A 57375-nucleotide genomic window follows, 5' to 3' on the forward strand; every position below is an offset into this window, starting at 1 on the left:
GAACAGCGGGTTCCTCAGATCCGCCGCGTATCTGCCCAGGGCCCGGGTGACCTCCTGGATGGGCGCGTCCGCGTGGGCCAGGCCACGGACCACGTCCTCGGCGACATCGTCGATCACCTCGCACGCCGGGCGTTCGGGGGCGGCCTCCAGCCTGACCGGGACGGTGTTGACGAACATGCCCACCGACTCCTCGAAGCCCTCCGGCCGGGTGTCCACGGCGGTGCCCAGCACCAGGCCCGGATCGGGGCTGTGCCGCCGCAGCAGCTCCCCGAAGAGCCCCAGCAGCGTCACGAACGGGGTGTGCCCCTGCTGCCGGCTGATCTCGCGCAGCCGGGTGGCCGTCGCCACGTCGAACGTACGGCGGAGCTGTGCGCCGCGCTCACCGCGGGCCGGGCCACGGGAGAGTCCCGGCAGCCGCAGTTCGGTGGTGGCGCCGTCCAGGGCTGCCGCCCAGTGCTCGACGCTCCGGCGCCGCTCCTCGGCGGGCCGCCGGCATGCGGGCAGCTCCAGGAACTCCTCGTACGGCCGGGTCGGCGGCAGCTCCGGAGGTTTGCCCGACAGATTCGCCGCGTAACAGGAGAACAGGTCGCGCAGCGCGACCGCGAAGGACCGCCCGTCGTGGATCAGGTGGTGCTCGGTGTGCAGAAGGCGGTGGTGCTCGGGGCCGAGGGTCACCAGGGTCCAGCGGATCAGCGGCGCTTCGTCGAGACGGAAGGGCGTGGTGGCGTGCCGGCGCAGCACCTCGTCGTAGCGTTCGCCGCCGACCGGTTCACCGGTGAGGTCGACGGTCGCGTACCGGGGCTCGCAGGACGGGAGGACCCGCTGCGTGGCGGGCGTGTGGTCGCCCGGCTCCAGTGCCAGCCGCAGACCGCTGTGGCGGGCGAGCAGTTGGGCCAGTGCGCGGCGCAGCGCGGCGGTATCGAGCCGGCCGCGCAGGTCGATGACGGCGGTGAAGTGGTAGGCGTGCCCGTCGGGGAACGCCTGCTCGTGGAACCAGACGATTTCCTGGGACGGGGAGAGCGGCAGCGGCACGGGACGGACTCCTTGGGTACGGCGGGGACTGCGGCGCGGTGACCGTGGCGCGGTGACCGTGCCGGGGGACTGAGGAGGACGACCGCGGTGGGGACCGTGGAGGAGGGACGTAGTGAAGAGGGGCTGTGGCGGTGTGGGGGTATGGGGCAGGGGGTCGTGGCGGGGAGCGGGCGGGACTCACCAGGTGACCGGAACGGCCTCCGGGGTACGCAGGATCAGGCCGTCGCGCCAGGACAGCCGTTCCGCGGGGACGGCCAGGCGCAGGCCGGACAGACGGGGGAGCAGCGCGGCCAGCGCGCAGTGGATCTGCAGACGGGCCAGTGCCGCGCCGGGGCAGTAGTGCTCGCCGTGCCCGAACGCCAGATGCTCGGCGTCCCGGCGCGTGACCTCCAGCCGGCCGGGCCGGGGGAAGGCGGCGGGGTCGTGGTCGGCGGCGTGCAGGGCCACCACCACCAGCTCGCCGGCGGCGACCGTGACACCGCCGATCCGTACGCGCTCGGTGGCGATCCGGGCGACACCCCGGTTCTCGATCAGCACGTACCGCAGGAGTTCCTCCACCGCCGCGGGCAGCAGCCGCGCGGGGTCCTGGGCCGTACGGCGGGCCTGCTCCGGGTGGCGCAGCAGGGCGACGGCGGCCAGCGCGAGAAAACTGATGAGGGTCTTGTACCCGACCACCAGCAACCCGGCCGCCACGTCCAGGAGTTCGTCCTCGGAGAAGGACCCGCGCTGTTCGTGGGCGGCGACCAGAGTGGTGAGCAGGCCGTCGCCGGGGTGGCGCCGCTCCCGGGCCACCGCCTGGGCCAGGTACCCGCGCAGACCCGCCCAACTTGCCGCGATCTCCCGCGGATCACGGCTGTTCATGCTGAACGCCACGTCGGACCAGTACGTCAGGTGCTCTTCGTCCGCGTACGGGGGCAGCCCGTTGCGGCCCGTCTCCAGACCCAGCACCCGGCACATCACCGCCAGCGGAAGCGGCGCCGCGTAATCGGCCACCAGGTTCCCCGGTGCGCCCCGCCGTATCATGGCCTCCAGCAGTCCTTCCGCCAGGCTTTCGAGCCACGGGCGGTGCACGGCGATCCGGCGCGGGCGCAGGTGCTGCAGCACCGCCTTGGCCTCGCCGGTCCGGCGCAGCAGCTCCATGCCGTTGAAGGCGTCGGGGGGCACGCTCGGGATCTGCTGGCGCGGCCCGCCGGGGGATGCGATCGCGCTCCGGCTGAAGCGGGCGTCCCCGAGCACGGCGCGGCATTCCTCGTAGCCGGTGACGAGCCAGGCGGGATCTCCTGTGGGCGTGGTGATCCGGGCGATGGGCCGCTCACGCAGCAGACGCTTGTACTCGGGCTCCAGTTCGAGCCCGCCTGAGGTGAAGGGATAGCCGATGACAGTCTCGGTACTGATGGCGTGCTCCGTATCGGGTTCGTGGGACGTACGTACGGAAGGCGCGTCGAAGCGGGACCGGCACAGGGAGCGCGCGTCCTACAAGGCTCCCGTTCACCGCGGGATGGCTGGGGTGATGCGTGTCTTCGCGAGCCGCAAAGCGGACACTGCCCGTCGGAAGGGTCGAAAAACCCGCCTCATTCCAAACCACCCGCCGGAATGAAAGGGAGGCTCACACGCTCCCCGCCCACGCCCCCAAGCCCCCAGCGCACGCCCCGCCTGAGGTCCCCGGGACACGCAGCGGCCCGCCGGATCACCGATCCGGCGGGCCGCCCGCCACCATGGGGTCAGGAACCGGTCAGCCGCACCTGCCGGCCGGCCGGGTGCGCGTCACGAGATTGCTGATGCCGGTGGTCGCGTCGAGCCACACCACCTGGCTCCCGGGCGCCGCGGCGGGGGAGAGCTGTTCGCCGCGGTTGCACGAGACCCGGCCCTTGCGTACGCCCTCACCCTGGGGCGCGCCGTCGGCCGCGAACTGCCAGAGCTTGGCCAGCGATTCGTTGTTCAGTCCGGGGCCGGGACCGGGACCGGGGACGCGGGCGCCGACGGTCACCGCGGTCTGGGAGGCCGTCAGGTCGGAGATGTTCAGCGCGTCCGGTCCGCTCTCCGGGCTGAGGTCCACCGCGTCGGAGCCGTCGAGCCCGGCGCGGCGCAGGGCGGTTCTCCCGTCGCCCGGTACCGCGTCCAGCAGCCAGAAGACGTGCTTGCCGGTGACGGCCGTCGGGCCCAGGCCCGTCTCCGCGGTGGCCTTCTGGACCACCCGGTCCTCGCCGGTGGCGACATCACGGAGCCGTGTGCTGTACGCGTACGTGGTGCCGCGCACCCGTCGCGTCTCCTGGTAGGCGATGCGACCCTGGTGCACCGACGGGAAGTACGTCCGCCAGTACCTGCCCCCGCCGATGCTCTGCGTGCGGGACGGGTCGCTGATCCGCAGATAGGTCACATAGCGGATGCCGCCGCGCGGCCTGGACTCGAACGTCACGATGTCACCGTCGACCGCCACCGAGGAACCGGCGCTCCGTCCGGACCACAGCTTCTTGACGGGACCGCCCGCCAGCGGCCTGGCCAGGATCTCCACGCGGCCGGGCCCGTACGCCTGCCACACCACGTACCTGCCGTCGGTGGCCGGATTGACGTGGAAGCGGCCGTCGTTGGGGCTCATCAGCTTGAGCTGTCCCTTGCCGTCGTTGCGCCCGGCCCACACGGAGTACGGCTCGGAGCCGTCCTCGTTGGACTTGGCGGCCACCCACCAGGCGCCGCCCGCGCCCAGGCGCGAATCGGCGGTGTTGACCCGGGCGAGCAGCACGTCGGAGTCCACGCCCAGGGCCAGTTCCCAGCCGGGCACGATGCCGTGGGCGTTGAAGGCCCGCTCCAGGGCCCTGAGGTCGTCCGGGCCGGCCGCGAGGGCTTTCGCGGCGGCGAGCACCGCGTTGCGGGCCTCGGTGAAGCCGTCGAGCGGGGTGAGGTACTCGCTGAGCGCCTTGTAGACGATCCTGTCGGTGAGCGTCGCGCCGAGGTCCTCGCGAGCGTCCCACAGCGCACCGCTGAAGATGGTGGAGTTCAGGTGCACGCCGCCGTTGTCGGTGCCGAAGCCCACACCGAGGAAGTGCTTGGCCGTGTTCCGCCCGTCGTTGAGGTCGCGGATGGCGCACTGGCGCGGCCCCTTGGTCCGGCAGAGCCTCTCGCCCAGCAGCCCCGAGTCCGGGTCCTCCACCGGGATGCCGTACACGTCCGACTCGACGGCGTTGCCGAAGTAGTCGGCGATCGCCTCGTCCAGGGCGCCGGACTGGCCCGCGTAGACCAGGCCCGCGGTGTGCTCGACGACGCCGTGCGTCATCTCGTGGCCGACGACGTCCAGGCCCGCGGCCAGCGGCCGGTACTCGGCGTCACCGTTGCCGTACACCATCTTCTGGCCGTCCCAGAAGGCGTTGACGAAGGGCAGCCCGAAGTCGCTGACACCCACCAGGGAGTGGATGGCCATGCCGTGGCCGTCCAGGCTGTCCCGGCCGTGCTTGCTCTTGTAGTAGTCGTAGACCTTTCCGGCGGCCCAGTGCGCGTCCACCGCCCCCGACTCGGTCGCATCGGTGCCGAAGGCCGGCGTGGGCGAGCTGAACTCCAGGAGGTCGGCGGGCCATTTGCCCAGCACGTCATCGACCCACTTGCCACGCGCGTCCCAGGTGTCCAGCACGTTGCCGCTGCTGTTCTGCATCCGGGAGTGATCGCGCATGACGTAGGCGTTGCGGCCCTCGTCGCGGGCTACCTGCAACTCGACGCTTCTCCCGTCGAGCTTCACCCCCGACCCCGGCACCCCGGGACCGGGCTGCGCGGCGCCTGGCTGCCGGTGCGTCACGCTCTCCTCGCCGGCCGTACCGGCCCTGGCGCTCGCCGGGATCCCGCCCGGTGTGCCGAACGTCTTGATACCGCTGTACTGGAGGACCGGATACCCTGCCCGCGCGTCGAGGTACACCTCGCGCAGCACCGGCTCGCCGCTCGCCGGATCCATGCCCCGTACGGTGACGTGCCGGGTGAGCACCCCCGCCCCGAGCGGCAGGACGACCAGCCCGTGCGAGGCGCCCGTCAGCGACGGCTCGCCTTCCTCGCCGGTACCGCCGTCCTTGCCCTTCCCACGCCCGGAGAACGCCTTCTTCTCCAGTTCCGCACGGACGGCGTCGACTGCCCGCTCGACGGCCACCGCTTCTGCGACCTCGGGCGTCGTGCCCGTCCGCAGCCCGGTGAAGTACTTGCCCGAGGTGCCCGTGACGACCCGGTCGCCGTCCTTCCGCTCCATCTGTACGACGTACTGGCCGCCCAGGACCGGCACGCCCCGGTACTTCTGCTGAAGCCGTACGGTCTCCCGGCCGCCGGCCGCCGTCGTGGTCCGCACCGGCGTCAGATCACGGCCCGGCGCAGGGATGTGGTACCGGTCCTGCCGGCCCGCCAGGTACGCGCGGGCCGCGCCCGCCGCGTTCCCCGCGTGTGGAGCCTGCTCCCGGATGCCCTCCACCAGCGCGGGCGTCGCCGTCTTCTGCCCCGGGATCACCTGCCCCGGACTCGGTGGCGCGGCCCCGTCCGCGGCCACCGCCGCACCGGCCGGGACCGCCGAAACGAGAAGTGCGGCGACGCCGATCAGCGCCGCCGCACCGGATATCCTCCTCCTCGGTGCTCTGGTCCTTGGTGCTCTGGATGCCCCCGCTCTCATCGAGCGCGCTCTGCTATGACGCACGTCTCGCTCTCCCCCTTCACGCCGTACCGGCGGCGGTCACCGCCGGGAGGCAGACCATGGAAGCGATGATGCGCCGCCGTATCAACGGGGCGGAGGTTCCCACGGGTGACTTCCGGCCTCGAAGTGATCCCTTTGCCGCCTCCCGCGGGCCCAGGGCCGGTCAGTCGGTCAGCCGGTCACCGAAGGGCCGAAGTCCGCGGGACCGGGTGACGGGCTGTCCGTGGGCGGGGCGTCGCAGGCCGCCGGGGTGAAGCCGGCATCGGTCAGTACGGCGGCGGCCACGCCCCGGCCGACCTGGGCGAGACCGATCAGCAGGTCGTCGCAGTCGATGAGCTGTGCGTCCGCGCGCTGTGCGTCCGCGCGCTGTGCGTCCGCGCGCTCCGACCGCGTCTCGGCCAAGGCCATCGCCTTGCGCGAGTAGGGGGTCCAGGCGATCCGCTCGGCCGCCTGGGAGGCGCCCGTGTTCAGCCGGTCGCCCACCGCCCGGTGGACCACCTCCGGTGAGATGCCGGCGGCCCGCAGGAGCCGGGTGGCGCTGTTGTCCTGTGCGGTGATCCCCCACAACAGGTGCTCGGTACCGATGTAGTTGTTGTGGTGCCGTACCGCAGCATGTTTCACGTGAATCATCGCCCGGCGCAGGTCCTCGGTCATCGTCCGGGGGCCGTAGCGCTTGTGCGGGGCGTGGAAGCGCTGCTGGACCGCCTGCCGGGACACCCCCAGTGCGGTTCCGATGTCCGTCCAGGAGCAGCCGTGCATCCGGCAGTGCTCGACATAGTCCTCGACCAAGTCGTCCGCCAGACTCTGGAGTTGGCCGGCCACCCGCGCGGCGTCCGTCAGCAGGGCGAGCCAGTCGGGCTGTTCCCCTCCGCCGGAGCGGTGCGCGGTGGCGCATCGCCGGTCGACTTCCGCGATGAGGTCGTCCAGGTCCGGGAGAGCCATAAGGCAAGTACGCCTTGACGCTTCCGCACTGTCAAGGGATGCCGCCGCGCGCGGGGTTCGGCGCGGTGCGCGAGGTGCGGTGCGACGGCCGGGGCGGCTTCGTGGTGCGGGGCGGCGCCCCAGGCGGGGGCTGAGCGCCCGCGTGTCACCGTAGCGTCGGCCGACCCGTGAGCCGGCCCCGGCCCTGCCGGGAAGGTCCGGCGGGGCCGAGGCCGGCGGGATCAGGCGTGTCGTCGGGCCCACCAGGGGGAGACGAGGGCGATGAGGACGGCTGCGATGCCGATCTGGAAGATGTGGCGGATCCAGTCGATACCGCCGGTGTCGCGCACGCCGAAGGCGGTGGCGAGTGCGTTGCCGGCGACGGCGCCGACCATACCCAGCAGGACGGTCAGCCACAGGGGGATGGGCTGACGTCCGGGGATGACGAGTTTGGCCAGCAGGCCGATGACGAGCCCCGCGATGATGGCCCACAAGAACGACACGTCGACTCCTTCCGTTCATGTTTCCCCTTCGGTATCACTGCGCGTGCCCGCCGGAGCCCGGCGTAAGCATCGTCCGGCACAGAGATCTTCGCGCTGGTCGATCCCGGTCGTCGCCGGTCATCAGCGGTCCACGGGCCGATTCCTCCGCCCGCCCGTCCGCACGTTTCTCCCGCCCCTCCTGTGCCCGTCCGTCCACCCGCCCGTCGACCGCCCGCGTATCGGCCGTCGGAGTGAAGTAGCGGCATGGTGCGAGTCACCGGCGTGTCGTGTGGGAGATATCCGTGCCGGGGGTGCCGAAGCGGCGCCTTCTTCGTCCGCTCGGCCCAGCGCGACGGTGTGCGGTGGGCGTGAAAGGAGCACGTAATGAGGTTCATACGGGCCACGTCGGCAGCCGTCCTCGTGGCGGCCGTCTCGGCGATGCCACTGATACCGGCGGCGCCGTCCGTGGCAGCGTCGGCCGGCGACCAGGACGCCACCTTCGTCAAGGCCGTGCACCAGGGCAATCTCGCCGAGATCGCCGCCGGGCAGGACGCGCGGCACAACGCCACGACCTCGTGCGTGAAGACGGTCGGCAAGGCCCTCGTACGCGACCACGGCAAGCTGGACGCGGACCTCAAGGCGTTGGCGCACAAGCTGGGCATCGCGCTGCCCGCCTCTCCGACCGAGGAACAGAAACAGGAACTGGCCGCGGCGCAGAGCAAGGCCAACACCTCCGCGTACGACGCGGCATGGCTCAAGACCCAGGACGCGGCGCACACCAAGACCCTGGCCCTGATCGACGACGAGCTGAAGGCCGGGAAGAACACGGAGGTCCAGGCAGCCGCCCGTGCGGCCCGGCCGGTGGTCTCGGCGCACCTGGACATGGTCCGCGGGGGCACCTGTCATGCGGCCAAGGACGCGGGCACGATCAAGGCCGGCGGCGGGGGGCAGTCCGCCGCGGCGCCGGTCGCCGCGCCGGTCGCCGGTGCGGTCGCCCTGGGCGGTGGCGGACTCCTCGTCGGCTTCGGGTCCGCGTGGCTGATCCGCGGCCGACGGGGTGGCGTACCGGGCCGTTGAGCCGAAGCCGGCCACCCGGCCGCGCCGTCGCCGCCGCCGTATGCGCTCTGGGCGCGGCGACGACGGCCGCCGGATGGGCGATGTTCGTCCTCCCGCGCCCTTCGGAGGACGCGGGTTTCGCCCCGTACCTCTCACGGGACGCGGGCTCCGTGCCCCCGGCGGCGGCGCCCGTCCCGGCACCGTCCGACGGTCCGGGCCCGGCCGTGCCGGAGGAGATACACGGACCGTACGGTTTCCGGGCCCGGCTGGTTCCGGTCGCCGCGGCGGCCGACGGTGTGCTGAACCTGCCTGCGGACGCCCGCGACGGCGCCTGGTGGGCGCTGGGCGCGCCGGCCGGCGCCGCCCGGGGCACCGTCCTGATCGCCGGTCACCTCGACACGCCCCGTACCGGCCCCACGGCGTTCGCCGCCCTGCACACCTTCGGCATGGGCACCCCGGTCGAGGTGACCGGAGCCAACGGCCGCACCTACCGCTATGTGATCACCGCCCGCCGCACCTACGCGCGGCAGGCTCTGCCACGTGACCTGTTCACCCGTGGCGGCTCCCCCAGACTCGCGCTGGTGACCTGCGCCGGCGCCTACAAGGGGGCGGCGCGCGGATACGACCACAACCTCGTGCTGTACGCCACCCGTGCCCCCACCACCGCCCCGCGCCCGCAGGAGAGCCCCGCGGCATGAACACACGGCAGTCCTGCGGACCGGACAACGGCACCACCACCCGCCGGTGTCCGGCCACCCGGGCGAAGCCTCGTCGCCGTCGGCGGGCGCCGGGGCGGGGCGCTGCCTCCTCGGGCACCGGTGATCCCGTGAGCAGGAGCGGGAGCTACTTTTTGCGCAGATCGGCCGCGACCGTATGGGCCCAGGCCCGGATCTGATCGAAGTCGCGCCAGTCGTGCGCCATACCCCGTTTGGCCATCGAACGGGCGAGACGGCCCTTGGGGTGCGGGTCGAGCCGGCCGCCGAAGGTGGTGTGGCCGCGCGCGGCGACGCGGGACATGGCACGCCGCACCGCCCGCGTGGGCGGGATCTCGCGCTCGGCGGCGGTGGCGTCCAGGGGGCCGCTGCTGAAGAACCACACCGGACGGTCGCGGAGCTGGGGTCCCAGCCTGCGGACGAGGCGGCGGGCGTCGCGCTGCCAGCGGCCGGCGTACAGACCGCCGCCCAGGACGACCGCGTCGTACGCCGACAGGTCCCCGACCTCCCCGGCCGGGCGGGCCTCGGCGGTCAGGCCCTCCTCTCTCAGCGTCGCAGCGATCTCCACGGCGATGCCCGCGGTTCCCTGGTTCGTCGAGCCGTAGGCGACGAGCACGTGCTGATCGGTCATGGTGGTGCGCCTCCGTTCATGCCGTGCGTGGGGTCAGATCTTGCGGAGCCATTCCTCGGCGATGCCGTGCAGGGCCTGCTCGGTGGGGCGCAGGTGGGAGTCGTCCTCCTGGTAGCCGAGCCGGTCGATGACGCTCACGACGCCGTCGACGCGCCCGGCCAGCCGTACCGCGATGGGGACCTCGCTGCGCCGTTGCAGCTTTCCGGTGAGGGTGACGACGCCGTCCTGGACGGTCACCTCGATGGTGTGCGGAGCGAGCCACAGCGTGCGTACGAGGACCTCTTCGACGATCTCGTCACGGATCTCCCGGTCCGGGCGGCGGAAGACGGACAGCAGGTCGCTGCGGGTGACGATGCCCATGAGCCGGCCCTCGTCGTCGACGACGGGCAGGCGTTCGACGCGGCGCCCCGCCATGGTGCGGGCCGCCTCGGTCACGGTCTGCCGGGGGCCGATCGTCACGGCGGGCGCGGACATCAGCTCCCGGGCCGTACGGCCGCGGACCTTGGCCTGCGCTCCGTGCACCCCGTGCATCGCGCGCATCCCGCGCGCCCCGCCGGAGCGCCGGGCGCGGGAGAACCAGTGGCGTGCGGCGCCTTCCTGGGCGGCCTGGCGGAGCAGCAGGTCGGTCTCGGAGACGACACCCAGGACCTTGTCGTCGTCGTCCACCACGGGTGCTCCGCCGATGCCGTGCTGTGCCAGCAGGTCGGCCACGTCCTTGAAGGAGGCGGCGGGGCCGGTCCTGACGACGTCGCGGTTCATGACTTGGTCGATCAGCCGGTGCTTCATGTCCTGTCTTCTTCCTGCGGGCCGGGTGACTGCGGTGTGGGGTGTGCGGTGCGCGGTGTGTGGTGTGCCGATGTGCTGTGCCGGCGCGCTCTGCGTCAGTCGACGGGTACCAAAACGACCGGGCAGTGAGCGTGGTGCAGCATCGCGTGGGTGACCGGCCCCAGTTGCAGGCCGACGCGGCGCGGGCGGCGGTGGACGGCCAGTACGGCCACGTCGGCGTGGTGGCTCGCCTCGACCAGGGCGCGCGCGGCCCCCTGGCAGACGGCCTCGGGGCGGACCTCGACGCCTGGGTACCGCTGCCGTACCGCCGCGGCCACGTGCTGGGGGACGGCTTCGGCGGCCTTGCGCAGATGCTCCAGCTCGTCCCAGGCCAGGTGGCAGGACGCGGCGTGCGAGCCCAGGGGCGCGGCCGGGTACTGCCAGGCGTGCAGCACGCGCAGGCCGGACCCCTGCCGCGCGGCCTCTTGGAAGGCGAAGTGCGCGGCGGCGGTGTCCGCGTCCGAGGCGATGCCGACCAGCACCCGGTGGTGCTGCCGGGGTCCACTCCGGCCGCGTACGACCATCAGCGGCGTGGTGCAGTGGGCCGCCACCCGCAGGCTCACCGAACCGAGCAGCAGACCCGTGAAGCCGCCGTGACCGCGGGTGCCGACGACGGTCAGTGCGGCGTCGCGGCCACAGCGCAGCAGTGCGCGCGCCGCGGACTGCGTGGTCAGGGACTCGCTGACGACCAGGTGCGCGGCGCGGGAGCGGACGCGCTCGGTGGCGCCGTCGATCATGCGGCGGGCGCTGCTGTAGAGCAGTTTGCCGGTGTCGTCGGTGACGCCGTAGTCGGGGAGCGGGTGCCTGCCCCACGGCCAGCCACAGATGATCTCCAGCGAGGTGCTGCGGCGTACGGCTTCGTCGGCGGCACGGTCCAGGGCGCGTACGGCGGGAGCGGAGCCGTCGAAGCCGACGACCACCCGGCCGGGGAAGGACATGGGTGCCGTTGCCATCGCGGATGCCTCCTTCAGCGGGCGCGCAGGCGGCGCAGATACGGGTCGTGCGCGGTGTGCGGCAGCAGCCGGACGCGGACGTCCAGGGGGAGGACCGCGTCCGGGCGGGCGAGGACGGGGTTGAGGTCGGCCTCGGCGAGCTGCGGGAGGTCGCACGCCATGCGGGACAGCCGCAGCAGGAGCTGTTCGAGACCGTCCAGGGCGACGGGGCGGCCGGTGCGGTGGCCGAACAGCAGCGGCGCGCACCGGGGAGCGGTGATCAGCGCGTGCACGTCCCGGTCCGTGAGGGGAGCCAGTCGGGCGCAGTGGTCGGCCAGGACCTCGGTGGCGGTGCCGCCGAGCCCGAAGAGCACCAGCGGCCCGAACACCTGGTCCTGGACGAGACCCGCGACCAGTTCCACGCCCCGGCCGGCCATCGGCTGGAGCACGGCCCCGGTCATCACCTCACCGAAGCGCCCGGCCAGCTCCGTATAGGCGGCGCGGACCGGTCCGGCTCCCTCCAGGTCCAGGCGCAGCGCCCCCACGTCGGTCTTGTGCAGCAGCCCGGGCCAGTACGCCTTGAGCGCCATCCGCCCGCCGCCGAGCCGCTCGGCCGCGGCCACCGCCGCGTCGGCGTCGGTGACCCACTCCCAGGGCGGCTGCCGGATGCCGTACGCGTCCAGCAGGGCCCCGCACAGCCGGGGTCCGGCCCAGCCGCCGTCCGGACGGCGGGCCAGGAAGCCGGCCACGAGCGCCTCGGCCGTCGCGGTGTCCACGCCGTCGAGCACGGGGACGGTGCCCAGTGGTTCGGCGCGCCAGTGGGCGTAGGAGACGGCGTGGGCCAGCGCGCGGGCGGCGTCCGACGGTTCGGCGTAGGCCGGGACGGCGGTGCCGCCTTGCTGGAGGAGCCGTACCGGCACGTCCTGGTCGAGCAGGGCCGCGGCGACCGGGCGGCTCCTGACCCCGGCCGACGGGCCCAGGGCCCGCGCCGGGTCGTCCCCGGTCGCCGCGGACAGGGCGGTGGGCACCAGCACCACCAGGACGGCGTCCACGGCGCCGTGCCGGGTCAGCAGGTCCAGGCAGGCCGCCAACCGCGTACCGGAGACGGCCGCGGTGGTGTCCACCGGGTTGACGGCCCGGGCGCCGGCGGGCAGCACGTCCAGCAGTTCGCGCACCAGTGGCGCCGGCAGCTCGGGGACACCGAGCCCGGCCTCGGCGCACGCGTCGGCGGCAAGGACGGCCGCGCCGCCCGCGTTGCTGACCACCGCGGTGCGCGGGCCGGCCGGCAGCGGCTGGGAACGCAGCAGGGCGGCGGTGGCCACGAGGTCACCGATGCTGTCGGTGGCGATGATCCCGGCCTGGGTGAACAGCGCCCGGCGGGTCATGGTGGGGGTGGCGACGGCCGCGCTGTGCGAGGCGGCGGCCCGGCGGCCGGCCGGTGACCGGCCCGCGTCGACCGTCAGTACGGGCATCGTGCGCGCCACCCGGCGGGCGGTGCGGGAGAAGGCGCGCGGGTTGCCGAAGGACTCCAGATGCAGCAGCGCCAGATCGGTGACGCCGTCGCTCTCCCACCACTGCAACAGGTCGTTGCCGCTGACGTCGTACTTGTCGCCGAGCGAGACGAAGGAGGACACGCCGATGCCGAGCCGGGCGAGCGCGGAGAGCAGGGCGATGCCCACGCCGCCCGACTGCACGGCGATCCCGGCGGTGCCCGCGGCGGGCGGGGCCGCGGCGAACGTGGCGTCCAGCCGTACCGCCTGCTCGGTGTTGGCCAGGCCCAGGCAGTTGGGCCCCACCAGCCGCATCCCGTGCGCCCGGCAGGCGGCCAGCAGCCCCGCCGCCTGGCCGCCGTCCAGCCCGGAGGACAGGACGAGCAGCGCCTTCACCCCGCGCTTGCCGCACTGTTCGGCGACGTCGGGCACGGCCGGCGCGGGGACGGCCAGGACCGCCAGGTCGGGCACCACCGGTACCTGCTCGATGGAGGGGTAGGACGGCACGGTGCCGACGGTGTCGCCGGCGTGCGGGTTCACGGCGGTGAGCCCCCCGGTGAAGCCGTACGCGCGGATGTTGGTGAGCAGCGCGTGGCCCACCGACGAGGGCGAGCGTCCGGCGCCGACCACGGCGATCGAGGCGGGCCGCAGCAGCGGTTGGAGGCTGGCCACGTCGGCGGTGCGCCCCCGGGCGTCCACGGCGCTCAAATACCGTTCGTCCTCCGCGAGTTCGATGGTGCAGTGCACTTCCGGCCCGTCGAAGCGCCGCGCGGTGCGCAGCCCCAGGTCGGAGATCACCTTCAGCATCGGGCGGTTCTCGGTCAGGGCGTCGGCGGTGAAGGAACCGATGCCCGTCGCCCGGGCGGCGTGTGCCAGGTGTTCCAGGAGCAGGGTTCCGATGCCGTGGCTGTGCCAGGCGTCGGCGACCGCCAGGCCGATCTCCGCGCGGGCCGGATCACGGGACGAGCGGTGGAACTCGGCGGTGCCCGTGACCTCGTCCCCCACCAGTGCCAGCAGTGCCTGGTCACCGGGGCCCGCCGCGGAGCTGATGCGGTCCGCCGCCACTTCGGCGGAGCGTGTCCCCACGGTGAAGAACCGCAGCCGCAGGTTCTGCGGGGACATGCCGGCGAACAGGCGGTACACCCGGTCGCGGTCCTCCGGGCCGGCGGGCCGTATGCAGACCGTGGTGCCGTCGGACAGCAGTGCGTGCGCACTGCTCCTGCCGGTGCTGCCGGTGCTGCCGGTGCTGCCGGTCCTGCCGGGCCGCTCGGTGCTCGTCATGACAGCTCCTCGGAACGCAAGGGGGCGCGCCTGGCTTCCAGCGTCCGCCGCCCGCCCGGGGCGCCCCATGGGCCGTACGGCCCGGGCGGGGGCCGTAGGGCCCCGGACGCTGCCGCCGGTCCCTGCGGTTCTTCCGCTTCTTCTACTGCTTCCTCTGCTGTCTTTGCTGCCTCTGGTTCTCCTGCCTCCTCCGGTTCCTCGGCGGGCAGCGGTTCGCCCAGCTCACCCGCCACCGCGTCCGACATCGCCCGCAGGACGTCCAGCGTGCGGGCCGCCTCCGCCTCGTCCACGGTGGTGATGGCGAAGCCGACGTGGACCACGACGTAGTCGCCGACGGCGGCGTGCGGCGTGTACTCCAGGCACGCCTCCCGCCGTACGCCCGCGAAGTCCACGCGGGCCATGCGCAGCCCGTCGCTGTCGTACGTCCGCAGAACCCGGCCGGGGATTCCCAGGCACATCGCTGTCAGCCCCCTTTCAGGCGGGCCGCGGCGACGGCCGCCTGTCCGTAACTGATCCCGCCGTCCCCCACGGGCACGGCGCTGCCCACCAGCACCCGCAGCCCCTGCGCGCGCAGCAGCCGCCGTACGTCCGTGAGCAGGCGGCGGTTGACGAAGCAGCCGCCCGCCAGGCAGACGGTGCGCGGGGCGCCGCCGGTGACGGCCCGCTCGACCAGCGCCGCGGTGACCTCGGCGACCGTCGAGTGGAAGGCCGCGGCCAGCAGCGGTACGGGCGTGCGGCCGGCGAGTTCGCCGAGCAGCGCGGTGAGGGTGGGCCGGGGATCGTAGACCCACAGGCCGTCACCGCGTACCACGCGCCAGGGCAGGGCCGGGCGGCGTGCGGTGCCCGCGGCGTTCTCCAGCGCGGCGGCGGCCTGCCCCTCGTAGGAGATCTCGCCGGACAGCCCGAGCAGGGCGGCCACGGCGTCGAAGAGCCGGCCGGCGCTGGAGGCGCGCGGGCAGTTCAGGCGACGGCGGATCATGGTGCGTACGGTCATGGCCTCGCGCGGGTCCAGCCGCGCGGTGAACTCCCGGGCGGACGCCGCCAGTTCAGGGGGAGAAGGTGACTTCCCGAGGATTTCCGTTCCGTACAGATAACCCAGCGCCATCCGGTCCGGGTGGCGTACCGCGGCCTCGCCGCCGGGCAGCGGCGCGGTGGCGAAGCGGCCCACGCGGCGGTAGGCGGTGTAGTCGGCTACCAGGATCTCCGCGCCCCACAGCGTGCCGTCGTCCCCCAGGCCCAGGCCGTCGTAGGCGACTCCCAGGAACGGTCCGCGCAGCCGGTGTTCGGCCGCGCAGGCGGCGATGTGGGCGTGGTGGTGCTGGACCGCGACGCGCCGGCCGGGCGGCAGCAGGGCCGCCGCCCACTGGGTGGACAGGTAGCCGGGGTGCAGGTCATGGGCCACGGCCTGTGGTGTGACGCCGGTCAGTGCCACCAGATCGGCGTAGGAACGTTCGAACGCCGCCAGCGTGCGGGCGTCGGACAGGTCTCCCGTGTGCGGCCCCGTCACGGCCCGCCTGCCGTCCGCCACCGTCACGGTGTGCTTGCTCTGCGCCCCGGCCCCCACGAGCGGCACAGGGGCAGGCACCGGGAGCGGCAGCGGCGCGGGGGCGTACCCGCGGGCCCGCCGGATGGTCAGCACCCGTCCCCGTACGGCTTGCGTCACCGAGTCGTCGTAGCGGGCGGCGATCGGCCGGTTGTGCGCGAGGAAGCCGTCGGCGATCCGCGCGAGCCGTTCGCGGGCCTCGGCGTCGTCGCTCGCCAGGGGTTCCCCGGCGAGATTGCCGCTGGTGACCACCAGCGGCCGGCCGAGGTCACGCAGCAGGAGGTGGTGGAGTCCGGTCGTGGGCAGGAAGAGACCGATGCGTCCGGTGCCGGGGTGTACGGCCGCGCTGACCGCCCGGCCGCAGGAGTGGCCGGCGATCAGCACCACGGGCCGGGCGGGCGAGGTGAGCAGCCGCTCCTCGGTAGGGGTGGGGTGGCCGGCCCGGTGCGCCGCGGCCAGGTCCTCGACCATCACGGCGAGCGGCTTGTGCGGCCGGTGTTTGCGCCGCCGCAGACGCTCGACGGCGTCCGTCCGCCGTGCGTCACAGACCAGTTGGTAGCCTCCCAGGCCCTTGACCGCCACGATGCCCCCGGCAGCGATCAGCGCTTCGGCGGCCCTGAGTGCGACCGGGCCGGTGGTGTCCCCTTGGGCCGGGTGCCAGGCCAGCCGGGGGCCGCAGGCCGGGCAGGCCAGCGGCTCCGCGTGGAAGCGCCGGTCACCGGGATCGCGGTACTCGGCCGAGCACGCCGGGCACAGCGGGAAGAAACGCATCGTCGTCCGTGGCCGGTCGTAGGGCAGGCCCGTGATCACGGTGGCGCGCGGGCCGCAGTCCGTACAGTTGATGAACGGGTAGCGGTAGCGGCGGTCGCGCGGGTCGAACAGCTCGGCCAGGCAGGCGGCGCAGGTCGCCGCGTCCGGCGGGATCTCGTGCGGCGCCCGCCGGCGGTGGCCGGTGACGCTGGGGCGTACGGCGAACCCGGACCCACGGGCCGGGAGTTCCGGTACCTCGCAGGAGGCCCGCACGCTCCGTACGCGGGACAACGCGGGGGCGCGGGATTGGAGCCGGTCGGCGAACCGGCGCAGTGCCGCGGTGCTTCCCGCGGTGTCGATGACGACATGGCCGTCGACGTTGCGGACCCAGCCGTCCAGGCCCAGGTCCGAGGCGAGCCGCTGTACGAACGGGCGGAAACCGACGCCCTGGACCGTGCCGTACACCTCGAAGCGCCGGGCCTGCCTGCCGGTCCCCACGGTCCTCAGCCGCCCGCCGGACCGCGCCCGTCACCGCGGGCACGGGCCTGACCGTGACGTGCCCGGGCGTCGCGGTGCCGGACGATCTCCGCCTCCACGGCGTCGGCGAGCCGGTCGACCGTCCCGGCGACGGCGGGCGTCAGACCGGTGCCCAGGGAACGGTCCGCTCCCTCGACCGCCAGGACGACGAGCCGGCCCGGCAGGCGGCCGAGGGCGTCGGAGAGCTGGACGGCCTCGCCCAGGCCGAGGCCGTGCGAACTGGCCGCCGCCGGGCGGGCGTAGCGCCCGGGGTGGTCGAGGCGGTGGACGCGCCCGGGGCGGCCGGGATGGGCGTGGGCCGCGTCCACCACCACCGCGAGTTCCGTGCCCTCCCACAGCGACATCAGCCGCCCTGGATCACCGTCGCAGTCGGCGAGGGTGACCGACGGGGGCAGCGGGCGGTGCCGGGTCCGTTCGCGCAGCCGCCGTACGACGGCCGGCCCGATGCCGTCGTCGTGACGGAAGGTGTTGCCGACGCCGATCACGGCGATCCGGGGGGCCTGCGTCACTGGTCTCTCCTGTCACCAGGCACGGTCGGTGCGACCGCGTCCGGGGACCACCGGCCCCGGGACGGGCCGTCACCGTCAGGGTGCCGCGGTTCCCGCCGCCCCGGCGTGGGGCCGAACGGCCCTCGCCACGACCCGAACCGCACCTGTCCGCCCGGCTTCCCGCGGCGCACCGTGCGTAGGGAAGGCCGTGCGCGGCGAGGGACCGTGCGCAGGGACGGACCGTGGACCATTCCCCGGAGGTGGAACATGCCGCAGTCGCCTGTAGTGGTGGGTGTCGACGGTTCGGAGGCGAGCATGCGGGCCGTGGAGTGGGCCGCGCGGGAAGCCCGGTTGCGGGAACTGCCGCTGCGCCTGGTCCACGCGTCCTTCTGGGAGCGCTACGAAGGGGCCGCCGCGGAATCCGGCGTACGGTCCTCGGAAAGCCTGGCGCAAGAGCGGCTGCTGGACGATGCGGCCGAACAGGCCGCCCGGTGGACGCCCGGCCTGGAGGTGACCTCCTGCGTGGCGCCGGACGATCCGGTCGCGGCGCTGGTCACCGAGGCGCACCGGGCCACGATGCTCGTCGTCGGGCACCGGGGCCGCGGTGATCTGGCCTCCGTGCTGCTGGGGTCGGTGAGCATGGGGGTGGCGGCACGCGCGCGGTGCCCGGTGGTCGTGGTACGGGGAGAAGGCGGCGGGGGCGCAGAGGCGGCCGGCACCTGGGCGGTCCCCAGGGGGCGCGTGGTCGTCGGAATCGGTGAGAAGTCTCCGTGCGACGCTCCGGTGGGCTTCGCCTACGCCGAGGCGGCGCTGCGTCACGGCGAGGTCGTGGCCGTCCACGCCTGGCGGTGCGCCGGCAGCGACCTGCCCGAAGAGAGCGGACCGCACAACAGCCGGCGCGCCGAACACGCCCGGCGCGCGGCGGAGATCCTCGATGACGCGCTGTGCTCCGCGACTTGTGCGCATCCGGACGTTCCCCTGGTCAGCCGGCCTGCCGAAGGCAGCCCCCGGGAGACTCTCCTCGCCCTCTCCGCCACCGCCGATCTCCTGGTGATCGGTGCCGGACGGCGCCGGCACGCCCACGGCCTGCCCCTGGGCCCGGTCAGCCACGCCGTGCTCCACCACGCCCGGTGCCCGGTGGCCGTGGTGCCGCACGCCTGAGCCACCACGGGGAACCGCGTACGCCAGGAGGCCGTGCCGCGTCACGAAGCTTCCCGCGCCGGGGGCGCCTGATATCAGCGACCTCCTCACATCACGGACCACCTCGCGTCAGGGGACTCCCCGCCGTCCTCGCCCCCGGACTACCCTGCCCCGCAGGACGTCCGGGGGTGGAAGCCATGACGGACACGGGTGGGGACAGCGCGCGGCCGGTTACTGCGTCGCTGCCGCAACTGCGCCTGGACGAGCTGCTGGAGGAGCTCCAGTCCCGGCTGGATGCCGCGCGAGTCGTCCAGAGCCGTATGCACAGCCTCCTGGAGGCGGTCCTGGGCGTCGGCCGTGAACTGGACCTCTCCCAGGTGCTGCGGCACATCGTGCAGGCCGCGATGACCCTCACCGACGCCGAGTACGGAGCGCTCGGGACGGTCGGCCAGGGCCCGTACCTGTCCGGCTTCCTGCCGGTGGGCATGACGGACGAACTGATCGCCCGGATCGGTCCCTTCCCGCAAGGGCACGGAATCCTCGGTGAGCTGATCCGGCACCCCGAGCCCCTCCGGCTCGCCGACCTGACCCGGCATCCGGCCAGCCACGGCTTTCCCGCGCACCATCCGCCGATGCGCAGCTTCCTGGGCGTACCGGTGCGCGTACGGGGCGAGGTGTTCGGCAACTTGTACCTCACGGAGAAACGCGGCGGCGCGCTCTTCGACGCCGACGACGAAGCGGTCCTGACCACGCTGTCGGTCGCGGCGGGGGTGGCCATCGACAACGCGCGCCTGTACCACGGGAGCCTGCGCCGTGAACGACGTCTGGAAGCCCTCGGCGAGGTCACCCGCAGCCTGCTGAGCGGGACCGGCGTGGCCGAGGTCCTGGCACTGATCGCCCGGCGTGCCCTGGAGGTCGCCGACGCCGACTTCGCCGCCGTGCTGCTGCCGGTACCCGGCTCCGACGGCCTGGTCGTCGAGGTGGCCCACGGCGAAGGGGCCACCGCCATGGCCGGGGTGGTCATCCCCTCCCAGGGGTCACTGGCCGGACTGGCGGCGAGCACCGGGAAACCCGTCGCCACCACGGACGTCCGCGCCGACCCGCGGGCCCATGCCCTCCCCGACTCCGGAGGGGGCCACGGGCCGGTGGTCGCCGTGCCGCTGCCGCTCGACGACCGTGCCGCGGGCGCCCTGCGGCTGAGCCGGCTGGCCGGCCGTCCCCCGTTCGACGACAGTGACGTGGAACTCCTCTCCGGATTCTCCGAGCAGGCGGCGCTCGCTCTCGAACTCGGCCGCCACCGCCGGGAGTCCGAGCAGGTCGCGCTGTTGCACGACCGCGACCGCATCGCCCGTGACCTGCATGACCTGGCCATCCAGCGGCTGTTCGCCACCGGCATGTCGCTGCAGAGCGTCGGCCGGCTCATCGACCGTCCCGAAGCGGCCGACCGGGTCGGCCGGGCCGTGGACGACCTGGACGAGACCATCAAGATCATCCGGTCCACCATCTTCGAACTGCGCACCGACCGCGACCACCAGGAGCGGCAGGGGCGGCCGGGACTGCGCCGCCGGATCGCAGGGGTGGTGACGGCCGCGGCCGAAGCCCTCGGTTTCGCCCCGTCCCTGAAGATGGACGGCCGTATCGACACCGATGTGCCGGCGGCGGCCGGTGACCACATCCTGGCGGTGCTCGCCGAGGCCCTGAGCAACATCGCCCGGCACGCGCACGCCCGGCACGCGGACGTCACCCTCGGCGTCGGTGACGAGATCGTCCTGACGGTCACCGACGACGGGGTCGGCGTCACCGGCAGCGCCCCCGGCGGCGGACTGGTCAACATGCGGCAGCGGGCCGCGCTCCTGGGCGGAACGGCTCGGATCGAGGACCGCCGGCGGAGCGGGACGAGCGGAACCCGGGTGGTGTGGCGGGTTCCGCTGTCTCCCTCCTGAGGCCGCTCAGCTCACCACCGCTCATCACCGCTCACCACGATCACCATGGCCCATCGGTGGACGACGAGCCCGAGGCGTCCGACGGGTCGCGGTCGCGGAGCCTTTCGGCCAGCACCGCGGCCTGGACCCGGCGTCCGACACCCAGCTTCGAGAGGATCGAGGAAATGCGGTTCTTGACGGTCTTCTCCGCGAGGTAGAGCCGCTGGGCGATCTGCCGGTTGGTCAGCCCCTCGCCGATGAGCCCGAGGATCTCCCGTTCGCGGGGGGAGAGCCGGGCCAGTTCGGGAGGTACGGGGTCTTCTTCGCCGCGTACCCGCGCCATGACCCGCGCGGTGGCGCCCGGGTCGAGCAGGGACGCCCCGGCCGCCACCGTCCGTACGGCGTTCACCAGGTCCGTGCCCTTGATCTGTTTGAGGACGTAGCCGGCGGCGCCCGCCATGATGGCGTCGAACAGCGCTTCGTCGTCATCGAAGGAGGTCAGCATCAGACAGGCCAGTTCCGGCATCCGGGCCCGCAGTTCACGGCACACCTCGATGCCTTCGTGGTCGCCGGCCGTCTCGCCCGATCCCAGCCGTACGTCCAGCACCGCGACACGGGGCCGCAAGGCGGGCGCCCTGGCCAGCGCCTCACGCCGGTCGGCGGCCTCGCCGACCACTTCGATGTCCGGCTCGTCGTCGAGCAGTTCGCGTACGCCCCGGCGCACCACCTCATGATCGTCCAACAGGAAGACGCGGATCGGGGGCGGGCTGTGCGGTGCGGGGGGTGTGGTCATGGTGCACTGCTCCGTCCTGCGTGCGGCGGCCCGCCGCCCACGTGCCGCTCAGCGGGCGCCGCGCCCTTCGCCCTCGGTCCCGGAACCGGCCGGGGCCTGCCGGCCCGGGAAGGGAACGCTTCGATGATGCGCTTCCTGCGACGGCGCCGGTAGCAGGTGGCGGGCGATGTCCGTGGCCCAGGCGTCGATTTCCCGCCAGTCCCGGTGGTCGCCGTAGTGGCCGCCCAGGGACCGGAAGACGAGGTGTCCGAACACGGAGGTGTGGTCACGTTCGAAGGCTCCCGCGAACAGGTGGTGATCGACGGGGGCGAGGAGGTCGCGCAGGGCGGGCAAGGGGGCCGGGGACCGGCTGCGCCGCGCGAACCAATCGCCGAGTATGCGGGCGAGCCCGACGCTGAAGAGCCACAGGGGGCGGCGGGCCAGTTCGGGGGTGTAGCGGCGCAGGTACTCGGCGGCCGGAGGCAGCCAGCGGCCGTTGTGTATGGCGCTGCCGAGCACACAGGCGTCGTGCTCCGGCGCGCCGGTACGCTCGTCGGCCAGGTCCGTCACGTCGGCCCGGTGGCCCTGTTGCGTGAGGGTGGCCGCGAGGCGTTCGGCGATGCCGCGGGTGGAGCCGTGCTCCCCGGCGTATCCGACGTACACCCGCATGTTTCCTCCTCGTGTGTGCGTGCTTCCTCAGCAGATGTCCGCCTTGGCCGATGTCCGCCTCAGCAGATACGGGGAAGCTGTTCACCCACCGGCATGTCCACGACGCGGTGCGAGCCGACACGGGTGCGCAGCAGCACGCGTCCGGGGTGGGCGGCGGTCGTCTCCCCGATGCGTACCGCCTCCGCCCCCTCGGGCACGCCGCGCAGGGCGCGCAGGGCGTCCTGCGCATAACGCGCGGGCACATAGGCGACCAGACAGCCTTCGTTGGCGACGTGCAGGGGGTCCAGGCCGAGCAGGTCACAGACGGCGCTTACGGGGCCGGGAACGGGCAGCGCGCTCTCGTCGATCTCGGCGCCCGTACCGGAAGCCCCGGCGATCTCGTTGAGGGTGGCGGCCAGGCCGCCCCGGGTCGGGTCGCGCAGCGTGTGGACGTGCCCGCCCAAGGAGGCGAGATTGCGTACGAGCCGGTGCAGGGGGCGGGAGTCGGAAGCGATGTCGGCCTCGAAACCCAGGCCCTCGCGGGTGCTCAGGACGGCGGTGCCGTGCAGGCCGATGGGGCCGGACAGCAGGATCGCGTCCTGCGGCCGGGCCCGCGCCGCCGACGGGTGCAGTCCCGGCAGACGCCGGCCGACGCCCGTGGTGGTCAGGAAGAGCCGGTCGGCGGCGCCGCGCCCGACGACCTTGGTGTCCCCCGTGACCACCGGCACGCCCGCCTCGGCGGCGGCCTTGCCCAGCGAGTCCGCCACGGAGCGCAGTTCCGCCAGCGGCAGGCCCTCTTCGATGATGAGGGACACGGCCAGCGCCAGCGGTTTGGCGCCGCGCATGGCCAGGTCGTTGACCGTGCCGTGGACGGCCAGTGACCCGATGTCGCCACCGGGGAAGAACAGCGGGCTGACGACGAAGCTGTCGGTGCTCAGGACGGTCCGGCCGTCGGCGCCCAGTACGGCGGCGTCCTCCAGCGGACCGGGCACCGCCCCCACGGCGGGCAGGACGAGCGTCTCCAGGAGTTCGGCGGTCAGCCGTCCGCCTGCGCCGTGACCGAGCAGGACGCGCTCGTCCTCGTGTCGCGGCGCGGGGCACTGGGGCATCATGGGTCGCTCCTTGTCGGTACGGTGGCGCGTCCGGCCGCGTAGTAGGCGGCGCAGGTGCCCTCGGCGGACACCATGGGGGCGCCGAGCGGCGTGCGCGGGGTGCAGCGGGTGCCGTAGGCGGCACAGTCGGTCGGTTCCCGGGCGCCGGTGAGGATGGCGCCCGCGATGCACTCGGGATGCTCGGCGGACCGCAGGTCCGTGACACCGAAGCGGCGCGCGGCATCGAAAGCGGCGAATTCCGGGGCGAGTTGGAGTCCGCTGGCGGGCAGGTGGCCGATGCCGCGCCAGGTGCGGTCGGTGACCTGGAACACCCGGCCGATGACCTGTTGGGCCGGGCGGTTCCCGGAGCGGCGGACAGCGCGCGCGTACTGGTTCTCGACCTCGCCGCGGCCCTCCTCCAACTGCTCGACCGCCATCAGGATGCCTTCGAGCAGGTCGAGCGGTTCAAAGCCGGTGACGACGACGGGAACGTGCCGGCGGGCGGCGATCGGCTCGTACTGTGTCCAGCCCATGACGGCGCACACGTGCCCGGCGGCGAGGAAGGCCTGTACCTCGCAGTCCGGGTCGGCCAGCAGCGCGGTCATGGCCGGGGGGACCAGGACATGGCTGACCAGCACGGAGAAGTTGGCCAGTGCCAGTCGGCGGGCGTGCAGGACGGCCATGGCGTTGGCGGGCGCGGTGGTCTCGAAGCCGACGGCCAGGAAGACGACCTGGCGCTCCGGTTCGGCGACGGCGATCCGTACGGCGTCCATCGGTGAGTACACGACCCGTACGTCCGCGCCCCGCGCCCGCAGGGACAGCAGGTCGGTGCGGGTACCGGGGACACGCAGCATGTCCCCGAAGCTGGTGAAGGTCACCTCCGGGCGGGCGGCGACGGCCATGGCCCGGTCCAGGGTCTCCAGAGGGGTCACACAGACCGGGCAGCCGGGACCGTGGATCATCCGGATGCCGGCCGGCAGCAGTTCGTCGATGCCCTGGCGCACCAGCGTATGGGTCTGCCCGCCGCACACCTCCATGATGCGCCAGGGCCGGGTGGCGCGGCGCCGGAGCCGGTCCAGCAGACCACGGGCCAGTCCGGGGTCGCGGTATTCGTCGAGATACCGCATCACGGTCCCGTCGCCCGGGGAGCCGGACCGCCGTGCCCGGTCAGCTCGCAGGTGACGTCCACGACGCCCTCCACCGCGCGGCACAGCCGGGCCGCGACGGGGATGAAGGAGGTGTCGTGGACCGGGCCGGTCAGCGTCACCACGCCCTCCTGGACGCCGACGGATATCTCCTGGCCGGGGAAGAGGCGCTCCATCACCACCTGGCGCACCTCCTCGGCGATGTCCGCGTCCGGGCGCAGGAAGACCTTGAGCAGGTCACTGCGGCTGACCACGCCCTGCAGCAGCCCTTCGGCGTCGACGACCGGCAGGCGCTTGACGTGCCGTACGGCCATGATGCGGGCGGCCTGGGAGAGGGCGGCGTCGGCGTGCACGCAGATGGCGGGCGTGCTCATCAGCTCCCCGGCGGTCAGCGCTCCGGCCTTGGCCAGGTCCTCCAGCCGCCGGCGCTGCTCGAAGCGCGAGGGGTCGCTGTCGCGGAACTCCTCCTTGGGCAGCAGATCGGCCTCGGAGACCACACCGACCACCCGGCCCTCGCCCTCCAGCACGGGAAGCGCGCTGACCTTCCACTGGTCCATGGTCTGGACGATCTCCTTGAACGGCGCGTCCCGGCCGACGGCCACGACGGTCTGCGTCATCACATCGCTCACCGTGTGCAGGCCGTGTGCCTGCGGGTTCTCGGGCTGGGTCAGGGGCATCGCGGGCTCCTTCGGACGTGGTCGACGGTCAGGTCCAGGAAGTGGGCGGAACAGGAGATGCACGGGTCGTGGTTGCGGATGCCGCGTTCGCACAGGGCGGTCAGTTCCGCCTGCGTGTCCCCGGCGCCGGAGTCCAGCCGGGCCTGGACCAGCCGCCGCAGGTCCTCCTCGATCGCGCCCTGGTTCTGGGAGGTGGGCGGGACGAGCGTGGCGGCGGTGACGATGCCGTCCGCGTCCAGCGTGTAACGGTGGTACAGCAGTCCGCGCGGCGCCTCCGTGGCGCCGTGCCCGGTCCCGGCGCGCGGGCGGACCTCCACGTACGGGCGGCCGGGTGGCTCGTACGCCTCGATGATCCGCAGCGCCTCGTCGATCGCGTACAGCGCCTCGACGGCCCGTACGACGATGCTGCGGAAGGGATTGCGGCAGACGGTGCCGGCCAGGGGATCGCCCAGGCCGCCCGCGCGCGCCGCCTCTTGGGCCAGCGGGGACAGCCAGCGACCGCCGATCGCGTAGCGGGCCAGCGATCCGGTCAGGTGGCGCTCGCCGCCCAGCGTCGCCTGGAGCGCGGTGGAGTGCGGGACCTGGTGTTCGGTGACCTCGGCCGGGAAGGCGTGGACGGGGAACTGCCGCAGCGGCAGGGGAGCGGTCGAGCCGGCCGGCAGCCCGTGGGCCCCGGGCGCGGCCATGACGGTGGGGTGCCGGCGTCGATGGCGTAGCGGCCGGGTTCGGCCAGCGCCAGCAGGGCGTGGTCCGCTCCCGCCTCGGGGAAGTCGAAGCCCGCTACCCAGCGCACGGTCTCCCACGCGTCCTCGCGGGCCCGCCGCAGCCGCTCGGCCAGCGGCTTGAGTTCCCCGACGGCCGGCACGCGGTGGAAGCCGCCGAGCCGGACGTTGACGGGGTGGATGGCGCGCCCGCCGAGCTGTTCGAGGATGGCGTTGCCCGCCTGCTTGACGCGCAGCCCGCGTTCCACATGGGCGCGCTGGGTACGGGCGAGTTCGACGGCGCCGTCCACGCCGAGGAAGTCCGGGGCGTGCAGCAGGTGGATGTGCAGGACCTGGCTCTCGATCCACTCGCCGCAGTACAGCAGCCGCCGCAGCGCCGCCAGTTGCCCCTCCACCCGCACCCCGCAGGCGTCCTCGACGGCCCGGCAGGCGCTCATCTGGTACGCGACCGGGCAGATGCCGCACACCCGCGCCGTGATGTCGGGCGGCTCGGTGTAGGACCGGCCGCACAGGAAAGCCTCGAAGAAGCGCGGCGGCTCATAGATGCGCAGCTCGGCTCCGGTGACGGTACCGTCGTCGACCGTCAGACGCAGTGCCCCCTCGCCCTCGACGCGGGCCAGGGCGCCCACGTGCAGCACCCGCGAGCCTCGGTGCGTCATGACGGGCTCCCCTCCACCTCGGCGAAGGCCGCGGCGTTGTACGTACGCAGGGTGCGCCGCACGTCGTCCTCGCTCATGCCGTCCCGCCGCAGCAGCGGGATGACAGCAGGCAGATTGACCGAGCCGGAGGGTCCGAAGCAGCCGTAGCAGCCACGCCCGTACGCGGGGCAGATCGCCCCGCAGCCCGCGTGGGTGACCGGCCCCAGACACGGGGTGCCGTGCGCGACGGTGACACACACGGTGCCGCGCCGTTTGCAGGCGAAGCAGACGCTGTGGTTCGGGACATCCGGTTTGCGGCCGGCCAGGTAGGCCGTGATGACCTCCAGGAGCTGCCCGCGGTCGATGGGGCAGCCGCGCAGCTCGAAGTCGACGGGGACATGGGCGGAGACGGGGGTGGAGGTGGCGAGGGTGGCGATGTAATCGGGGCGGGCGTAGACGGTGGCACGGAACTCCTGGACGTCGGCGAAGTTGCGCAGCGCCTGGATGCCGCCGGCCGTGGCGCAGGCGCCGATGGTGACCAGGTGGCGCGCGGCGGCCCGGATCTCCCGTACGCGTGCGGCGTCCTGGGGTGTGGTGACGGAGCCTTCCACCAGGGCGAGGTCGTAGGGGCCGGGCCGTACGTCGCCGGACGCCTCCAGGAAGTGCGCGATCTCCACCCGCCCGGCGATGGCGAGGAGTTCGTCCTCGCAGTCCAGCAGGGTCAACTGGCAGCCGTCGCACGAGGCGAGTTTGAAGACGGCGAGCGTCGGCCGGCGGACGCCGTCGTCATGAGGGGCGGGGTCGGGGCAGGGGCCGGGCCGGGGCGTGGCTCGCTCATCTCACAGCTCCTTCACGGCCAGGAGGGGCGCGGCGCGGTCCCAGCCGGTGACCGGCCCGTCCCGGCACAGCAGGACGGGGCCCAGTTGGCAGTGCCCGCACGTGCCCTCACCGCAGCGCATGTTGCGTTCCAGGGACACCTGGATGCGGTGCGGCGCGACGCCCGCCCGCATCAGGTGGCCCGCGACCGCGTGGATCATGGGCTCGGGACCGCAGACGAAGGCGCAGGTGCCGGGGGGTGACCACGGCCCGTGGCCCAGCAGCCGGGTGACCACCCCCACGTTCCCGCGCCAGCCCGCCTCCGGCCGGTCCACCGTGACCGCCACCCGGGCGGCGGCGCCCCACGCCCGTGTCTGCAACCGGTACAGCAGGTCGCCGGGCGTGCGGGCGCCGATCAGGACGGTGAGCCGGCCGTGGCGTGCGGGCTTGGCCAGTACGTCCAGGATCAGTGGCCGCAGCGGCGCCAGACCGATGCCCCCGGCGATCACCAGCACGTCGTGCCCCTCGGCCCGCTCCAGGTCCCAGCCGTTGCCGTACGGACCCCGTACGCCCACGGTGTCGCCCGCCCTCAGCCCGTACAGGGCCCGGGAGACCGCACCGACCGCCCGCACCGTGTGCACCAGCGCCGGCTCACCCGTGGGCAGCCCGGACACCGACACGGGGATCCCGCCCACCCCGAACGCGTAGAGCATCGCGAACTGCCCCGGCCGGAAGGGCCGCAGCGCCGGGCCGGCCGGCAGCAGCTTGAACGTGGCGGTGTCCGCGGTCTCCGCGCAGCGCCGTACGACGCGGTAGGGGAGAGGGACCCTCTGGGGGGCGGCGGTCGCGGCGGTCATCGTGGCAGTCCGCTCCCGTACGGCCCGTACAGGTCCAGCAGCCGGGTGCGGGCGCACTCCAGGCGGTGCCCGATGACCTCGGCCACCGCCAGCACCAGCGCGTGCCCCAGCTTCGGGTCCTCCAGGCACAGGCGGCGTACGGCCTCGGCGTCGAACTCCCGGGCCCGTACGGGGCTCTGCGCCTCGGCCCCCAGGTGCCAGTTGCGCGGCGGGAAGAGCCAGGACCAGCCCACCAGGTCCCCCGGGCCGAGGGTTTCGATCACCGCGGCGCGGCGGCCGGGGACGTGGAGGTCCAGAACGACGCTGCCGGTCCTGATGATCCAGAACCGGTCCGCCGGCCGGTGCTCCTCGAAGAGCCGCGCGCCCGCGGGGAAGGACACCTCGCGCGCCAGCTCCATGAGCCGGTCGTGCTGCTCGTCGGGCAGCGCGTCCAGCCGTCCGGTCATGGTCCGCAGACCTGTCCTGCTGCTCATGAAGGTGCCTCCTCTTCGGTGGCCGGGGAGCCCGTCGCCTCGGCGTGCAGGGCCGCGGCCTCCTCGGTGATGTCGATGCCGGCCGGGCACCACACGATGCAGCGCCCGCAGCCGACACAGCCCGACTCCCCGAACTGGTCGTGCCAGGTGCCGAGCTTGTGGGTCAGCCACTGCCGGTAGCGGCTGCGCGCGGACGCGCGGACCGGGCCGCCGTGCAGATGGCTGAAGTCCAGGTCGAAGCAGGAGTCCCAGCGCTGCCACCGCTCCGCGTGGTCGCCGGTCAGGTCGGTGGTGTCCTCGGTGGTGGTGCAGAAGCAGGTCGGACAGACCATCGTGCAGTTGCCGCAGGTCAGGCAGCGCGCGGCGACGTCGTCCCAGCGGGCGGCGTCCAGCGAGCCGGCCATCAGGGCGTGCAGGTCGACCGGGGGCATCGCCTTGTCCATGTGCTGTGCGGCGGCGGTGACCGCCGCGCGGGCGGCGGCGCGCGTCGAGGCGTCCTCGGTGCGGTGGGGGAGCCGGGCCAGGACGCGTTCGCCGGCCGGGCCCCCGCACCGCACCAGGAAACGGTGCCCGTCCTCGTCCCGTACCTCGGTCAGGGCCAGGTCGTACCCGGGGGCGCCGTCGGCCCGCTCACCGACGCCCGGCCCGGTGCCCATCGACGTACAGAAGCAGGTGGCGCCCGGATCGGTGCACTCCACGGCGACGACGAAGGTACGGTCCCGGCGGCGCCGGTAGGCCGTGCCGGCGTGCGGGCCGCCGCCCAGTACCCGGTCCTGGATGGCGATGGCCCGCAGATCGCAGGGCCGTACCCCGAGGAAGGCGTAGGCGGGCGGCTCCCCGTCCTCCCCGTCCTCCTCGCGGAAGGCGAGGTTCCCCTGCGGGTCGCGGTCCACCGTCCACAGCCGCTCGCGCTGCGGATGGAGGTAGGCCTTCCAGGACTGCGGCCCGGCGCTGTGCGCGAAGACCATGCCGTCCGTGCGCCGCACCAGCCGGTAGCGGCCGGCCGCGAGCTCCACGCCGCAGTGGTGCGGGAGTTGGTCCGCGCAGGAGATCCGCGCGAGGACGATCGCGCCGTCGCGGACGGTGGGGCCGATCACGGCGTGGTCCTCGGCGAGGACGGCGACCAGTGCGGCGAGTCCGTCCGACGCGGAGATCACCGCGCCCTGAGTACTGTGCGCCACTTGTCGACTTCGGGACATCAGCGCCTCCCCGGCAGCCGCCCGGTGCGGTCCGTGTACGGGTCCTCGTCCTCATCGTCGGCCGGGGAGCGCGGGCGGGGAGGGGGCCGAACGGCCCTGGTGCGCGCCGCCCGGCCTGCGGCACCGTCAGGCCCGGTCGTGGCATGTCGGGGACATGCCAAGCGCATCGCGAGAGTGACGGCGGCTTCGTACGGCCCGGTGGTCCCCCTCCACGGGTCCTATCCGCGTGCTGGTGAGCGCGGACGGTCGTGGAAACGCGGCCGGCCGAGCGACCTCACCCACTGCCGATGCCGTTCAGGCCCCGGGCCGCCAGGGGAACCACTTGAGCACCGGAGAGCTTGGTCGGGATTTCCAGGCCCTTCACCGAGTCCTGGAGGAAGCCGAGCGAGTCCTCGGCCCCGTCCTGCACCACGGCGGGTGCGTCGGCGCCACCGCACTGGTTGAGGGCGGAGCCGATCGGGACGCCGGCCAGATTTCCGTCTGCCGTGCCGGTGCCCTGCCGGGTGAACCCGTCGGCGTGCGCCCCTGTGTGGCGGTTGGCGCAGAGGGTGCCGAAGGCCGGGGAGAGCAAGTCGGCGACGCCGCCGGCCGAGGCGGGGGCTGCCAGGCCGACGCCGGCGCCGACGGCAGCAGTGAGGGCTGAAAGAACCGTGGGAGTCCTGCGCGTCGTCACGATCCGGTGAACGAGGGGAACGCCTTCAGGTCACGTGGCGGGCAGGGGATGGTCGGGCACGTAGGTCTGCGACGCCTTGGGAGGGCGACGGTAGCCGGTGGACGGCGGCCGGGGCGGCAGCGTGAGGGCCGGCCCCGGCACCTCGTAATAGGGAAGGGTCGACAGCAGGTGCGCGATCATGTTGATCCGGGCCCGTCGTTTGTCGTCGCTCTCGACGACGTACCAGGGCGACTCGGGGATGTCCGTATGCGCGAACATGGTGTCCTTGGCGCGGGAGTACGCCTCCCACCGCGTGAGGGACTCCAGGTCCATGGGGGAGAGCTTCCAGCGCCGGGTCGGGTCCTCCAGCCTGCTGCGGAACCGTTCCTCCTGTACGGCGTCGCTCACCGAGAACCAGTATTTGCGCAGCAGCATCCCGTCCTCCACCAGCATCCGCTCAAAGAGCGGACACTGCCGCAGAAAGCGCCGGTACTCCTTGTCGCCGCAGAAACCCATGACGTGCTCGACGCCCGCCCGGTTGTACCAGCTCCGGTCGAACAGCACGATCTCACCGGCGGTCGGCAACTGTTCGACGTACCGCTGGAAGTACCACTGCCCCCGCTCCCGTTCGGACGGCGCGGGCAGTGCGACGATCCGCGCGACCCGCGGGTTGAGGTGCTCGGCGACACGCTTGATCGCACCTCCCTTGCCGGCCGCGTCCCGCCCCTCGAAGACGACCACGAGCCGGACTCCCTCGGCGCGCACCCACTCCTGGACCGCCACCAACTCCGTCTGCAGCCGCAGCAGTTCACGCTCGTACAGCTTCTTGCCCAAGGTGGCGCGGGCAGCCGCTCCCGAGGTGGGGCGTGCGGCCCTTTCCCGTGCCCTTCGCCCGCCACCGCTCACCGCGCCTCACCCCCTCTTCGGCGCGCAGGTGCCGCGCGCGGCACGAAGATAGTGCCGACGCGTGCCGGGTCAACCCCCGCGTGCGACATCACCCGGCCGGGACGTACGGACCGTGGCGCGTAGCGAATCGGCCCGTACGACCCTGGCGGCCCGGGCCCTGTGGGACCAGGCTGGTGCCCGCGCACGGGAAGATCCTCACCACGTTCTCGGAGGCATCGATGCGGGAAGCCCCGGCAGCCACTTCGCCCGGCCCCACCGACGACGAGATCACGGCACTCGACGCCCACTGGCGCGCCGCCAACTACCTCACCGTCGGCCAGATCTACCTGATGGACAACCCCCTCCTGGCCGTTCCCCTACGGCCCGAGCACGTCAAACCCCGGCTGCTCGGCCACTGGGGCACCTCACCCGGCCTGAACCTGGTGCACACCCACCTCAACCGGGTCATCAAGGCCCGGGACCTGGAGGCGCTGTGCGTCTGGGGCCCCGGGCACGGCGGGCCCGCGGTGCTGGCCAACTCCTGGCTGGAGGGCAGCTACTCCCGGACGTACCCGGACATCGGCCGGGACGCCGCCGGCATGGCCCGGCTGTTCCGGCAGTTCTCCTTCCCCGGCGGCGTGCCCAGCCATGTCGCGCCCCAGACGCCCGGCTCGATCCACGAGGGCGGCGAGCTGGGCTACTCCCTCGCGCACGCCTACGGCGCCGCGTTCGACAACCCCGGCCTCCTGGTCGCCTGTGTCGTCGGTGACGGCGAGGCCGAGACCGGCCCGCTGGCGGCGTCCTGGCACTCCACGAAGTTCCTCGACCCGGTGCACGACGGTGCCGTACTGCCGATCCTGCACCTGAACGGCTACAAGATCGCCAACCCGGCCGTGCTGGCGCGGCTGCCCGAGCCGGAACTCGACGCCCTGCTGCGGGGGTACGGTCACGAGCCGGTATTCGTCACCGGCGACGAGCCCCTGGCCGTCCACCGGGCGATGGCCGCCGCCATGGACACCGCGCTGGACCGTATCGCGGCGATCCAGCGCGCGGCCCGCGAGGAGAACGCCACCGAGCGCGCCGCCTGGCCGGTGATCGTGCTGCGCACCCCCAAGGGCTGGACCTGCCCCGCCGAGGTCGACGGCCTGCCCGTCGAGGGCACCTGGCGCGCCCACCAAGTACCGCTCGCCGCCGTCCGCGACCAGCCCGAACACCTGCGGCAACTGGAGGGCTGGCTGCGTTCGTACCGGCCCGGGGAACTCTTCGACACCGACGGCCGCCCCGGCCGCAGGTGCTGGCCTGCGTACCCGAGGGCCGGCGCAGGCTCGGCGCCACCCCGCACGCCAACGGCGGTCTGCTGCTGCGCGCCCTGCCGGTGCCCGACCTGGAACGCTTCGCGGTACCGGTCGACAAGCCCGGCGCGACCCTCCACGAACCCACCCGGATCCTGGGCGCCCTGCTGGAGAAGATCATGGTGGACACCGCCGACCGCCGTGACTTCCGGATCGTCGGCCCCGACGAGACCGCCTCCAACCGTCTCCAGGCGGTCTACGAGGCCAGCGGCAAGGCATGGCAGGCGGCGACGGCCGACACCGACGAGTACCTGGACCGGCACGGCCGGGTTCTGGAGATCCTCTCCGAACACACCTGCCAGGGCTGGCTGGAGGGCTATCTGCTCACTGGCCGCCACGGACTGTTCTCCTGCTACGAGGCATTCGTCCACATCGTGGACTCCATGGTCAACCAGCACATCAAGTGGCTGCGGGTGACCCGGCGGCTGCCCTGGCGCCGCCCCATCGCCTCGCTCAACTACCTGCTCACCTCCCACGTATGGCGCCAGGACCACAACGGCTTCTCCCATCAGGACCCCGGCTTCATCGACCACGTCCTGAACAAGAGCCCCGAAGTCGTGCGCGTCTATCTGCCGCCGGATGCCAACACCCTGCTGTCCGTGGCCGAACACGTCCTCGGCAGCCGCGACTACGTCAACGTCGTGGTCGCCGGCAAACAGCCGTGCTTCGACTGGCTGGGGCTGGAGGAGGCCCGTACGCACTGCGCCCGCGGGGCCGGCATGTGGCCGTGGGCGGGCACCGACGACGGCACCCGCGAGCCGGACGTGGTGCTGGCCTGCGCGGGCGACGTCCCCACCCAGGAGGTGATGGCCGCCGCCGGACTGCTGCGGCAGCACCTGCCGGAGCTGTCCGTACGGGTCGTCAACGTCGTCGACCTGGCGCGGCTGCTGCCCAAGGACGAACACCCGCACGGCATGTCCGACGCGGAGTACGACGCCCTGTTCACGCCCGACAGGCCGGTCGTCTTCGCCTACCACGGCTACCCCTGGCTCATCCACCGCCTCGCCTACCGCCGCACCGGGCACGCCCACCTCCACGTTCGCGGCTACAAGGAGATCGGCACCACCACGACGCCCTTCGACATGGTCCTCGCCAACGACCTGGACCGCTACCGGCTGGTCATGGACGTCATCGACCGGGTTCCCGGCCTGGCCGCCCGCGCCACCGCCGTACGGCAGGAGATGGAGGACGCCCGCACCCGCCATCGCGCCTGGATCCGCGCGTACGGGCAGGACCTCCCGGAAGTCGCCGACTGGTCCTGGAACGCCTGACGTCCGGCCCGGTGGTATGGCCGGTAGCGGCGTACCCCTCGTACGGGTCGCCGGTTACCCTCCTTGCCACCGGAACCGGCGGTTGCCGCGTGCCGGTGCGGGCGGTACGGGCGCACTGTGCCGCGCGCCCCGTGCAGATGTCCCACCACGGAAGCCCACCACGGAAGAAGGAGGCTGCCATGGCCCTCCTGGACCTCCAGACGCTCCCGGTCCCGGGCCGCGCGGACGAAGGCGTGGGCCCCGAAGCGAGCCAGTACAGCATCCGGTACTGTAGCTGCCTCAGCGTCCTTGCCTGCTCCTGAGCGCATCGCCGGCCGGGCTGTCCGCGGGGTTCCCGCTCCCCGGTTCCCGGCCGCCCTGGTCGAGCCGGAACGGCGGGTAGACGTCCGTCAGCAGGGCCGCGTAGGCCAGGACCCGCATGACCCAGCGGTTCAGGCCCAGCGTGAGCGCGTAGAGGCCCGGTGGGTAGCGGCCGGTGAAGAGCAGGGAGACGGCGGCGAACAGCACCAGCACACCGATCAGTCCGCCCCAGCGCCAGAGCCCGGAGGTGAACAGCGCGATCAGCACGTACTGCGGCAGGGCGAGCAGCCACCACTTCACCAGCACCAGCCCCCGCGAGAGCTGCTTGGGGTAGGTGACGTCGAAGTGGGCCGGGTAGCCGGACACATCGGCCAGGCGGAACGGCGGATAGCGGTCGGTTCCCAGGGCGCTGTACGAGTAGTACACCACGCGCCAGGTCCAGCGCAGCACGCCGGTGGTGAAGTCGAACAGCCCTCGCGGGTAGCGGCCGGTGAAGAGGATGGCGAAGAACGCCACGACGCTCACCACGCCGAGCGCGAACCACAGGAAGGTCAGCACGATCCAGTGCGGGATGACGAGCAGCCATTTCACCAGCCACAGCCAGCGCGACAGCCGTGGATCGGGCGTCGCTTCCAGACGGGCCGGGTAGGGCGCAGTGGCAGGGGAGGACATCGGGTCCCCCTTTCACCTCGGACGGTGAGTGCGGACGCTGTCCTGCTCAAGTGCTCGGAGCGCCTCAAGTGCGTGCCGGCGCACAGCCGGGGGACGCCGCCCGCCTCACCGCGTCACTTCTTCGGCCGTGCGAAGTAACTGCTGATGATGGCGGCGAGGGCGAACAGCGCGGCGATGACGACCACCGCGGTGGGCCAGTTCATCCGATCCTCCCCGTGCTCGTCGGTGTTCGGTGCGACGGGTGACACCCCCGGTGCCCGGCGGGCAGCCGGCCCGCGGGCCGGGCGGGTATGTCCGTACACCCATCCTCGGCCCGGTACGCCGGGGCGCTGCCAGGTGCCGAACGGCCCTGCCCGGAGCCGGCCGGTCCCTGTGCCGGGAAGGGCGGCGGTGGGACGCTGACGCCATGAGCGGAAACCGACCGGCACCCCGGTCCCTCCCTGGGGCAGGTGTCCTCATGGCGGCGGCCGTTTACGGTGTCTTCGTCCGCCCGCGCCTGCTGACCTGGGGCGCGACCCGTGCCGAGGCCGCCGGCCACTGGCCCGGCGACGATCTGGTCCCCGGGTACGACGGCTCCTCGACCATGGCCACGACCCTGCCGGCGCCACCCGAGGAGGTCTGGCCCTGGCTGGCGCAGATGGGCGGCGACCGCGGGGGCTGGTACAGCTTCGACCGGCTGGACCACGCACGGCGCCCCAGCGCCGACCACATCGTCGAGCAGTGGCAGGACATCAAGGAAGGGCAGCGGCTGGCCGCGCTGCCCGGCGGCGCGGTGTGGTTCACGGCCGCGATCGTCGAACCGGAACGGACCCTGGTACTGCGGATGACCGTGGAACTGCCGTCGGGGCACTCCTTCGACGCGCGGTTCGGGCCGCTGTCCGCCGCGTACACGGACGCGGTCTGGGGCTTCCACCTCCGGCGCGTCACACGCAACGGCACCCGCCTGGTCGTCCGTACGCGGGGCCGCAGCCGGCCGCGGGTGCTCACCCGGCCCCTGGACCTGGTGCTGTGGGAACCGGTCCACCTGATCATGCAGCTCCGGCAGTTCCACAACCTGCGGGTACGCGTGCGCGCCGCCCCGCAGGCGTGAACCCGTACCGTGGGCGGCGCGCGGCGTGGTCGCACAGCCGGTGACTAGGGCGTTTCTGATGGATCTCCGTCTTCCACGGAGATCCATCAGAAACGCCCTAGACCGCATGCAGCCGCAGCCACCGGTCCAGGACGGCGAAGTCCGCCTCCGTGAGGCCGAACCGGGGATCAACGCGGTGCAAGAGGGCTTCGCCCGGGTGGTGCGCGTCCGTCCAGGCCCGGTCGGCGTCGGTGATCTCGTCGTCGACCCAGACGAAGGGGCGCCCGTCCGCCCGGTCCAGGAGAGAGCGGGTCTTCCAGTGCAGCCCGTACCTCTCCTCCTCTTCCCCCTCGCACGGCTCCGGCCAGCTCACCACCGGCAGTTCCGGCAGCCCGAGCCACGGTGCGACGCAGGCGTTGGACGTGCTGATGGCCCGGCCGGTGGGAGGCTCCTGGGGCGCGACGGGAGCGGTGGCCGTTTCGACTCAATCGCTACGTTGCGCGGCGGCGGTGACGGCGGCAAGGTGGAGAGCCGTTTGCCGGTGAGCACCCCAAGCCGTCCTGTGCCGCAGCCGTTGCGTAGAAGGGACTGACGGGCATGTCCGCCACGCTGACGTTCGGTGCCGCTCCAGGAGCCTTGCCGCTGCTGGGCCACGTCCTGTCCATCGGCACATCGCCACTGGCGTTCATGGCGGCCCTGCCCGAGCACGGCGATCTGGTCCGCATCCGGCTGGGGCCGTGGCCGGCGTACGTGGTGTGCCACCCCACGCTGGTCCACCAGGTGCTGGTGAACGACCGCGTCTTCGACAAGGGCGGCCCGACCTACGACAAGCTGCGCGAGGTGGGCGGCAACGGCCTGGTGACCTGTGAGCACCGGTACCACCGCAGGCAGCGGCGGTTGGTGCAGCCCGCCTTCCACCGGGACCGGCTGCCCGGTTACGCGGAGATGATGTCCGCACAGGTGGATACGGTCACCCGGTCCTGGCGTGACGGCCAGGTGCTCGACGTGGTCGCCGTCATGAACGCCTTCAGTACCGGTGTGGCGACCCGGACCCTGTTCGCCGCCGATGTCGACGCCGCGGTCCTGGCCGAGATCCAGCGGGCCACGACGGTCATCTTCGACGGCGTGGCCCGGCGTCTGATCGTGCCGTTCGCGTGGCTGGAGAAGATACCGACCCCGGGCAACCGCCGCTTCCTGCGCGCCCGGCGCAGCCTGGAACACCACACGCAGCAGTTGATCACCGACTACCGAAGGGCGGGTGTCGACCACGGGGACCTGATGTCCATGCTGCTGGCCGCGCGCGACGACGACGCCAACGGCCTGACCGATGAGGAGATCCACGAGCAGGTCCTCACGTTCTTCTCCGCCGGCAGCGAGACCGTCTCGGCCGCACTGCCCTGGGTGTGGCACCTGCTGGCACACCACCCCGAGGCCGAGGCGCAACTGCACGACGAGGTCGACTCCGTACTCGGCGGGCGCACCGCCCATTACGAGGACCTGCCCAAACTGAGGACGACCGCCCGCGTCCTCACCGAGACGCTGCGCCTGTATCCGCCGGTCTGGCTGCTGACCCGGCGCACCTCCGCGGAGACCGAGCTGGCGGGGCAGCGCCTGCCGAGCGGAACCGTCCTGGTCTTCAGCCCGTACATCCTGCACCACCATCCGGGGTACTACCCCGACCCCGAGCGGTTCGACCCCGGCCGGTGGCAGGACGAGGCCGCCTGCCCACGGGCCGAGCGTGCCTTCACGCCGTTCGGCGGCGGCGCCCGTAAGTGCATCGGCGAGGAGTTCGCCAAGACCGAGGCCACGCTCGCGCTGGCCTCCATGGCCGCCCGGTGGCGGCTGGAACCCCTCCCGCACGCACAGGTACGCCCCGCACCCCGCCTCGCGCTCGCCCCGCGCTCCCTGCGGATGCGCCTGCGCCGCAGGTGAGAGCACCAGTGGCCCGCCGCACCCCCTCCAGCCTCCTGAAAGCGTGACATCCGCGATGCAGAAGCTGAACTGCTCCCAGGCGGCGCTGGCCGTCCACCGCGAGATCAACCGGACGTCGAGCCCCTACCCGCGCGAGTGCAGCCTGCCCGAGCGCTTCGAGCACTGGGCCGCGCGCCGCCCGGACGCGCCCGCGGTCCTCCAGGGGGACCGCGAGCTGAGCTACCGCCGGCTCAACCGGCTCGCCAACGGCCTGGCGCACACCCTGCGGGACAAAGGCGCCGGGCCGGGCACCACGATCGGTGTGTGCGTGGCGCGTTCGCCGGCGATGCTGGTCGCGCTGCTGGGAATCCTCAAGGCCGGCGCGACGTACGTGCCGCTGGACCCCGCATGGCCGGACGAGCGGCTCCGGTACGTCCTGGAGGACGCCGGCAGCACCTGGGTGCTCGGCGACCGGCCGGCCGCACTCGCGCCACGTCTTGACGGTGCCCCCTGCCGTGTTCTGCCGCTCGACGCGCTCACGGGCGAGGGCGAGGACACCAACCCCCCGTGCCAGGCGGGCCCCGACAGCATCGCCTGCATCAACTTCACCTCCGGATCGATGGGCCGCCCCAAAGGCGTACCGATCTTCCACCGCGGCATCATCCGGCTGGTGCACGGCGCCACGTACGGACCGATGAACGCGGACAGCCGTGTCCTGCAGATCACGCCCGTCACCTTCGACATCGCCACCTGGGAGATCTGGGGCGCACTCCTCAACGGCGGGGTGTCGGTGCTCTATCCCGCCGAGCCGATCCGCCTGTCGGTGCTCGACAAGGTCATGAAGGACGGGCGCGTGACCATCACGCTCCTGACCACGGCCCTGTTCAACCTGGTCGTCGACGAAGCCCCCGAGGCGCTGGAAACCGTGGGGACCATCACCTCGGGCGGCGAGGCCCATTCGATCCGGCACATGGCCAAGGCGGTACGGACCTACGGACCCGGCCGCGTGGTCAATCTGTACGGCCCCACCGAGTGCACCTGCATCGGCACCTTCTACCCCGTGGACGAGCCACCGCGCGAGGACGCCCCGCTGCCGATCGGCAAGCCCATCCAGAACACCCGGCTCTACATCCTCGACGACACCGCGGAACGGCTGTGCGAACCGGGGGAGAGCGGGGAGATCTGCCTGGCGGGAGACGGGCTGGCGGCCGGCTACCTGGGACTGCCGGAACTCACCCGCCAACACTTCATCCACCGCTGCGTCGACGGTGTGCCGGAACGGCTCTACCGGACCGGCGACCGGGGGCATCTGCTGCCCGGCGGCGACGTGGTCTTCGACGGACGCCTGGATGACCAGGTCAAGGTGAACAGCTACCGCATCGAGCTGGGGGAGATCACTCATCACCTCAACCACAGCAGGACCGTCAAACGCAGTTATGTCACGGTTCGCGACCACCACGGCGAAAGGTCACTGGTGGCGTTCGTCGTACCCGCCGGCCCGGGCGTCACGCCGGAGAGCCTGCGCGCCCACCTGGCCGCGAAACTGCCCCGCTACATGGTCCCGTCACAGATCCACCTCTGCGACGCCTTTCCCCTGACCCCGAACGGCAAAGTCGACGGCCGTGCCCTGCTTGGGCACTTCACCGACACACAAGGAGCGTGTGCACCGTGAGCGATGTGACCGGACCGGCCCCCGCCGTCCCTGACGGGCCCGCCCGGATGACCACCACGGAGACGGCCCTCGCGGGGATGTGGTGCGACCTCCTCGGCCGTTCCGCGACCGGCACCGAGGAGGACTTCTTCGAGGCGGGCGGCACGTCGGTCATGGCCATCAGATTTCTGCAACGCGTGGAGAAGAAGTTCGGACCGGACGTCCTGACACCCGAACAGCTCTATGACGATCCCCGGCTCGGTGTACTGGCGAAAGCCATCGACACCTCGCTCGCCGGCGGCTGATTCCGCCGGCGAGGGAAATTTTCCGTCATGTGTGCCGGCCCTCGGGCCTATCGCAAGGTGGGGAACAAAGGCATGCCCCGGGAAAGGAATCCGGCGCGACGAACATCTTGCACCCCTGTTTCCGCGGAACCCACCGGTTACCACACCGCACGCCGGCAGTGCCGAAAACGCCTACCGGGCACACGATTTCAGCTCCTTGCGGCCTGGCTTGAACGGTTGCTTGCGAGCGCCACGGCACTCCCAGTAGCTTTCGGTGCGGCGCCGGGGAAACCCATGCTGAACCGCTCGTTCCACATTCGACCGTCGGGCTCAACCGATGCGCGTGGAGGCGAAACATGGCGACGGACAACGCGGCTCAAGTTTTCGACCTGCGTTTCGAGCACTTCGACGCGAACAAGGACGGCCGCATCGACCGCTCCGACTTCGAGCAAGAGGCGAACAGCCTGATCCGCGCCTTCGGCGCCGACCAGGACTCGCCGCGCGCTCTCGCCCTGAAGAACAGCTACCTGGCCGTCTACGAGTACATCGTGCGCAAGGCCGACGCGACGAGCGGCGTACTGCGCCGCGAGGAGTTCGTCGCGGCGTCGAAGGCCGCCATCACCGACCGCGGCGGCGCGGGATTCGGCGAGGTCCTGGCACCGTACGCACACGCCTGCGCCAACCTGTGCGACGCCGACGGCGACGGCGAGATCAGCCAGGACGAGTACAGCAAGTGGCTCACGGTCATCGGCGTCCCCAAGGAAGCCACGGCCGAGTCCTACCAGGCCATCGACACGGACAAGGACGGCAAGGTCTCCGTCGAGGAGTTCATGGCGGCGATCAGGAGCTACGTCCTGGGGCAGTCGAACATCGGGATGCTCGGCTAGGAACGCCTGCCGGCCCGCCACGGACACGGCGGCCGGACGTGTCGTGCCCGGCCACGCGGCCTGCGGGAACCTCCCACGACATGGGTGTTCCCGCAGGCCGTCACCGGCTTGCCGCCACCGGGCCCACCGTGCCGCACGTCGCGTGATCACGGCCGGCGGCCCTGATCCGTCACCACCGGAGGACGACGCCATGACCGCGACCACCATCGACGACCTGGTGAGCCGTATCCGCGACCACCGCTGCTACCACCACCCGATTTTCAAGCACTGGCAGGAAGCCGCGCCCGGCAGCACCGCTGTGGCGGCCCTGTTCCACCAGATCAGGAGTTTTTGCGACGCCACCCGCCCGGGCGGGAAATTCCCCCAGGCCCTGACCATGCACCGGCTTACCGCCGAGAGCGCGCTGCTCCAGGAAATCGTCGAGAGCGAGGAGAACCACGGCGCCGACCTCGCGACGATGGCGGGACACATCGTCAACCGCGCCGCGGGCCGGAGGGTTTTCACCGATGTCCACGACCAGAACCTGGTCGAGACCGGACTCAAGGAATGCTCCGACCGCATTCTCGAAAACCTGCCCGGATACGACCCGGAGACCGGACTGCTGGCGCAGACACGCCGGGCGCGTGCGGCCTTCGACGGCAGGCGACGGACCGACCGGGACGCCACCTTGCGAAACCTCGGAACGGCGCTGGCACTTGAGATGATCTCCAACCGGCACCTGATTCCCGGCTGGAAGGCCGCGCTGGTCGACTCCGGCCACTACGGCGTCACCCTCGAAAGCCGTGAAATGCACTACCTGCTTGAGCACTGGGGCGAGATCGGCGCGGAGGAACAACACGAGAAGAACGCGATCGCCGCCGTCGCATCCGTCCTGAATCCCACCACCGAGGCACTGATCACCGAGGGCGTGGACACATTCCTCGATTCTTTGGCTGCGCTGTGGGACGTGCTCGACGCCGCGCTGCTGGCATCCGGCTGCCCCGCGGACGATCTCATTTCCGCGTGAGCCGGCCGCCGGTGCAGAAGAAGCACGCGGGCACCCGGTTCGATGCGCTCGCACAGGACTACGCACGCATGGCCGCGGAGAATCCCGTACGGCTGCACAGCGAGCGCCACACCGTGCTGGAAGTACTCGGCGACCTGCGGGGAAAGACCGCCTTGGACATGGGCTGCGGTGAGGGGCGGTACACCCGGCTCCTGCGGGAACGAGGTGCGGCGCAGGTCACCGGGATCGACGCCTCGGAAGGGATGCTGGAACACGCCCGGCAGCGCGAACGCGAGGAACCGCGCGGAGTGCGGTACCTGCGCCGGGACGCCGGCCGGTCACCGGCGGCGCCGGACCCGGAGACCGACGGCACCTGCGATGTGGTGGTCTGCGTGTACATGCTTCCCTACGCGAGCACCCGGCAGGAGCTGACCGCCATGTGCGCGACGGCCCGGCGCTCGCTCAGGCCGGAAGGCGGGCGCTTGGTGACGGCCACCTTGAACCCGGATGTCTCCACCGAGCCGGGCTGGTACGACCACTACGGATACCAGGTCCTCAGCGCGGCCGGAACCCAGGACGGCACGAAGGCCGACGGCTGTCCGTACCGGGCGAGAATCCAGGTGGGCGAGGGCTGCGTCGTGCTCGACGCGTACCGCTGGTCGGTGGCGGCCCACGAGCGCGCCCTCGGCGAAGCCGGATTCGACCACGTCACCTGGGTACGGCCGGCAGTCTCCGACGAAGGCCGCCGCCTGTTCGGGGACGCCTACTGGCGCAACTACCTCTCCTGCCCGCAGATCCTGATCGCGGACTGCGTGGCCGGGCCGGACACACGCGTGCCGCCGGCCGTCACCGACCCGCCGGAGGGCAGCGCATGAACGTGCCCCGGGCAGAGCACGACCGGACACTGAGCCTCTACACGCTCTCCTCCCGCACAGGGCGGCAGGACGCCCGCAGCCTGTTCTCCCGCCTGAGCCGGGAAGCCCCCGTCCACTGGGACCCGTACGCCGGAACATGGCTGGTCGCAGGCCGCGACGAGGCGGCCCAGGTGTGCACCGGAGAGGAGTACAGCGCCGTACGGCTGTCGGAACTGGGCCGCTCCACCGTGCCGGGCCCCTCCTCGGACACACGGGACCGCGTCGGCGACGTACTGGCACGGCAGGCCCTCTTCCTGGACGGCCCGGCCCACACCACATGGGCGCGCATCATCCGCCACGCGCTCGCACCCGGCAGGATCGACGCACTCGCCCCGTGGATACGGCACAAGGCCGCGGAACTGGTGAACGCCGGCGGGAAGGACCACCTTGACGTCACCACCGACCTCGCCCAGCCGCTTCCGCTGGACGTGATCGCCCGGCTGTTCGGCCTGCCGGCCGCCGACCTGGCGGCGCTGCGGGTGTGGTCCAACGCCTACACCCGCATCGTCACGGGCGTGGCGCCCGAGGCCGACCCCGAGGTGTACGCACGGGTCGCCGAATTCACGGACTACGCACGGGACCTGGTCAAACACCGCCGGGCGTCGCCCGGACCGGACAGCCTGAGCACGCTGATCGCCGGGGCGGACGCCGCCGCGACGGCCGGCGGCACCGGCACCGACGACACCGACATCGCCGCCAACCTCCTCATGCTCATCGCCGCCGGACACCAGACGACCACCGGCTTCCTCGCCGGCGCGGTCCTGGAACGCATCCGCCCGGCATGGGGCCCGCTCGGCACCGGCCTGTCCCGTGAGGCCGAGGTGGAGGAACTGCTCGCCCGGGTCTCCCCGTCCCGGTTCGTGGGGCGGCTGGTCACCGCGGACACCGACCTCGGCGGCCGGCGGCTGCGGGCGGGCCAGTCCGTCGTGGTGCTGCTCGCCGCCGCCAACTGGAGCGCGCTCACCGGCCGTACGGACGGTGGCCCGCTCCCCAGGCACAGCGCGTTCGGCCACGGCAGACACCGCTGTCCGGGCGCCCGGCTGGCCCGACTCGAAGGCAGACTCGTACTGGAGCACCTCTTCGGGGCCGGACGGCACCCGACCTTGTCGCACCCCGCGTGACGTGGTCGGACAACGTCAACCTGCCGTGCCCGCTGCACGTTCCGCTCTCGCTGAGCAGCCCTGCGCAGAAGGGGAGAACCGCATGACTGTGGCCCAGGACGGCTTGGCGGCGCCCGCCGTCGCCCACGACGGGGCTCTTGTGCCGGCCATGGTGGAGGAACACGCCCGCCACCGCCCCACGGCCACGGCCGTCGCCGCCGCCGACGGCTCTTTGGACTACGCGGCCCTCTCGGCCCGCGCCGACCGGTGCGCCAAGGCACTGCACCGGCGGGGAGTCCGGCCCGGCGAGCCGGTCGCCGTGCGGATGCCGCCGTCCGCCGCGGGCATCGGCGCGCTGCTGGGCGTGCTGCGCGCCGGCGCGGTCCTCCTGCCGCTGGATCCCGCGCAACCACCGTTGCGGCAGCAGGAGATCGTCACCCTCGCCGGGGCCCGGCTGGTGGTGGGCGAGGGCGCGGACACCGAGCCGTACGCGGTCACCGACAGCGGGAAGGCGCCCCGCACCCTGGATACGACACCCGGTGCCGCGTACGTCATCCACACCTCGGGCAGTACCGGCGTTCCCAAAGGGGTGGTGTGCACCCACACGGCACTGGCCAACGTGGCACACGCTCAGCGCACGGTCTTCGGCATCACTCCCGGCGACCGGGTGGCGCAACTGGCCCCCTGGTGCGTCGACGCCTTCCTTTTCGAGGTCACCCTCGCGCTGACCGCGGGCGCCGCTCTCCATGTCGCCACGCCGGACGACCGCTACCCGGGGCCGCCCCTGGAGCGTTTCCTCGCCCGGACCCGGACCACCGCCGCGGTGATCACCCCCTCGGGGCTGCGTGCCCTCCAGCCGGAGCGGGTACCCGGCATCCAACTGGTCGTGAGCGCCGGCGAGGCCCTGCTGCCCGACCTGGCCCGTACCTGGGCGGCCGGGCGGCGCCTGGTCAACGCCTACGGCGTCACCGAAGGCACCATCTGGACCAGCTACGCCGAACTCGACGAGGAAACCCTCGGGCGCGGCGGCCCGGTACCACTGGGCCGCCCCATCCCCGGCTGCTCCCTGACCGTCCTGGACCGGCAGCTCGACCCCGTCCCTGCGGGAACGCCCGGCGAGGCGTACATCGGCGGCGCCGGCCTGGCCGCCGGATACCTCGACCAGGAGGACCTGACCGCCGAACGCTTTCCCACCACCGCCACGGGGCGCCTCTTCCGTACGGGAGACCTCGTCGTCCACGACGGCGCGGGCGGCCTGACGTTCGTCGGACGCGCCGACGAGCAGGTCAAACTCGGCGGTATGAGGGTGGAACTCGGCGAGGTACGCCACGTCCTGAGCCGGCACCCCACCGTCCACGACTGCGCGGTGCGCCAGGACGGCCCCCGGCTGGTGGCGTACGTCGTCCCCCGCCAGGACGCCGCGGTCGACCGGCGCGCCCTGACCGAGTGGCTCGAACAGCGACTGCCGCTGCCCATGGTGCCCAGCCTGTACGTGCCCATGACGGTGCTGCCGCTGACGCTGTGGGGGAAACTCGACGTCACCGCCCTGCCCGCCCCAAGGAGGAAGTCGCCGCCCAACAGGACCGGACCTCCGCCCCGCGGTCCGCCACCGAGTCCTGGCTCACGCAGGTGACGGCGGAGCTGCTGGGTGTGCCCGCCGTCTCACCGCGCGATGACCTGTTCCTGATCGGCATGACGTCCGTGACCATGGCACGGCTGCTGCGCCGCGTGATCGAGGACCTGGACGTCGACATCGACCCCGTCGACGTCTTCGAGAACCCGACACCGGCGGAACTGGCCACCGTCCTGGACGAACGCGGCACGGAGGAGGCATGAGCACACAGCCCCGGCGGGGCGGCCCCGACGGTCACGGGCCCTGGTTCAACTACGTCACCCGACGGCCCGGACCCCGCCGGCGCCTGCTGTGCCTGGCGGGCGCCGGCAGCGGACCGTCGGAGTTCGTCACCTGGCACGAGGTACTGCCCCCGGACACCGAACTGTGGCCCATCCAACTGCCCGGCCGTGAAAAACGCCTGCGCGAGGAGCCGTACACCGACCTGCCCGCCCTCATGGCGGGACTGTCGGCGGCACTGGAGGCGACCGAAGGCGCCACACCGCTGCCCCTGGTCCTGTTCGGCCACAGCTTCGGCGCCCTGGTCATGTACGACCTGGCCCGCAGGATCAGCGCCCGGCAGCCGCACCGCGTCCAAGGACTCCTGGTCTCGGGCCTGGCCGCCCCCGGCCGTCCCACGCGGAACCAGGAGATCAGCCGCCTGGGCGACGCCGACCTGCTGGACTGGCTCCGCCACCTGGGCGGCACCCCCACGGAACTGCTCGACGAAACCTGGTTCGCCACCTGGCTGCTGCGCGACGTACGAGCCTCCTACCGTATCCGCGAAGCCTACGCAGCCGCCCCCGCACCGCCCCTGACCTGCCCCGTCATAGCCTTCGGCGGTCAGGAGGACTTCGAGGCCGACGCCGCGGACCTCGACGCGTGGGCACGGCTGACCACCGGCCGCTTCCGCAGCCACACCCTGCCCGGCGGACACTTCTTCCTCCGCGAACAGCGCGCCACCTTCCTCCGCCTCCTGCAACAGGAGCTGGACGGGCTGAACCACGCGGAGCCGCGGACATGAACCCGCCGACCGCTGCCGCCTTCCCGCTCTGGTTCCCCGGCGTCCCACCGGACGCGAAACCGCCCGCGCTGCTGTGCCTGGCCGGCTCGGGAGCCGGCCCCGGCGAGTTCCGTGCCTGGAAGGACGCCCTGGCCGACCGGGCGCAGGTGGCCGCGGTCGCCCTGCCCGGCCGGGAATACCGCGCCCGCGAACCCTGCATCGAGCACCTGCCGGAACTGGTCACACAACTGGCCGACGCGGCCCGGCCCCTCCTCGCGGCGCCGTTCGCGCTGTTCGGCTACAGCACCGGCGCCCTGGTCATGTACGAGCTGGCGCGGTCGCTGCCCCGCGAACACCGGGGCAACCTGCTGCACCTGTTCGTCGGCGGACAGCCGGCCCCGCGCTGGCCGCAGACGGACAGCGGCCACAGCGACCAGAGCGACGAGCAACTGATCGGCTATCTGCGCCGCATGGGAGGCACCCCGGAAGACGTCCTCAACAGCCCCCCGTTCATGCGTCTGTTCCTGCGCTGCCTCCGCGCGGACCTGCACTTCGCCGAGCAGTACGACTACCCGGGACCCGCGGATCTGCCGTGCCCCCTGACGGTGTTCGCGGCCCGCCACGACGCCGTGGTTCCCCCGGGGACGCTTGCGGCCTGGCAGCAGGAGACCCGGCGAACCTGCCGGCGCGTGCCGCTTCCCGGCGCGCACTTCGCCTTGCGCACCGACCGCGACCTGATCATCAAGGAGATCGCCCACGACTTGTCGCACGACTTGTCGGTGGTCCGCACCGGGCCGACCGGCACCGGGCCGACCGACACCGGCTCCCACCCTCGGCCCGACCCGCCCGGTCCGTAGTCCGTAGTCAACCTGCTGTACGGGAGCTGGCGGGCGCGGGCGCTGACCGACGCGCTGCGGCCGTGGCGCTCCGCGTGCCCCGGCGTCGAGGTCACCGAGCAGTCCGTCATCGGCAACCCCGCCGATCACCTGGTGGACGTCTCGCGCGCCGCCGGGCTGCTGGTGATCGGCCGCCGGGCGCGGCGCACACCCTTGGGCGCCCGCATCGGCTCCGTCGCCCGCGCCGTCCTGCACCGCGCGACCGCACCCGTCGCCGTCGTACCCCATGACTGACCGGGTGTGCGAATCGTCGTACTCTGCTCACCCGGGAATCTTGGGAACCTGAAGGCAGGACGGACGTGTTGAAGATCGTGGTGGATGACCTCTCCGGCCCGGAGATCGCCGGATTCCTCGCCGAACACGTCCGGCAGATGCGGTCGCTCACGCCGTTGGAGAGCAAGCACGCCCTGGACCTCGACACTCTCCGCAGGCCCGGCATCACGTTCTGGTCAGCCATGGACGGTGACAGCCTGGTGGGCTGTGGTGCGATCAAGAAGCTGGATACGCAGCACGCGGAGCTCAAGTCGATGCGTACCAGGCCCACGCGGCAAAGAAGCGGAATCGCCTCCCGGTTGCTGACGCACATCCTGAGCGAGGCCAAAGGCATGGGGTTCACGCGGATGAGCCTGGAGACCGGCTCGGCCGAGTTCTTCCGGCCGGCCAGAAAACTCTACGAGAAGTTCGGCTTCAGCCCCTGTGAACCGTTCGCGGACTACCGGCCCGACCCGAACAGCACCTTCATGACCAGGCTCCTGTGAACGCCGCGCGCGCGGTGCTGAGTTGCCGCGCGGTCCCGTTCACGACGCTGTTTTGACGACAGGGCCTAGACTCACCGAGGTGATCATCTGGTTGAACGGAACCTTCGGCGTCGGCAAGACCACCACCTCCAAGGAACTGGCCGCCGCACTGCCCAGTGCGCGGATCTTCGACTCCGAGACGGTCGGGTACATGCTCCGGCCCGTCCTGAAGTCCGTGCCGGTCGCCGACTTCCAGGAGTGGAGGCCATGGCGCCACCTGGTGGTGGAGACAGCCGTCCAGATCCTCGACTACGTCGGCGGGACTCTCGTCATTCCCCAGTCCGTGCTCGTGGAGCAGTACTGGGACGAGATCGAGACCGGCCTGCGCGGGGCCGGCATACCGGTGCACCATTTCGTCCTCCACGCCGACCAGGACGTACTGACCACACGCATCGAGACCGACACGGTGGAGACCGGAGCCCGCCGGTGGCGCCTGGACCATCTGCCGGACTACCGGCAGGCCCTTCCCTGGCTGAGCCGCAGAGCGCATCTCATCGACACGAACCGGAGCACGCCCGCCGAAGTGGTCACGTCGGTCCTGGCCACCCTGATGCGATCGGGTACGCCGGTCGCGGGCACCACCGCCGACGCTGCCCCCACGTCGTGATCTCACCAAGAGTGCCACCATCATGCGTGCTCCGGCAGCGGGCGGTTACGGGACTTCTCTCCAGGAGAGGTCCGCGACCCCGGTCTGCCCGGTCTGCCCGATCCGCCCCTTCGGCTCGCGGACCCGTCCGGGCACAGACGATGCGGTGCGGTGGGTCCACGGCCGTCCGGTTACCGTTGCGGTGCCGACCGGGAACCCCGCCCGGTGGTTCGCCGGTCGGTGGGAATTCTCTGCGCGCAGGCGTGCGCGACGCGGCCCCGCTACGGCGGCGGGGGACGGATGAAGGAGCATCTGATGGGGGACACCACAGGGACCGGTCCGGCCAAGGTCTTCCTGCTCGACGATCACGAGGTGGTGCGGCGTGGCGTGCATGACCTGCTGGACTCCGAGGGCGATATCACCGTGGTCGGCGAGGCCGGTACCGTCGCGCAGGCTCTGACGCGGATACCGGCGCTGCGGCCGGACGTGGCGATCCTGGATGTGCGGCTGCCGGACGGGGACGGCGTCAGCGTCTGCCGGGAACTGCGGTCGCGCATGCCGGAGCTGGCATGTCTGATGCTGACCTCGTTCGACGACGAGGAAGCCCTGCTGGACGCCGTCATGGCCGGGGCCTCCGGATATGTGCTGAAGCAGATCACCGGGTCGGACCTGGTCGCGGCGGTGAGGACCGTCGCCGCGGGGCAGTCCATGCTCGATCCCAGTGCCACCACGCGCTTGATGGCCCGGCTGCGGGACGGTGACGTACAGGAAGCCGAGCAGCCGGACGGACTGCCGGAGCTGACCGGCCGTGAGCGGGAGATCCTGGACCTGATCGGCCAGGGACTGACCAACCGGCAGATCGGCCAGCGGCTCTACCTGGCCGAGAAGACCGTCAAGAACCATGTCTCCCGGCTGCTGGCCAAGCTCGGGGTCGAGCGCCGGGTGCAGGCCGCGGTGATCGCCACCCAGGCCCATGAGCGCGCCGAGCAGACGGGTCCCGGCGCCGGCCGGCGCCGGGGGTAGCGGCCCACGACGGCGCCGCCCCCGCTGCTTCGGCCCGCTCGCCGGGGCCCGTACGCACACGCCGTCCTGGGCGGCACCGCTCGTCGTGAACCGGTCAGGCCACCTGGCCGGTTCACGACGGCCACGGCGTACGTATCAGGGCCGACCGGCCCTTCCACCGCCCGGGGGCCGCGCTGACCATGGACCCATGCACGAACACGACAGCCTCCGTACACTCGGCCGGACCGCGTGCCTGCGCCTGCTCGGCCGGGTCCCCCTCGGCCGGGTCGTCTACACCGAGAACGCACTGCCCGCCGTCCTCCCGGTGAACTTCTGCCTGGACCAGGACGGAGCGGTCCTGCTGCGTACGTCGGCCACCTCACAGATGGCCGGCGCCGTGGACGACAGCGTGGTCGCCTTCGAGGCGGACCACTTCGACGAGACGACCCGCACCGGCTGGAGCGTCGTCGTCACCGGACGGGCCACCGTCGTGACCTCCCCCGGGGAGATCGCACGGCTGGATGTGACGGTTCCGCACTCCTGGGTCCCCATGGACGAACCGGTGTTCGTCCGGATCGCGCCGGAGCTGATCACCGGCCGGGATCTGGGCCCCACGACACGGTCGTGCACTCCGGAAACGGTGATGTCGCAGCGGAACTGACCGGCCCGGCCGCCCCCGCCGGCCGGCCCGATCCCGTCCATGAGCTGCCCGGCTCCGCCACCGGGCAGCTCATGGGGGCATGTCACTTCTCCTGCGAAGCGTGCTGCGAACCGCGTTGCGGACCGTTCGGCGGCCCGTGTCCGGTCAGCAGGTGCCCAGGGGCACGCGCCAGGTCAAGGCCGTCCCGCCACCGGGCGGGGCGGCCAGGTGCAGGGAGCCGCCCAGCCGTTCGGCGCGTTCGGCCAGGTTGCGCAGGCCGCTGCGGCGGCCGTCGGGCGGCAGGCCCACGCCGTCGTCGGTCACCGTCACCACCACCTCGTCCTCCGTCGCCCCGAGGACGACATCGACGCGGGAAGCCTGGGCGTGCCGGGCGGCGTTGCTCAGCGCCTCGCCGAGCACCGCCACCACCTGGTCGGCCACCTCCCGGGGGACCTGGGTGTCCAACAGGCCCTCCATCCGCAGGCTGGGGGCGAAGCCCAGCGGCCCGGTGGCCGCCCCGACCGCCTGCACCGCACGCGCGCGCAGCCCCTGCCCGGCCCCGGTCTCCGGGGTACGCAGCCCGAAGATCGTCGAGCGGATGATCTTGATGGTGTCGTCCAGGTCGTTCACGGCCCGCGCCACCCGCTCGGCGGCGGCCTCGTTCTCGATCAGACGTCCGGCGCTCTGCAGCGTCATCCCCGTGGCGAACAGCCGCTGGATGGCCAGGTCGTGCAGATCCCGGGCGATCCGGTCGCGGTCCTCCAGCAGCGCGAACTGCTCCGCGTCGCGCTGCCGGTCGGCCATCTCCATGGCCACCGCCGCCTGCCCGGCGAACCCCCGCAACGGCTCGATCTCCTGCTCGGTGAACTCCGGCTGCGCCGCAGCCCGGCCCAGGAACAGCACCCCCCGCACCCCGGCGGCGGTGCCGATGGGCACCGCCACCGCCGGCCCCAGCCCCGCGAACCGGGGCGGACCCGGCGACATCCGCGGATCGCTGCACACATCGGCGGCGGTGACCGGTTCCCCGGTGCCGAACGCCTCCCCGGACAAGCTGCCCTGAATGGGCATCACCAGGCCGCGGTGCTGGTGGGCCTGGTGGCCGATCGCCAGCTCCACCGCCAGATTGTCCGTGCCCTCCACCGGCAGCGCGATCACGGCCAGTTCGGCCGCGGTGATCTCCCGCGCCCGCTCGGCGATCATGCCGAGCACCCCGGCCCGCGGGCTGCCCGACAGCAGGCCGTGCGTGACCTCCGCACTGGTCCGCAGCCAGCGCTCGCGGCGCATGGACTCCTCGTACAGGCGGGCGTTGTCGATCGCCACCCCGGCCGCGACGGCCAACGTGGAGAGCACCGCCTCGTCCTCCTCGTCGAAGAGCGCGCCGCCCCGCTTCTCCGTGAGGTAGAGATTGCCGAACACCTGCCCGCGCACCCGGATCGGCGCGCCCAGGAAGGTGTTCATCGGCGGGTGGTTGGGCGGAAAGCCGTACGAGGAGGCGTGCGCGCAGATCTTCTCCAGGCGCAGCGGCTCCGGGTGCCGGATCAGCTCGCCGAGGATGCCGAGCCCCGACGGGTAGGGGCCGATGGCGGCGATCTCCTCCTCGGTCAGACCCACGGTGAGGAACTGTACGAGCCGTTTCCCGTCCCGGCCGATCACGCCCAGCGCCGCGTACTCGGCGTCCACCAGCAACGCCGCCGCCTCGACGATGCGCTGCAGCACCTGGTTCAGATCCAGCTCGCGCCCGACCGAGAGCACCGCCTCCAGCAGGCTGTGCACCCGGTCCCGGGTGCCGCGTGCCGCGTCGATACGGACCTGCAGCTCGTCCAGGAGCTCATCCAGCCTGAGCTGCGGCAGCCGCAGCCGGCTGCTTTCCTCGACGCCGCCCACCATCCACACTCCTTCGAACCCCACCGATGGAAACGGCCATTGCCCCCGCAGTGCCACAAGGGGCCATGTCCCGGCGACCGACAGGGCCTAGGTTGCCACAGCCCCTTCACCACCGTGCCAGGGGGCCCGGTCGGCGACGGGGCACGGCGGGCTGCCCGAGGGGTGCCGCGCTGTGACGGGGGCCCGGCCGCCGAGGACTTCGTCGACGACGTCCTCGGCGCAGGCGTCGGGGCTTGGTCCGTCCCCGTCGGCGGTGGGCACCGTGTGCACCAGGGCGGCAGCCGGACGCCCGCGAAGCGCAACTGGGCCAGCCGGCTGTGGTAGGCCGCGCCGCGCAGCAGCACTGACGCCACGTCAGCCACGTGCCGGTTCTCCGGGGCGCTCCACGGGGTGTCCCGTACCCACTCGTTGAAGGCTCCCATCGCGGGGCCGCACCAGATCTGGAAGTCGCCCTGCCGGTCCCCGTCGCCGTGCGTCGCCCAGCGGGAGGACAGGCCCAGGTACCAGCGGAAGACCGACGCCATACGGAGCCGGGGGTCGTGTTCGGCCCGCTCGGCCCGTTCCGGCTGGTGCTGCTTGAGGTACGCGGCGACCAGGGGCCACATCGTCTCCAGCGGCCGGCGGAAGATCTCCCGTTCCAGGCGGGCGCGGTCCGGGGCGGGGACCGCTTCGAGGGAGGGGTGGTCGCGGTAGAGCCGGTGGAGCCATGCCGCCCGGCCCGGGAAGAGCGTTCCGCGCTTGAGGACCTGGACGTCCACCCCCATTTCGAACATGTCGGCGGACGGCGCCATGGCGCAGTCGGCGACACCGGCGGCGGCCAGCAGCGCCCTGGCCGCCGGGGACGTACCGGACTCCACGCACCCCTGGTTGACCGAACCGGTCACGACGTACTCGGCGCCCAGGGCGAATGCGGCGAAGGCGGCCTGCGGGGTGCCGATGCCGCCTGCCGCGCCCACACCGACCGCTTCGCCCGGGTGCCCGGCGCGGGCCTCCCGGTCGCGCAGCGCGAGGACGAGGGGGAGTTGTGTCACCAGGGGGCGGCGGTCGGTGTGGCCCGCCGAGTCCGCTTCGACGGTGATGTCGTCCGCCAGCGGCACCCGGGCGGCCAGCCGCGCCTGCTCCGCCGTCAGCGCGCCCCGCTCCGCCAGCGCGGCGATCAGTTCGGCCGGTGCGGGGCGCAGGAAGAACGCGGCCGTGGCGGCCCGGGAGACCTTGGCGATCACCCGGTGCTCCGCCCGTACGGTCCCGTCGCGGCCGGCCCGCAGCCCCGTGGCGCGGAAACGTACCAGGTCAAGGGTGGGGGCGAGAAACGCGGAGGCTTCGATACGGGTCACGCCGTGCCGGAGGTAGATATCGACGGTCTCCGCCTCGGCCCGGGGCGCGGCCGGATTGTGGATGAGGTTGCAGGCCCACGGCAGGTCCGGAAGGCGCCGGCGCAGTGCGCGGACGGCTCGCTCGATGCGTACGGGTTCCAGCCCGGCGGCGCCGAAGGAGGCGAGGTACCCGCAGCGGGCCAGGGCCACGACCAGCTCCTCCGAGGAGATGCCGCCCGCCATGGACCCCGCCATGTACGGCGCTCGCACCGCGTGCCGCCGCAGGAAGGCGGCGGAGCCCAGCAGACGGGGGTCGGCCGGTGCCGCCGCGGCGAGTACGCCGGTGCCCGGGGCGGGGCGCGGACGCTCGTTGGCGGCCCCGATGCGTCCCTGGGTGCGGACGATGTAACAGGGCAGGTCCAGCGCGGCCAGCGCCGCGCGGATGCCGGCCCGGTCGACGTGCACGACCGTCATGCGCGCACCGCCTCCTCCCGCCGGCCACCGGTGTGCAGGGCGATGCCGTCCACCGCGTAGATGCGCAGCCCGTCGCGCCAGACGCTGCCGTCGGCGACGGCAGCCAGGCGGTCGCCGTCGCGGCGCAGCTCCCGCAGGTGCAGTTCCGCCTCGACCTCCCGGTGGTGGGGCAGGATCTGGCCCCGGTAGGTCCAGCGCAGTTCCGCCCCGGGCGCCGGGACCAGGCCGCGCGCCTGATCCTGGGACACCGACCCGGTGTGCACCAGATGGAAGGCCAGGGCCTGGAAGAGCATCTCCACCCCGCAGGATCCGGGCATGACGGGGTCGTCGCGGAAGTGCTGTCCGAAGTACCAGTCGTCCGCGTCCACGGCCTTGGTCAGCAGGAGGTACCCCAGCCCGTGCCGCCCGCCGCCGTCCGCGAGGACGGTGCACACGGCGCCGGACAGCAGGGCGAGGCGGCCGTGCGTCAGGTGCCCTGCCGCGTCCGCGTCCAGTTGGCGGGCCGACGGCACGGGCGTCTGCCGGGCGTGCAGCCAGGGCAGGACGTTCCGGCCGCCGTCCAGCCCCTGCTGCCGGTCCAGGAAGGGCCGGGTGAGGAAGCCGTGCACGGTCTCCCCGCGCTGGAAGACCTCGCCGGCCACCTCGCGTTCGAAGGCGTAGCGCTGGAGCACCGCTCCGGGCACGGGCGTGTGCGACAGCAAAGTGGTGCGCTGGCGGACCGTACGCCCGCACAGGTGGACCGGACGCAGCAGTCGGCTGCGGCCGTCGAGATTGCGGACGGTGAAGTCCTCACCGGGGTGTTCCCGGCTCGCGCCCAGCGCCGCCCCGACGAACGCCGCTGCCTGCAGGGCGCTTTCCAGGTGCGCGAACCAAGGGAAGACGCCGGCGTTCTCCCGTACGTACCAAGGCGCCCGGGGAACGTCGTACTCGGTGACGTGGGCCGTGCCGACCGGGTAGGTGCCCAGGGCGGGCGGCGCGGTGACCATGCGGTCGAGCATCAGCATGTCACCGCGCGGCAGGCGCGGACGGACCCGCGCGGCACACGTCCGCGCGGCGGGCCCGAAGGCGACGGCCAGGTCGCCGTCGGCGGCATGAGCCATGTGCAGTTCATGGGCGGCCACCGGCTCACCGAGAGCGGACCGGCGGTCGGCACCGGCGCCTTGGAGCGGCGCGACGGGGGAGCCCGGAGCTTCGCGGAGCGCCACCCCCGCACCGTCCACCCGGGCCACGGCGCCGTGCGGGCCGGTCACCCGCACATCCGCCACGAGGTGCGGACGGGGGAGGAGCCCGATCCCGGTGACCTCGGCGTCCAGGGTGAGCGGCCCGGCGGGCCGGGCGGACCCGGTGATGCGTACGTCGACCGGCGCGCCGACCAGTGGATGGGCGTACGGGCCGGGCAGGCACAGGTGCATACCTTCGTGCAGGGCGTGTACGTACAGGAGTTGCCAGACCGCGCAGACCAGCTCCGCCCATGTCCGGCCGGCAGCGCCGCCGGAGGGGAGGGTGGCCGTGAGGTGGCCCAGGCCGTGCCGGCCGGTGCCGGTGCCCGACAGGACGGTTTCGACGCTTTCGCCGAGCAGGTGCAGCCCGGTCAGATCGCACCCGCCCGTGGGGACGGCTGCCGCTCCATGGGCGGGGCCGAAGACGTCGGCGGTCCGGCCGGTCGCGAGAGATGCCAGGTCGGCGCGGGTGAGACGGTGGCGCGCGGCGTCGGCCAGGGGCCGCCACTGCGGGGAGGCCGGGGCCGGTGGCGGGCTTTCCCGCTCCCGTACGGTCCTTTGGCGGGCCTCGGCGACGAGGGCTCCGCCGTGCCGCACCGCCCAGTTGGGCGGGCCCGGTCCGGGCCGGGAGGTGACCCGCAGGGCGTCGGTGGTCCGTGGTGGCTCCTGATGCCAGACCAGAGTGATGTGCAGGGGGCCGGGCGCTGCCGGGCCGCTCAGCGGGACGGCTCGCTCGCCGGCGTCGATGACCGCGGTGGCGGTGCCGGTGGGCAGTGGGCCAGGGGCGGGTTCGTGGGTGTCCCCGTCCGGCGCGGGCCGCCGTGTGCTCGCCAGCAGCCAGGTCTGCAGGGTCTGGTGGGCGCGCAGGGTGGTCCGGTGGGCCGTACGCAGGAGTTCGGCCGGGTCGGCGGGAGGCGGGGCGTCGGTGGTGCGGGGGCGTCGGTGGTGTGGGAGACGCCGGTGGTGTGGGAGACGCCGGCCACCGGCGCTTGCGCGGTGCCGGGCTCCTCCTCGGGCCACCACGGCAGGACTCCGGTCGGGCCGTCGAATCCGAGATCGTCCATGGTCACTGTGGTCACTGTCCGTTCGTTGTGGTCTCGAAGGCTTCCGGCCGGGGCGCGGGCGGGACGGCGGTGCCCCGGCCCGTCAACGGGCGTCGGCCGGGGACCCGGCCGGCCAGGCGGCCCGGCTGCCGAGTTCGGGGGCGGCCACGATGCCCTTGATGCCGGACCACCGTTGCAGGACGGTGCCGTCGGGGCGGCAGGCCGTCACCGCGCAGGTCAGCTCCAGGGGGTTGTGGTCACGGAGTTCCGCGGTGATGACGAAAGGCTCGTCGTCGGGGAGCGGCGCCGGCAGCGCGATGTGTTCCACCGCGACCGGCAGACAGCGGTACCCGCATACCCGCCGGCCCAACAGGAAGGCAGTCTGCAGGAGTTGGTCGGCCAGAGCCGCGCTGTGGCGCGCCCCCGCGTAGGCGCCGTGGGCGAACGCCGGGTCGGGCAGTCGGGCCGCCACCGTCAGCCGGCGGTCGTCTTCGTACAGCACCGGGCCGAGTCCCTGGAGCAGGGGGCCGTGGAAGAGGAAGCCGTCGTCGTACGCGGCATGGCGCCGGTACGGAGACGGCGGGAGGGCCGGCAGGGAGAGCGGCCCGGGGGGCTCGCCGGGTTCCGTACCGGTGGCGAACAGGCCCTCGTAGCGCAGGAGTTGACCCGACGCATCGTCATCGAGCACGGTTGCCGCGACCCGGCCGTCGGAGTGCGGACGCAGCACCACCCGGGCGCGGGCCGGCTCGGTGCCGTCCAGCACGATCCCCTTGCGGACGCTGAAATCGTGGATCTCCGTCACCGGCCGGCCGGCGCCGGTCCGTTCGACGGCGTGCAGACACCAGCCGAGGGCCGCGGTCATCGGCAGCACGGGCTTTCCGTCGATACGGTGGTCGCGCAGGACCGGTTCGGCGGCGAGCCCGCTCAGGTCCCGCAGCAGCACGGCTCCCTCGGCGGGCAGCGGGGCGGGCGGAAAGACCGAGGAGAGGGGGCCGAGTACGGTGACCAGGTCCGCACTGCGTTCCGGGGCGAACTGCCCGGTGAAGTGGGCGCACCCCTCCTCGCGGGTCAGCAGCGGCACCCCGAGCCGCTGGAAGAGTTCCTGGGCGTGCCCGGAGGCCATGCCGCCGCGCCACGGACCCCAGGCGAGGGCTGCGACCCTGGTGGTGGGGTGGGCCGCCTTCCAGGCGCAGGCGAACCGGTTCAGGGCTTCGTTGGCCGCCGCGTAGTCCGTCTGGCGTCCGTTGCCGTAGATGCCGGACACCGAGGTGAACAGCACCAGGTGGCGCAGCCGGTCCGCCGGGAGGGAACTGAGGACCAGGTGCAGACCGGTGAGTTTGGTACCGATCACCCGCTCGACGTCCTGCGGGGTCTTGTCCGCGAGCGGCTGGTCGGCCAGGACTCCGGCACCGTGGATGACACCGGTCACCCGGTCCCGGTACGGGGCCAGCGCCGCACGGACCGCATCGGCGTCGCCGACGTCGGCGGCGACGTACTCGGCCCCGGCCCCCAGCCGGCGCAGTTCGGTCAGCGTTCC

Annotated in this window: 47 protein-coding genes and 5 pseudogenes (2 of these 52 running past the window's edge); 22 read left to right on the forward strand and 30 right to left on the reverse strand. The window is 72.8% G+C overall.

Annotation, left to right across the window (positions count from 1 at the left end):
* The 5 genes from KGS77_RS32725 to KGS77_RS32745 form a co-directional block, all read right to left on the reverse strand.
* Positions 1-1032: the beginning of an amino acid adenylation domain-containing protein gene (locus tag KGS77_RS32725; protein ID WP_242586934.1), read on the reverse strand. Its footprint begins 2289 nt before the window's first position; only the first 1032 of its 3321 coding nucleotides appear in the window; it begins with the start codon at positions 1030-1032; the stop codon falls past the left edge of the window.
* A gap of 177 nt (positions 1033-1209) precedes the next feature.
* Positions 1210-2268 (reverse strand): cytochrome P450, encoded by a 1059-nt coding sequence (locus tag KGS77_RS32730; RefSeq protein ID WP_242586935.1) that lies wholly within the window; start codon positions 2266-2268, stop codon positions 1210-1212.
* 496 nt (positions 2269-2764) lie between these two features.
* Positions 2765-5665, reverse strand: coding sequence for a M4 family metallopeptidase (locus KGS77_RS32735; RefSeq protein ID WP_242586936.1), 2901 nt, complete (start codon positions 5663-5665; stop codon positions 2765-2767).
* Between the two features lie 192 nt (positions 5666-5857).
* Positions 5858-6628 (reverse strand): Clp protease N-terminal domain-containing protein, encoded by a 771-nt coding sequence (locus tag KGS77_RS32740; protein WP_242586937.1) that lies wholly within the window; start codon positions 6626-6628, stop codon positions 5858-5860.
* Between the two features lie 221 nt (positions 6629-6849).
* On the reverse strand, positions 6850-7110 hold the full coding sequence (locus tag KGS77_RS32745) for a GlsB/YeaQ/YmgE family stress response membrane protein (RefSeq protein WP_242586938.1): 261 nt from the start codon (positions 7108-7110) through the stop codon (positions 6850-6852).
* Between the two features lie 363 nt (positions 7111-7473).
* Here KGS77_RS32745 and KGS77_RS32750 point away from each other — a divergent pair, with 363 nt between their 5' ends.
* Both KGS77_RS32750 and KGS77_RS32755 read left to right on the forward strand, forming a co-directional pair.
* Positions 7474-8166: a DUF4142 domain-containing protein gene (locus KGS77_RS32750; RefSeq protein ID WP_242586939.1), complete on the forward strand. Its 693-nt coding sequence runs from the start codon at positions 7474-7476 to the stop codon at positions 8164-8166.
* Positions 8163-8843, forward strand: a complete 681-nt coding sequence (locus KGS77_RS32755) for a class F sortase (protein ID WP_242586940.1) — start codon at positions 8163-8165, stop codon at positions 8841-8843. The genes KGS77_RS32750 and KGS77_RS32755 overlap by 4 nt, the downstream gene beginning before the upstream one ends.
* A 145-nt stretch (positions 8844-8988) precedes the next feature.
* On the opposite strand, the gene KGS77_RS32760 is transcribed toward KGS77_RS32755, so the two are convergent.
* The 7 genes and pseudogenes from KGS77_RS32760 to KGS77_RS32790 all read right to left on the reverse strand — a co-directional run bounded on the left by KGS77_RS32760 (position 8989) and on the right by KGS77_RS32790 (position 17356).
* On the reverse strand, positions 8989-9489 hold the full coding sequence (locus KGS77_RS32760; RefSeq protein ID WP_242586941.1) for a flavodoxin domain-containing protein: 501 nt from the start codon (positions 9487-9489) through the stop codon (positions 8989-8991).
* A gap of 33 nt (positions 9490-9522) precedes the next feature.
* A complete protein-coding gene (locus tag KGS77_RS32765; RefSeq protein ID WP_242586942.1) occupies positions 9523-10275 on the reverse strand; it encodes a CBS domain-containing protein in 753 nt (250 codons plus the stop codon).
* A gap of 95 nt (positions 10276-10370) precedes the next feature.
* Entirely contained in the window at positions 10371-11267 is an 897-nt protein-coding gene (locus tag KGS77_RS32770) for a universal stress protein (protein ID WP_242586943.1), read from the reverse strand.
* 14 nt (positions 11268-11281) lie between these two features.
* The gene (locus KGS77_RS32775) at positions 11282-14017 is read right to left on the reverse strand and encodes a GNAT family N-acetyltransferase (protein WP_242586944.1); all 2736 of its coding nucleotides are present in this window, start codon (positions 14015-14017) and stop codon (positions 11282-11284) included.
* Between the two features lie 203 nt (positions 14018-14220).
* Positions 14221-14475 (reverse strand): annotated as a pseudogene (locus KGS77_RS32780) (HypC/HybG/HupF family hydrogenase formation chaperone); the annotation flags it as partial.
* A gap of 5 nt (positions 14476-14480) precedes the next feature.
* Complete coding sequence (gene hypF / locus KGS77_RS32785) at positions 14481-16808, reverse strand: carbamoyltransferase HypF (RefSeq protein ID WP_242586945.1); 2328 nt, start codon at positions 16806-16808, stop codon at positions 14481-14483.
* A 5-nt stretch (positions 16809-16813) separates the two neighbouring features.
* Complete coding sequence (locus KGS77_RS32790) at positions 16814-17356, reverse strand: hydrogenase maturation protease (protein ID WP_242586946.1); 543 nt, start codon at positions 17354-17356, stop codon at positions 16814-16816.
* 246 nt (positions 17357-17602) lie between these two features.
* Between KGS77_RS32790 and KGS77_RS32795 the strand changes: the two genes are divergently transcribed.
* Both KGS77_RS32795 and KGS77_RS32800 read left to right on the forward strand, forming a co-directional pair.
* The gene (locus tag KGS77_RS32795) at positions 17603-18496 is read left to right on the forward strand and encodes a universal stress protein (RefSeq protein WP_242586947.1); all 894 of its coding nucleotides are present in this window, start codon (positions 17603-17605) and stop codon (positions 18494-18496) included.
* A gap of 176 nt (positions 18497-18672) precedes the next feature.
* A complete protein-coding gene (locus KGS77_RS32800; protein ID WP_242586948.1) occupies positions 18673-20418 on the forward strand; it encodes a GAF domain-containing sensor histidine kinase in 1746 nt (581 codons plus the stop codon).
* 40 nt (positions 20419-20458) lie between these two features.
* On the opposite strand, the gene KGS77_RS32805 is transcribed toward KGS77_RS32800, so the two are convergent.
* The 12 genes and pseudogenes from KGS77_RS32805 to ppk2 form a co-directional block, all read right to left on the reverse strand.
* On the reverse strand, positions 20459-21190 hold the full coding sequence (locus KGS77_RS32805) for a response regulator transcription factor (RefSeq protein ID WP_242586949.1): 732 nt from the start codon (positions 21188-21190) through the stop codon (positions 20459-20461).
* A gap of 48 nt (positions 21191-21238) precedes the next feature.
* Positions 21239-21838, reverse strand: coding sequence for a flavodoxin domain-containing protein (locus KGS77_RS32810; protein WP_242586950.1), 600 nt, complete (start codon positions 21836-21838; stop codon positions 21239-21241).
* 59 nt (positions 21839-21897) lie between these two features.
* Positions 21898-22929 carry a hydrogenase expression/formation protein HypE gene (hypE, locus tag KGS77_RS32815; RefSeq protein WP_242586951.1) on the reverse strand — a complete coding sequence of 344 codons (1032 nt, stop codon included), beginning with the start codon at positions 22927-22929 and terminating at the stop codon, positions 21898-21900.
* Positions 22926-24035, reverse strand: coding sequence for a hydrogenase formation protein HypD (gene hypD / locus KGS77_RS32820; protein WP_242586952.1), 1110 nt, complete (start codon positions 24033-24035; stop codon positions 22926-22928). Before hypD ends, hypE begins: the two co-directional genes overlap by 4 nt.
* Entirely contained in the window at positions 24035-24730 is a 696-nt protein-coding gene (locus KGS77_RS32825) for a CBS domain-containing protein (RefSeq protein WP_242586953.1), read from the reverse strand. The genes hypD and KGS77_RS32825 overlap by 1 nt, the downstream gene beginning before the upstream one ends.
* Positions 24721-26111: pseudogene (locus KGS77_RS32830) on the reverse strand (nickel-dependent hydrogenase large subunit). The gene KGS77_RS32825 and the pseudogene KGS77_RS32830 overlap by 10 nt, the downstream one beginning before the upstream one ends.
* Positions 26108-26863: pseudogene (locus KGS77_RS32835) on the reverse strand (oxidoreductase); the annotation flags it as partial. The pseudogenes KGS77_RS32830 and KGS77_RS32835, both read right to left, overlap by 4 nt.
* Before the next feature lie 66 nt (positions 26864-26929).
* Positions 26930-27763 (reverse strand): FAD/NAD(P)-binding protein, encoded by an 834-nt coding sequence (locus KGS77_RS32840; protein ID WP_242586955.1) that lies wholly within the window; start codon positions 27761-27763, stop codon positions 26930-26932.
* The gene (locus tag KGS77_RS32845; protein WP_242586956.1) at positions 27760-28236 is read right to left on the reverse strand and encodes a cyclic nucleotide-binding domain-containing protein; all 477 of its coding nucleotides are present in this window, start codon (positions 28234-28236) and stop codon (positions 27760-27762) included. Before KGS77_RS32845 ends, KGS77_RS32840 begins: the two co-directional genes overlap by 4 nt.
* Positions 28233-29435: a 4Fe-4S dicluster domain-containing protein gene (locus tag KGS77_RS32850; protein WP_242586957.1), complete on the reverse strand. Its 1203-nt coding sequence runs from the start codon at positions 29433-29435 to the stop codon at positions 28233-28235. The genes KGS77_RS32845 and KGS77_RS32850 overlap by 4 nt, the downstream gene beginning before the upstream one ends.
* A 274-nt stretch (positions 29436-29709) precedes the next feature.
* Positions 29710-30108, reverse strand: coding sequence for a hypothetical protein (locus KGS77_RS32855; RefSeq protein WP_242586958.1), 399 nt, complete (start codon positions 30106-30108; stop codon positions 29710-29712).
* A 30-nt stretch (positions 30109-30138) separates the two neighbouring features.
* Entirely contained in the window at positions 30139-30921 is a 783-nt protein-coding gene (gene ppk2, locus KGS77_RS32860) for a polyphosphate kinase 2 (protein WP_242587823.1), read from the reverse strand.
* A 290-nt stretch (positions 30922-31211) separates the two neighbouring features.
* Here ppk2 and KGS77_RS32865 point away from each other — a divergent pair.
* Positions 31212-33595: pseudogene (locus tag KGS77_RS32865) on the forward strand (phosphoketolase family protein).
* A gap of 279 nt (positions 33596-33874) precedes the next feature.
* Here KGS77_RS32865 and KGS77_RS32870 read toward each other — a convergent pair.
* The gene (locus tag KGS77_RS32870; protein WP_242586959.1) at positions 33875-34567 is read right to left on the reverse strand and encodes a DUF4389 domain-containing protein; all 693 of its coding nucleotides are present in this window, start codon (positions 34565-34567) and stop codon (positions 33875-33877) included.
* Between the two features lie 457 nt (positions 34568-35024).
* Between KGS77_RS32870 and KGS77_RS32875 the strand changes: the two genes are divergently transcribed.
* Entirely contained in the window at positions 35025-35657 is a 633-nt protein-coding gene (locus tag KGS77_RS32875; protein ID WP_242586960.1) for a hypothetical protein, read from the forward strand.
* A 97-nt stretch (positions 35658-35754) separates the two neighbouring features.
* Here the strand turns inward: KGS77_RS32875 and KGS77_RS32880 are convergent.
* Positions 35755-36063 (reverse strand): annotated as a pseudogene (locus KGS77_RS32880) (hypothetical protein); the annotation flags it as partial.
* A gap of 170 nt (positions 36064-36233) precedes the next feature.
* On the opposite strand from KGS77_RS32880, the gene KGS77_RS32885 reads away from it, so the two are divergent.
* From KGS77_RS32885 to KGS77_RS32960, 16 genes are all read left to right on the forward strand, one after another.
* Positions 36234-37568 carry a cytochrome P450 gene (locus KGS77_RS32885; RefSeq protein ID WP_242586961.1) on the forward strand — a complete coding sequence of 445 codons (1335 nt, stop codon included), beginning with the start codon at positions 36234-36236 and terminating at the stop codon, positions 37566-37568.
* Positions 37569-37611: 43 nt separating this feature from the next.
* The gene (locus KGS77_RS32890; protein ID WP_242586962.1) at positions 37612-39219 is read left to right on the forward strand and encodes an amino acid adenylation domain-containing protein; all 1608 of its coding nucleotides are present in this window, start codon (positions 37612-37614) and stop codon (positions 39217-39219) included.
* Complete coding sequence (locus tag KGS77_RS32895) at positions 39216-39503, forward strand: phosphopantetheine-binding protein (RefSeq protein WP_242586963.1); 288 nt, start codon at positions 39216-39218, stop codon at positions 39501-39503. The genes KGS77_RS32890 and KGS77_RS32895 overlap by 4 nt, the downstream gene beginning before the upstream one ends.
* Before the next feature lie 335 nt (positions 39504-39838).
* Entirely contained in the window at positions 39839-40369 is a 531-nt protein-coding gene (locus KGS77_RS32900; RefSeq protein ID WP_242586964.1) for an EF-hand domain-containing protein, read from the forward strand.
* 190 nt (positions 40370-40559) lie between these two features.
* Positions 40560-41375 (forward strand): hypothetical protein, encoded by an 816-nt coding sequence (locus tag KGS77_RS32905; protein ID WP_242586965.1) that lies wholly within the window; start codon positions 40560-40562, stop codon positions 41373-41375.
* A complete protein-coding gene (locus KGS77_RS32910; RefSeq protein WP_242586966.1) occupies positions 41372-42229 on the forward strand; it encodes a class I SAM-dependent methyltransferase in 858 nt (285 codons plus the stop codon). Before KGS77_RS32905 ends, KGS77_RS32910 begins: the two co-directional genes overlap by 4 nt.
* Complete coding sequence (locus tag KGS77_RS32915; RefSeq protein WP_242586967.1) at positions 42226-43389, forward strand: cytochrome P450; 1164 nt, start codon at positions 42226-42228, stop codon at positions 43387-43389. Before KGS77_RS32910 ends, KGS77_RS32915 begins: the two co-directional genes overlap by 4 nt.
* 82 nt (positions 43390-43471) lie before the next feature.
* Positions 43472-45001, forward strand: a complete 1530-nt coding sequence (locus tag KGS77_RS32920; protein WP_242586968.1) for an amino acid adenylation domain-containing protein — start codon at positions 43472-43474, stop codon at positions 44999-45001.
* A complete protein-coding gene (locus KGS77_RS32925; RefSeq protein WP_242586969.1) occupies positions 44998-45204 on the forward strand; it encodes an acyl carrier protein in 207 nt (68 codons plus the stop codon). Before KGS77_RS32920 ends, KGS77_RS32925 begins: the two co-directional genes overlap by 4 nt.
* Positions 45201-46004 (forward strand): alpha/beta fold hydrolase, encoded by an 804-nt coding sequence (locus tag KGS77_RS32930; protein WP_242586970.1) that lies wholly within the window; start codon positions 45201-45203, stop codon positions 46002-46004. Before KGS77_RS32925 ends, KGS77_RS32930 begins: the two co-directional genes overlap by 4 nt.
* Positions 46001-46840, forward strand: a complete 840-nt coding sequence (locus tag KGS77_RS32935; RefSeq protein ID WP_242586971.1) for a thioesterase domain-containing protein — start codon at positions 46001-46003, stop codon at positions 46838-46840. Before KGS77_RS32930 ends, KGS77_RS32935 begins: the two co-directional genes overlap by 4 nt.
* A gap of 54 nt (positions 46841-46894) precedes the next feature.
* Positions 46895-47113 carry a universal stress protein gene (locus tag KGS77_RS32940; protein ID WP_347404597.1) on the forward strand — a complete coding sequence of 73 codons (219 nt, stop codon included), beginning with the start codon at positions 46895-46897 and terminating at the stop codon, positions 47111-47113.
* 68 nt (positions 47114-47181) lie between these two features.
* Positions 47182-47637 (forward strand): GNAT family N-acetyltransferase, encoded by a 456-nt coding sequence (locus tag KGS77_RS32945; protein WP_242586972.1) that lies wholly within the window; start codon positions 47182-47184, stop codon positions 47635-47637.
* A 79-nt stretch (positions 47638-47716) separates the two neighbouring features.
* Positions 47717-48283, forward strand: a complete 567-nt coding sequence (locus KGS77_RS32950; protein ID WP_242586973.1) for an AAA family ATPase — start codon at positions 47717-47719, stop codon at positions 48281-48283.
* A 294-nt stretch (positions 48284-48577) separates the two neighbouring features.
* Positions 48578-49285 carry a response regulator transcription factor gene (locus KGS77_RS32955; RefSeq protein ID WP_242586974.1) on the forward strand — a complete coding sequence of 236 codons (708 nt, stop codon included), beginning with the start codon at positions 48578-48580 and terminating at the stop codon, positions 49283-49285.
* A gap of 187 nt (positions 49286-49472) precedes the next feature.
* Positions 49473-49925 carry a pyridoxamine 5'-phosphate oxidase family protein gene (locus KGS77_RS32960; RefSeq protein ID WP_242586975.1) on the forward strand — a complete coding sequence of 151 codons (453 nt, stop codon included), beginning with the start codon at positions 49473-49475 and terminating at the stop codon, positions 49923-49925.
* A 144-nt stretch (positions 49926-50069) separates the two neighbouring features.
* On the opposite strand, the gene KGS77_RS32965 is transcribed toward KGS77_RS32960, so the two are convergent.
* The 4 genes from KGS77_RS32965 to KGS77_RS32980 all read right to left on the reverse strand — a co-directional run.
* Positions 50070-51740 (reverse strand): GAF domain-containing protein, encoded by a 1671-nt coding sequence (locus KGS77_RS32965; RefSeq protein WP_242587824.1) that lies wholly within the window; start codon positions 51738-51740, stop codon positions 50070-50072.
* Positions 51626-53575: a PfaD family polyunsaturated fatty acid/polyketide biosynthesis protein gene (locus KGS77_RS32970; RefSeq protein ID WP_242586976.1), complete on the reverse strand. Its 1950-nt coding sequence runs from the start codon at positions 53573-53575 to the stop codon at positions 51626-51628. The genes KGS77_RS32965 and KGS77_RS32970 overlap by 115 nt, the downstream gene beginning before the upstream one ends.
* Entirely contained in the window at positions 53572-55818 is a 2247-nt protein-coding gene (locus KGS77_RS32975) for a 3-hydroxyacyl-ACP dehydratase (RefSeq protein WP_242586977.1), read from the reverse strand. Before KGS77_RS32975 ends, KGS77_RS32970 begins: the two co-directional genes overlap by 4 nt.
* 123 nt (positions 55819-55941) lie before the next feature.
* On the reverse strand, positions 55942-57375 hold the final stretch of the coding sequence (locus KGS77_RS32980) for an SDR family NAD(P)-dependent oxidoreductase (protein ID WP_242587825.1). 1455 nt of this gene lie beyond the right edge of the window; only the last 1434 of its 2889 coding nucleotides appear in the window; its start codon lies off the right edge, out of view; its stop codon occupies positions 55942-55944.

The organism is Streptomyces sp. MST-110588 (genome assembly GCF_022695595.1).
Taxonomy (GTDB): domain Bacteria; phylum Actinomycetota; class Actinomycetes; order Streptomycetales; family Streptomycetaceae; genus Streptomyces.

What these genes read in the sequence shown, in the direction of transcription:
- KGS77_RS32735 (WP_242586936.1), bottom strand. Translation starts at nt 5,665, where the DNA reads ATGAGAGCGGGGGCATCCAGAGCACCAAGGACCAGAGCACCGAGGAGG.
- KGS77_RS32740 (WP_242586937.1), bottom strand. Translation starts at nt 6,628, where the DNA reads ATGGCTCTCCCGGACCTGGACGACCTCATCGCGGAAGTCGACCGGCGA.
- KGS77_RS32750 (WP_242586939.1), top strand. Translation starts at nt 7,474, where the DNA reads ATGAGGTTCATACGGGCCACGTCGGCAGCCGTCCTCGTGGCGGCCGTC.
- KGS77_RS32760 (WP_242586941.1), bottom strand. Translation starts at nt 9,489, where the DNA reads ATGACCGATCAGCACGTGCTCGTCGCCTACGGCTCGACGAACCAGGGA.
- KGS77_RS32765 (WP_242586942.1), bottom strand. Translation starts at nt 10,275, where the DNA reads ATGAAGCACCGGCTGATCGACCAAGTCATGAACCGCGACGTCGTCAGG.
- KGS77_RS32770 (WP_242586943.1), bottom strand. Translation starts at nt 11,267, where the DNA reads ATGGCAACGGCACCCATGTCCTTCCCCGGCCGGGTGGTCGTCGGCTTC.
- KGS77_RS32775 (WP_242586944.1), bottom strand. Translation starts at nt 14,017, where the DNA reads ATGACGAGCACCGAGCGGCCCGGCAGGACCGGCAGCACCGGCAGCACC.
- KGS77_RS32795 (WP_242586947.1), top strand. Translation starts at nt 17,603, where the DNA reads ATGCCGCAGTCGCCTGTAGTGGTGGGTGTCGACGGTTCGGAGGCGAGC.
- KGS77_RS32800 (WP_242586948.1), top strand. Translation starts at nt 18,673, where the DNA reads ATGACGGACACGGGTGGGGACAGCGCGCGGCCGGTTACTGCGTCGCTG.
- KGS77_RS32805 (WP_242586949.1), bottom strand. Translation starts at nt 21,190, where the DNA reads ATGACCACACCCCCCGCACCGCACAGCCCGCCCCCGATCCGCGTCTTC.
- KGS77_RS32810 (WP_242586950.1), bottom strand. Translation starts at nt 21,838, where the DNA reads ATGCGGGTGTACGTCGGATACGCCGGGGAGCACGGCTCCACCCGCGGC.
- hypE (WP_242586951.1), bottom strand. Translation starts at nt 22,929, where the DNA reads ATGATGCCCCAGTGCCCCGCGCCGCGACACGAGGACGAGCGCGTCCTG.
- hypD (WP_242586952.1), bottom strand. Translation starts at nt 24,035, where the DNA reads ATGCGGTATCTCGACGAATACCGCGACCCCGGACTGGCCCGTGGTCTG.
- KGS77_RS32825 (WP_242586953.1), bottom strand. Translation starts at nt 24,730, where the DNA reads ATGCCCCTGACCCAGCCCGAGAACCCGCAGGCACACGGCCTGCACACG.
- KGS77_RS32840 (WP_242586955.1), bottom strand. Translation starts at nt 27,763, where the DNA reads ATGACCGCCGCGACCGCCGCCCCCCAGAGGGTCCCTCTCCCCTACCGC.
- KGS77_RS32845 (WP_242586956.1), bottom strand. Translation starts at nt 28,236, where the DNA reads ATGAGCAGCAGGACAGGTCTGCGGACCATGACCGGACGGCTGGACGCG.
- KGS77_RS32850 (WP_242586957.1), bottom strand. Translation starts at nt 29,435, where the DNA reads ATGTCCCGAAGTCGACAAGTGGCGCACAGTACTCAGGGCGCGGTGATC.
- KGS77_RS32870 (WP_242586959.1), bottom strand. Translation starts at nt 34,567, where the DNA reads ATGTCCTCCCCTGCCACTGCGCCCTACCCGGCCCGTCTGGAAGCGACG.
- KGS77_RS32875 (WP_242586960.1), top strand. Translation starts at nt 35,025, where the DNA reads ATGGCGGCGGCCGTTTACGGTGTCTTCGTCCGCCCGCGCCTGCTGACC.
- KGS77_RS32885 (WP_242586961.1), top strand. Translation starts at nt 36,234, where the DNA reads ATGTCCGCCACGCTGACGTTCGGTGCCGCTCCAGGAGCCTTGCCGCTG.
- KGS77_RS32900 (WP_242586964.1), top strand. Translation starts at nt 39,839, where the DNA reads ATGGCGACGGACAACGCGGCTCAAGTTTTCGACCTGCGTTTCGAGCAC.
- KGS77_RS32905 (WP_242586965.1), top strand. Translation starts at nt 40,560, where the DNA reads ATGACCGCGACCACCATCGACGACCTGGTGAGCCGTATCCGCGACCAC.
- KGS77_RS32915 (WP_242586967.1), top strand. Translation starts at nt 42,226, where the DNA reads ATGAACGTGCCCCGGGCAGAGCACGACCGGACACTGAGCCTCTACACG.
- KGS77_RS32920 (WP_242586968.1), top strand. Translation starts at nt 43,472, where the DNA reads ATGACTGTGGCCCAGGACGGCTTGGCGGCGCCCGCCGTCGCCCACGAC.
- KGS77_RS32930 (WP_242586970.1), top strand. Translation starts at nt 45,201, where the DNA reads ATGAGCACACAGCCCCGGCGGGGCGGCCCCGACGGTCACGGGCCCTGG.
- KGS77_RS32935 (WP_242586971.1), top strand. Translation starts at nt 46,001, where the DNA reads ATGAACCCGCCGACCGCTGCCGCCTTCCCGCTCTGGTTCCCCGGCGTC.
- KGS77_RS32955 (WP_242586974.1), top strand. Translation starts at nt 48,578, where the DNA reads ATGGGGGACACCACAGGGACCGGTCCGGCCAAGGTCTTCCTGCTCGAC.
- KGS77_RS32960 (WP_242586975.1), top strand. Translation starts at nt 49,473, where the DNA reads ATGCACGAACACGACAGCCTCCGTACACTCGGCCGGACCGCGTGCCTG.
- KGS77_RS32970 (WP_242586976.1), bottom strand. Translation starts at nt 53,575, where the DNA reads ATGACGGTCGTGCACGTCGACCGGGCCGGCATCCGCGCGGCGCTGGCC.